This is a genomic window from Pseudoduganella namucuonensis (assembly GCF_900116645.1).
In the GTDB taxonomy this organism is placed as follows: domain Bacteria; phylum Pseudomonadota; class Gammaproteobacteria; order Burkholderiales; family Burkholderiaceae_D; genus Rugamonas; species Rugamonas namucuonensis.
The window spans coordinates 395,142-442,491 of record NZ_FPBO01000002.1 but is presented as its reverse complement, the minus strand read 5'-3'; the positions used below and the strand labels follow the sequence as shown (position 1 = coordinate 442,491).

The window sequence follows — 47,350 nt, the reverse complement described above, 5'->3', positions numbered from 1 at the left end:
GGCCGGTCAGTCCCGCCGGCACCGTGCGCTACCACCGCGACAGCCCCACCGAGCAGCGCGACGCCGTCACCGCCTGGAGCGCCGTGCGCACGCTGCGGCCGGCCAGCGTTGGTTCCCACAGCTGGGACTACAAGCTGCCCACCTCCGGCGCGCTGCTGTCCTCGTGGGTCGAGAGCGGCGCCGATCAGGGCTGGTACGTCAAGGGCATGGCGGCCAGCCTGGACGACTACCAGGTCGAGACGCCGCACGCCGCCGACGGCGAGAACGACAAGCGGAGCCTGGGCCAGGCGCGCATGAAGCGGCACGACTACGAGGCCAAATGCTTCCATGGCGAAGGCAGCGTGCGCGACCTGTGCGTGGGCGAGAACTTCACGCTGGCCGGCCACCCCGAGATCGACACCCATCCGCTGGACGAGCGCCACTTCACCGTCACGGCGCTGACGGTGGCCGCGCTGAACAATCTGCCGAAAGCGCTGGCCGCGCGCGTCGAGCGGCTGTTCGCGCGCAACCGCTGGCTGCGCGACGGCGCCGACGGCTGGCTGCAACGGGAAATGGGCGAGCAGATCAGCACCGGCCCGGTGCGCATGCACATCCACTTCACGGCGGTGCGGCGCGACACGCACATCGTGCCCGCCTACGACCCGCGCGTCGACCTGCCGCAACCGAAGCTGCAAAGCGCCATCGTGGTCGGCCCGGCGGGCGAGGAAGTGCATTGCGACGAGCTGGGACGCGTGAAGATACGCTTCCCCGGCACCAGGGCGAAGGACCACGCGCACGCCTCCGGGACCGGCGCGTCCGACAGCGACATCGATTCCGCCTGGGTGCGCGTGGCCTCCAACTGGGCCGGCAACGGGCCGGGCAGCCGGCAGCAGTGCGGCACGATAGGCCTGCCGCGCGTGGGCACCGAGGTGCTGGTCGACTTCCTGGGCGGCGACCCGGACCGGCCCGTCGTGGTGGGGCAGCTGTACAACGCGCAGGGAAAACCGGCGGCGCTGAGCTCCGCGGCCGGGCTGCCGGACACCCGCCACCTGTCCGGCATCAAGAGCCGGGAAGTCGAGGGAGGCCGCGCCAACCAACTCCGTTTCGATGACACCCGAGGCCAGATCAGCGCGCAATTATCCAGCGATCACGGCAACAGCGAACTGAATCTCGGTTTTCTGACCGAACCCAGGGGACGGGAGCGCAGCGGGCCGCGCGGCGAGGGCGTCGAGTTGCGGAGCGATGAGCAGATCGCGATCCGCGCCGCCAAGGGCATGTTGCTGACGGCGTGGCGGCAATTGAACGACGCCGGCAAGCAGATGGCGCGCGCCGAACTTCAGAATCTGCTGTCCGAATGCCTGGAACTGGCCAAATCGCTGGGCGAATACGCCACCCGGCACCAGGCGCTGCCATCCGATGCGAAGTCCCTCGAGGAACTCGACGCCGCCTTGAAGGCCTGGGAGGGCGGCAGCAACACCGAGCCGAAAGGCGATGGCGGAGGCGCGCCCGCGATCGCGCTCACGGCGCCGGCCGGCATCGGCTTCGCCACCCCCAAGACCGTCGTCAGCTACGCGGGAACCAGCATGGACACGGCCGCGCGGCTGAACCTGCGGATGACGGCGGGCCAGCGCATCAATCTCAACGCGGGCAAAGGCGTGTCGCTGTTCTCGCACAGCGATGGCATCAACGTCATCGCCCACAAGGGCAAACTCACGATGCAAAGCCAGCACGACGAAACGCGGATCAACGCCGCGAAGGACCTCAAACTCACCGCAACCGGCGGACAGATCATGGGCACGGCGAAGGAGATCGTCCTGATCGCCGCCGACGGCTCCTTCATCAAGATCGGCGACGGCATCACGCTCGGCACCAATGGAAGCATCACCCATCACGGCGCCAGCTTTCCCTTCAAAGGCGGCGGCGCGATGAACGCCGTCCTGCCCACGTTCGAGGAAGGCGAAACCCGGCTTCGCGCGGCCGTGAAGTATGAAATGAACACGTCCCGTGAAAGCCCCGCCACGGGACATGGGATCAAGATCGCGCACGACGACGGCAAGGTCGTGCGGACCACCGCCGACAAGGAGGGGAAAACGGAGGAACTGCGCGGCGACGAGATGTGGTCCGTTTCCTTTGGCGTCTCCAGCCCCGGCGGCGAGTGATTCATAACCCTGATGGAGGCCATCCATGTCGCGCTATGTGAAAACCCCGCAATACGTCGAGTGCAGCGGCATCTACACGGCGTCGTCCGCCATGGATGTCAACATCTGCGTCAAGCACCGCGTGCCCGGCAATATCATCCTGGTGCACGGCGTGAACGATCTCGGCACCAGTTACGAGGCGATGGAGCACGGCCTGTGCGAAGGCCTGACCACGCGGCTGGGCCGGGGCTACATCCCCGCCAGCTACCGGATGCCGACCGAGGCGGACGCCGGCAAACTCGAGGACGAGCCGGACTTCGTCTTCTTCCGCCGCGCGGTGACCGAACAAACCCACAGCCCCGTCATTCCCTTTTATTGGGGCTATCGCGAGCGCAGCGACCGCGTAAAGAAGAAAAACGGCGAGTACACCGACCGCCATGGCAACCGCGTGAACAAGGACTACGCCAAAGGCGGCGGCCCCTTCGCCAACGCCACCACGTCGCTGCCGGACATGTGGAACCGGGGCATAGGCCTGCCGCTGGCCGTCGAGGAACTCGGCGACGACCCCATCCGGCCGGTGCGCATCACGCCGGGCCGGATGTACATGGTGCTGGCGGCCAAGCGTCTCGCCGCGCTGATCGCCATGATCCGCGACTACGACGAGCGCGAGACCGTCTCCATCGTCGCGCACAGCCAGGGCTGCCTGGTCTCGCTGCTGGCGCAGGTGTTCCTGCTGCAGGACAAACAGCGCCCGGCGGACACGCTGATACTCAACAACCCGCCCTACAGTCTGGACGACGACCTGGGTTTTATCTGGCGCGCGGCGCGCTGGATGGACGGCAGCGACAACACCGATCCCGGCATGGCGCCCCACTACCTGTATCTGGCCGATTCACAAACGCTGCGCGCCAGGTTGGACACGCTGATCAACATCGTCAAGGCGGTCGGCGAGGAAGGCCGGAGTCACGCCAGCTCGCCCGTCTTCTCCAGCCTGAACGAGCCGGAACATGACGGCATGGTCGGCCCGACATGGGAGGCTTCCGCCGACCGGGACAATCGCGGCAAGGTCTATCTCTACTTTTGCCCGCAGGACGCCACAGTGGCGTTGGCGGGCATCAAGGGCATCGGTTGGCAGGGCGTGCCGGATTCGCAGAGAGGCCGGGAGGTCGACGAGACGGCCTTTCACTGGGACGGACAGCTGACCAAGAAATACGAGACGGCGCCGATAGAACGCCGGCCGCTCGCGGAACTGGGCGACCGCTTCTATCAACGCGTGTTCTCGCAGACCGCGCGCATGGACGCGCGTAGCGGCGTGATCTCGTACGAGAAGGTCGGCCTGCCGCGCCACCACTACCAGCTTCGCGCCGCCGGCGAGGACGACCTGAATCACGTTTCCCCCTCGGAGCGGAAACACCGGGAGAACCTGCCCGAAAACGCGTCGCGCGACATCACCGGGGAGCCTTTGAAAACGCCCGTGTACGCCGATCTGGGCGCCGCCTCCGAGATCAAACCGGACGATCCGCGCTTGCGGAACGCCGACATTCCCGCCGAGAGGCGGGGCGGACCGATGGAGCGCATCACCCCGGACGACGCGAGCGGCGCGACCGCCGGCAAGAACGGCATCCGCAGGATCTGGCAGCACCACCGATTGGACGGCGTGGACCCGAGTCCGGACTGGCGGAGCTCGCGGGACAGTCCCGCGCCGCGGGTCTACAAGGGGCGGGTGCGGTCCGGCGACATGGAGACGATAAGCAGGCGGATCAACGCCGGCCGGGAACCGGCGCAGCACTACACGGTTCACCAGGCATTCGAATGCCTGGACAAGTCGTCGCACTCCCGGGTCGAGGGCTACCTGGTGGAACGGGACGAATTGCCGGACGAGGCCAGGCTGCGCTGGCAGCAATCCTATGCGCCCAAGTCGTACCACAGCGCGATCGTCGGCAACAAGGCCAACCATGTCCATGTCACCGCGTATGACGTAGCGATAGGGAGTGGGAAGGCATCGAGCGATCCAAGGTTCTATGCTTACCTCTGCGCGGTTGCGGATTGGAGATTCAAGCGCGGTGTTGGAAAAGATATTTTGTCTGACGGGCGTGGAACTTGGTCAGCATTTTTGGACGAGCACGAAATGCATTGGGGCAAGGAATTAGAGTCGAGGCGCATCCTGATCGAAGGGACGATGAACTACTACAACACAGGGGTGTTACCGGCGCTGCCTTTGCTCTGGCAAGCCGTGAAAGCAGGTATTTGCGTGTGTGAGACAACCAATGGAAGAAGTCTTGTTCCAGACTAGGAGGTTTAGTGTGAATCTGCGCTGCATCGCCCTCGTATTACTTATTGAAATATTGCAGGTAGTTCCCCTGAAGGCCAGAGCGGCAGACGGCGCTGCGACTCAAATCGTCGGCATGGATCATCAATTTAAACCTGAAGGGACGCGTGTGCAAAACAATCAGGATTACGTGCTTGAAATCGTTGGTCTAGGGGTGACCTTTGAAAAATACCGCCAAGGTGCACTATGGAGCGAACTGGCCAAGGGAGATGCGTACTCAAGTTTGAGAGAAACCGACCCCAAAAAATATCCTTGGAGCGTTGGCGACAAGCATGTGTCTAGCGGAACCCGGGCCTGCCATGCACTGTACAACGGCGGATATCATATGCCGGAGTATTGGGGTGTTCCCTCTTTTTATGCCAGTACGCCCGATCTGGACCCAAGCGATCAGCCATCCAATACGAAACCAGTGATCGGCCTTGCCGGCTGTGGTGAAACGAATGGCATGGGGTGGCATTTGTTCATCAGCGGCGAATGGGCGTTAGCTGAGCGCCCCGATCGGCTGTTGGAGCAAGTGTTCGATTTTTTTGATTCCCATCCCGATGTCCCCCTGGTAGTTCTATCTGCGGCAGACTCAACTTCGCTTCGACACCTTAAGCGAGCTCCCAATAGTCCGAGACTAATCACCGAGGGCCACTATGTCCCCTCTTGGCCAGACGCTGCGGCCGTCTTGGTTCTGGCACGCCGAGATCGTGTGGATGCTATTCGTCACTTTGCCTGGGATGACCCGAAAAACGATTTCGGGCAGGAAAAACTGCGCATGATGTATTACCAGTTGAAGCGCACCGTGCCTTATCCTCCCAGGGAACGCTGGCCCGAACAGCATCTGGAACGCTATCCTACAGTGGCGGAATGGGAAGCGGCTTCAGCCAGCTTTGCCAAACGATCGGACATACGCGATGGTTGGGGAACCTACAAGCTCACCAGCAAATGGAAGCCCACGCCCTGGTTCCCCGTGCCGTGGAGCCATGAACAACTGGCCGCATTCGATCGCCTGCCGACGCTAGGTTACCTCCATCGGCCGGTCTTCGTGAAAATGATCAACGACAGAGGCGAACCCCTCACTCGCCGGGCCGATCGCGAGGCGGCATTGCAAAAAGGCTGGCAGCAGGCGGCGCTCGCAGTGCCGAAGGAAGCGCGCAATACGCTGCCGTCCCGCGTCATCGTCGGTGCCGACAACAACACCGATCAACTGGTGATGTTCCACAGCCTGCTCCGCCAGATCACCGCTGAAGGCGGTCCTGAGTTCGATCCGAACAAGCACCTGCAATTCATCGACACGGATCGCCGTCTGAACAACACCGGCGCCGCCACCTTCTTCATGCAAATCGCGATAGGGGTTCTCGGCAGTTATCGGGAAGGCGGCATCAGTGCCGCGTTCAATCTACGCGACCCGAACGAGGCCAGCATCATCCTGGTCAGCCCGGCGCCGGACGACAAGCGCACATCACAACGGCATCCCGCCGGCGGCGACGTTTTCCGCCACAAGGTCGAGCCCTTGGATGATCCGCGCGTCTACGAACAGAAGTGAGCGCGTTGGCGGCATTCGCCAGGAACATCCCCAACCTTCACCCATAACGAGGTACATATGCGTAAAGTGATCTTGCTCGGAGATACCACCTCGCACGGCGGCAAAGTCATCACCAGCAGCGCGCGGCACTTCACCGTGGACGGCAAGCCGATCGTCCGCGTCGGCGACAAATGCACCTGTCCCGTCAAGGGCCACGGCGGCGTCTGCACCATCGTCGAGGGAGAGTCAAAGCATACGATCGATGGCCGCCAAGTGGCGTACGAGGGCCACAAGACGAGCTGCGGCGCGTCCCTCATCGCCACGGGCGAAAAACTGCACCAGGCTTGATCCCGGCCGCCGCGCCGGGCCACGCCGGATGAAGCGGCCCCCCCAGTCCCCTGTCTACCCCGCGCCACTACGTAAGTTGACGTATGTGCCGCAAGGCACGCTCTGGTTAATCTCATGGCAACAACGATTCACACATGAGAGAGGCCTGGGATGAAGTCAACAAAGATGAGAACGGTGCTGCTGGCCATGGTGGCCGCGGCGGGCGCGGCGCAGATGGAGGCGCGGGCCGGGGCGACGGTCGAGATCGGCCCGGACAAGTCGGTCAGCGCCGGCTTCGGCATGCGCGCCAGCTATGCCAGCGTGGAGGACGCGGCGCCGAACGGCAGCTCGCGTTCCAGCGATTTCAACCTGGACAGTGCGCGCCTGTTCTTCGGCGCGTCCATGAGCAAGAACATCAAGGGGATGTTCAACACCGAATGGGACGGCGACCAGATCCGCGTACTGGACGCGGCCGCGCAGTTCTCCATCTCCCCCGAACTGAACATCTGGGCCGGCCGCCTGCTGTCGCCCAGCGACCGCGCCAACATGGCCGGTCCCTACTACTCGCTGGGCGGCGGCTACTGGGCCGGCGTGGCCTCGCGCTACGGCTACAACGGCGGCATCTTCCGCGGCCGCGACGACGGCGTCGTCGCCTGGGGCAACGCCATGGGCAACAAGCTCGGCTACTCCTTCGGCGCCTTCGAGGGCCACACCTTCGGCATCGGCGGCCTGACCCAGAACCAGGCCAAGGCCGCCGGCCTCAAGGTTTCCGACGACCTGATGTACGCCGGCCGCGTGCAGTACGACTTCTGGGACGCCGAGCCGGGCTACTACGGCACCGGCAGCTACCTGGGCGCCAACGACATCCTGGCCATCGGCTTCGCCGCCCGCACGCAGAAGAACGGTGTGCTGACGGTGGCCACGGCCGGCGACTACAACGCCTGGAACGTCGACTTCCTGCTCGAGAAACGCCTGCCCGGCGCCGGCGCGGTCTCCTTCGAGGCTGCCTACTACGACTACGACACCGACGGCGTGATCAAGTCCGAGCAGGGCACCGCCTGGTCGGCCGGCGCGGCCTACATCTTCCCGGCCGGCGGCGGCAAGCTGCAGCCCTTCGTCCGCTTCCAGAAGTTCTCGCCCGACGCCGGCGCCGACACGCGCCAGAGCGACGCCGGCGTGAACTACATCATCGACGGCTACAACGCGCAAGTGAGCGCCGTGTACTCGCGCACCAAGATGACCGGCGGCGGCGACCTGTCCAAGTTCGTCGTCGCCATGCAGTTCCAATATTGATCCCATCACATACAAGAGGTTCACCATGCAAACTCGCCGCACCTTTGTCGCAACCCTGAGCCAGATCGCCGCCGGCGCCGCATTGATGATGGGCGGCGTGTCCGCCCAAGCGGCCGACACCATCAAGATCGGCATCCTGCATTCGCTGTCCGGCACCATGGCCATTTCCGAGACGTCGCTGAAGGACGTGGCGCTGATGACCATCGACGAGATCAACGCCAACGGCGGCGTGATGGGCAAGAAGCTGGAGGCGGTGGTGGTCGATCCGGCCTCCAACTGGCCGCTGTTCGCCGAGAAGGCGCGCCAACTGATCGCCAACGACAAGGTGGCCGCCGTCTTCGGCTGCTGGACCTCGGTGTCGCGCAAGTCGGTGCTGCCGGTGTTCAAGGAGTTGAACAGCGTGCTGTTCTACCCGGTGCAGTACGAGGGCGAGGAACTGGAGAAGAACGTGTTCTACACCGGCGCCGCGCCCAACCAGCAGGCCATACCGGCGGTCGAGTACCTGATGAGCAAGGACGGCGGCGCCGCCAAGCGCTTCGTGCTGCTCGGCACCGACTACGTGTACCCGCGCACCACCAACAAGATCCTGCGCGCCTTCCTGAAGAGCAAAGGCGTGAAAGAGAGCGACATCGACGAGGTCTACACCCCGTTCGGCCACTCGGACTACCAGACCATCGTCGCCAACATCAAGAAGTTCTCGGCCGGCGGCAAGACGGCGGTGATCTCCACCATCAACGGCGATTCCAACGTGCCGTTCTACAAGGAGCTGGGCAACGCCGGCCTGAAGGCGACCGACGTGCCGGTGGTGGCGTTCTCGGTGGGCGAGGAGGAGTTGCGCGGCGTGGACACCAAGCCGCTGCTGGGCCACCTGGCGGCGTGGAACTACTTCGAGTCCGTGAAGAACCCGGTCAACACGGAGTTCATCAAGAAGTGGAAGGCCTACGCCGTCGCCAAGAAGCTGCCGAACGCGAACACGGTCGTGACCAACGACCCGATGGAGGCGACCTACGTCGGCATCCACATGTGGAAGCAGGCGGTGGAGAAGGCCAAGTCCACCGACACGGACAAGGTGATCGCGGCGATGGGCGGCCAGACCTTCAAGGCGCCATCGGGCTTCACGCTGACCATGGACCCGACCAACCACCACCTGCAAAAGCCGGTGATGATCGGCGAGATCAAGGGCGACGGCCAGTTCAACGTGGTGTGGAAGACCAAGGCGCCGGTGCGCGCGCAGCCCTGGAGCCCGTTCATCAAGGGTAACGAGGGCAAGCAGCAGATGTAAAACCAACGGCGAAGACCGGGGTCAGACCCCTCGGGGTCTGACCCCAGATTCACGCCTCTGGGTTCAAGAAGGTTAGCAACTCACCGAATGCACAACATGGCAACCACCACCCATCGATCCGCGCTTCGCCGCACGCTGTGCGCCGTGGCGCTCAGCTTGCAGGCCCTGGCCGCCCACGCCGCCATCGACCCCGCGCTGCTGGCCCCCCTGGCCGGCGACGATCCCGAGGCCCGCATCGAGGCCGTCGGCAAGATCGCCGTGCTGGCCAACGAGGACGCGCGCAAGGTGCTGCAGGCGCTGAAGGACGACACGCTGTACGCCACGCCCGACGGCGGCATCCTCGTCATCGATGGCGAGCGGGCCTGGAATCCCGCCACCGGCGCCAGCGCCGCCGTGCCCGACGGCGTGGACGGCGTCATGGTCAACAACCGCCTGCGCGGCGCGGTGGACGGCGCGCTGTCCGGTCTCGCGCTGCTGTCGCCGGACCGCGAGCTGCGCCTGGCCGCCGCCCGCCAGCTGCAAAGCGCCGTCATCGATCCCGCCCAGGCCCCGCTGATACGCAAGGCGCTGGAGGCTGAAAAAGACCCGGCCATCAAGCCCGTCCTGCAATTGCTGGTCTCCACCATCGACCTGCACTCGCCCGACGCCGCCGCGCGCAAAGCGGCCGTCGCGGGCCTGGCCGAAACCGGCGGCGCCACGCTGCGCCCCGTGCTGCAAGCCATGCTGGCCAAGGGCGCGGACGGCGCCCACGTCGAGGCCGATCCCGCCGTGCGCGCCGCCGCCGCCGACACGCTGCGCCGGATCGACAGCCGCATCGCCCGCACCGAAATCGTCGGCAACCTGTTTTACGGCGTGTCGCTGGGCAGCGTGCTGCTGCTGGCCGCGCTGGGCCTGGCCATCACCTTCGGCCTGATGGGCATCATCAACATGGCGCACGGCGAACTGCTGATGATAGGCGCCTACACCACCTACCTGGTCCAGTCCCTGTTCCGCCAATACCTGCCCGGCGCGCTGGACTGGTACCTGGCCGCCGCGCTGCCGGCCGCCTTCCTGGTGGCCTTCGCGGTCGGCGTCGCCCTGGAGCGCACCGTCATCCGCTGGCTCTACGGCCGGCCGCTGGAAACGCTGCTGGCCACCTGGGGCATCAGTCTGATGCTGATGCAGCTGGTGCGCACCGTGTTCGGCGCGCAGAACGTGGAGGTCGCCAATCCCGGCTGGATGTCCGGTGGCGTCACGGTGCTGGGATCGTTGGTGCTGTCGTACAACCGCATCGCCATCATCGCGTTCGCCATCGTGGTGGTGTTCGCGGTCTGGCTGATCCTGAACAAGACCCGCCTCGGCCTGTTCGTGCGCGCCGTGATGCAGAACCGCCGCATGGCCGACTGCGTGGGCGTGCCCACCGGCCGCATCGACATGATGACCTTCGGCCTGGGCTCCGGCATCGCGGGCCTGGGCGGCGTCGCCCTGTCCCAGCTGGGCAATGTGGGGCCGGACCTGGGCCAGGCCTACATCGTCGACTCCTTCATGGTGGTGGTGCTGGGCGGCGTCGGCCAGCTGGCCGGCACCGTGATCGCCGCCTTCGGGCTGGGCGAAGTGAACAAATTCCTCGAACCCTGGGCTGGAGCCGTCATGGCCAAGATCTTTATCCTCGTCTTCATCATCATTTTCATCCAGCGCCGGCCGCAGGGCCTGTTCGCGATGAAAGGGAGGAGCGTGGAATGAACGCCGGTCTCTTTTCCCGCCCCGCGTGGATCGCCATCGCCACGGCCGTCGCCGCCGCCGCGCTGCTGCCGCTGCTGAACCTCGTTTTCCCTGACGGCCACGCGCTGCACGTGTCGGCCTACGCCATGGGCCTGGTCGGCAAATTCATGTGCTACGCGCTGGCCGCGCTGGCGCTGGACCTGGTGTGGGGCTACACCGGCATCCTGTCGCTGGGCCACGGCGTGTTCTTCGCGCTGGGCGCCTACGCGCACGGCATGTACCTGATGCGCGCCATCGGCCGCGACGGCGTCTACCAGAGCAATCTGCCGGACTTCATGGTCTTCCTCGACTGGCAGGCCTACCCCTGGTACTGGGCCATGACGGACAACTTCTGGTACTGCATGGCGCTGGTGGTGCTGGTGCCGGGCGTGCTGGCCTTCGTGTTCGGCTACTTCGCCTTCCGCTCGCGCATCAAGGGCGTGTACTTCTCCATCATCACGCAAGCCATGACCTATGCCTTCATGCTGCTGTTCTTCCGCAACGACACCGGCTTCGGCGGCAACAACGGCTTCACGGACTTCAAGCGCATCCTCGGCCACAGCGTGACCGCGCCCGGCACCAAGGCGGTGCTGTACCTGGTGACCCTGGCCTTCCTGCTCGGCGCGCTGCTGCTGTGCCGCTGGATCGTCACCTCCAAGCTGGGGCGCGTGCTGCAGGCGGTGCGCGATTCCGAGTCGCGCCTCATGTTCATCGGCTACAACCCGCTGTGGTTCAAGCTGTTCGTGTGGACGCTGTCCGCCGTGCTGTGCGGGATCGCCGGCGCGCTGTACGTGCCGCAGGTGGGCATCATCAACCCGTCCGAGATGTCGCCCGCGAACTCGATCGAGATGGTGATCTGGGCCGCCGTCGGCGGACGCGGAACCCTGGTCGGCCCCATCATCGGTGCCTTCACCGTCAACGGGCTGAAAAGCTGGTTCACCGCCGCCTTCCCGGACCTGTGGCTGTTCGCGCTGGGCATGCTGTTCATCCTCGTCACGCTGTTCATGCAGAAGGGAATACTGGGATTGCTGGAGAAAGTGAAACGCAAGGCCCCCACGCCCGACCCGGCGCCGCTGGAGTCGGCCGCCGACGCGCCATCCAAGGAGGCCGCATGAATATGAGCACCGGTTCGGTGAAACGCGAGGGCCTGGACACCGCCCACGGCGTCATTCTCTACCTGGAGGACATCACGGTGTCGTTCGACGGCTTCAAGGCGCTGAACAAGCTGAGCCTCGATATCGCGGTCGGCGAGCTGCGCTGCATCATCGGCCCCAATGGCGCGGGCAAGACCACGATGATGGACGTCATCACCGGCAAGACGCGCCCCACCTCCGGCAGCGCCTATTTCGGCCAGACCTACGACCTGGCCGGCATGACGGAATACGACATCGCCCACGCCGGCATCGGCCGCAAGTTCCAGCGTCCCACGGTGTTCGAGCAGCACACGGTGTTCGAGAACCTGGAACTGGCGGCCAAGATGGACAAGCGCGTGCGGCCCACGCTGTTCGCGCGCCTGGACTCCGGGCAGCGCGACAAGATCGCCGAGATCCTGCGCCTGATTCGCCTGAATGGGCAGGAGAACCGGCTGGCCGGGCTGCTGTCGCACGGGCAGAAGCAATGGCTGGAGATCGGCATGCTGCTGATGCAGGAACCGCGCCTGATCCTGCTGGACGAGCCGGTGGCCGGCATGTCCGACGCCGAGACCGCGCGCACCGCCGAACTGCTGAACGAGTTGCGCGGCAAGCATTCGATCATGGTGGTGGAGCACGACATGGGCTTCGTGACCGAGATCGCGCAGCAGGGCCACGTGACGGTGCTGCACGAGGGATCGGTGCTGGCGCAGGGCCGCATGGACCAGGTGCAGGCCGACGAACGGGTGATTGAAGTCTATCTGGGACGCTAGGAAACCATATGCTGCAAGTCGAACACGTGAACCAGTATTACGGCTCGTCGCACACCCTGCGCGGCGTGTCGCTGTCGGTGGACAAGGGCCAGTGCCTGACGCTCCTGGGCCGCAACGGCGTGGGCAAGACCACGCTGCTCAAATGCCTGATGGGCGTGCTGCCGGTGGCGAAGGGGAAGGTCAGTCTGAACGGGCGCGACATCACGAAGCTCAAGCCCAACCAGCGCGCGGCGGCGGGCATCGCCTACGTGCCGCAGGGACGCGAGATCTTCGCGCGGCTGACGGTGGAGGAGAACATGTTGATGGGCATGGCCACCTTGTCGCGCAAGGAGGCGTCCACCATCAGCGGCGAGGTGTACGAGCTGTTCCCGGTGCTGAAGGAGATGCTGGGCCGGCGCGGCGGCGACCTGTCGGGCGGGCAGCAGCAGCAGTTGGCGATCGCGCGCGCGTTGCTGCAGAAGCCGAAGCTGATCATCCTGGACGAGCCGACCGAGGGCATTCAGCCGTCCATCATCAAGGACATCGAGCGCGTGATCCGGCTGCTGCGGGAACGGGGCGACATCGGCATCCTGCTGTGCGAGCAGTACTTCGACTTCGCCCGCGCGCTGGCGGACAAGTTCGTGGTGCTGTCGCGCGGGGAGGTCGTCGCGGCGGGCGGGCCGGAGGAGATGGATGGGGAGCACGTCAAGCGACACCTCGCCGTTTAATGCCCGGCGGAAGCGGCGTCAACCGCACCTTGGGGTCAGACCCTTAACCGGCGTCAACAGTGGCGTTGGGCGGGATGACGGCTGACGCCGCTTCGGGGTCTGACCCCAAAGCGGCGTCAGCAATCAGGCCGCGTCGGTGGCGCCCTCCTGGACCACCGCGCGCACCCTGGTCATCGCCAGCGAGGCGGCGGCGGTGCGCGTTTCCACCCCCAGTTTCACGAACACGTGCTCCAGGTGCTTGTTCACCGTGCGCGGGCTGGTGCCGAGGATGTCGCCGATGTCCCGGTTGGTCTTGCCCTTGATGACCCAGTGCAGCACCTCCGATTCGCGCTGCGTGAGCTTGAACAGCGCCATCAGCGCCTGCACCTGCGCCGTGTCCGACTCCTCCCTCAGCACCACCATCCACTGCTCGCCGCCGCTGACGTCGGCCGCGCTGAAGATCAGCTTCGTGGCGCCCTGGATCACGTTCAGCGGCGGCTGCTCCTGCCCCATGCCGCGCGCCCGCGCGGTGGCCGCCAGCCACGCGACCAGTTCGGCCGGTGTTTCCGACAGGTCGCCCTCGCCGGGCATGGCGAAGTAGTTCCGCATCAGTTGCCGCGCCAGCGGCGTTTGCCATACGATGCGCCCGCTCTGCGGCGCGATGGCCAGCACCGCGTTGCCGAAGGCGTCCAGCGCGCTGCGCGCCTGGTTCATCAGGAGCGCCGTCTGCAGGTGGGAACTGATGCGGGCGATCACCTCGCTTTGCCGCACCGGCTTGGTCACGTAGTCGGTGCCGCCCGCGTTGAAGGCGGCCACCACGTGCTCGGTCTCGGTCAATCCCGTCATGAAGATGACGGGGATATGGCGGGTGGCGATCTGCGCGCGCAACTGGCGGCACACCTCGAAGCCATCCATGCCGGGCATGACGGCGTCCAGCAGGATGATGTCCGGCACCACCTCGCTGGCGCGGGCGATGGCCGCCGGGCCGCTGTTGGCGACCAGCACCGTGAAGCCGGATTCGTCCAGCGCGTCGTGCAGCACCGCGAGGTTCTCGGGCACGTCGTCCACGATCAGCACCAGGTGGCCGGGGCGGTGGTCAAACGGTTTCTGTGTCATCGCGTTCTCCTTGTTCCAATAGTTGCGCCATCGCGTCCAGCTGGAAGCGGGTGGCGTGGGCGCGCATGGCGCCGGTGAATGCCGCGTATTCGGGGCCGAGGGCGGCGATGTCGTCCAGCTGGCGCACGATGCCGCGCACATAGCCCAGCTTGAGCTGCGCGCGCAGCCCCTCCAGCTGGGCGGCGGGCGGGAAGCGCAGCACCGGCGGCGTGACGATCTCGCTGCTGATGCCCTTGCTGCCGGCCTGCGTGATCCATTCCAGCCCCAGGCGCCGGCCTATCCAGTCCAGCAGCTCGGCCACGTTCACGGGCTTGACGAAGAAGTCCTCCGCGCCTATGCCGGCCGGGTTGTCCAGCCCCTTGTCGTAGGCGTTGGCCGAGACGATGGCGATCGGCACGGCGGACTGGTGCACCTTGCGGATGATGTGGCTGGCCTCCCAGCCGTCCATGCCGGGCATGGCCAGGTCCATCAATATCAGGTCCGGGTGGAAGGCGGCGTAGCGGTTCACGCAGTCGTTGCCGGAATCGGCCTGCGCCATGTCGAAGCCCAGCGGCGCCAGGATGTTGACCAGCAGCTCGCGGTCCACCCGCTCGTTGTCCACCACCATGATCCTGCGGCGGCGGCCGGCGTAACCGGTGCGCACCAGCTCCGGCGTCTCGTCCTCCCTGGCCTCGGCGTGCACCCGCGGCAGCAGCAGCTTGATCTGGAATACGCTGCCGGTGCCGGGCGTGCTTTTCAGCGACAGCTCGCCGCCCATCAGCTGCGTCAGCATTTTCGAGATCGGCAGGCCCAGGCCGGTGCCGGGCGCGCCGGCGTTGTCGCTGGCGCTGCCGCGCGAGAAGGGCTCGAAGATCTTCTCCACCTCGTCCGGCAGGATGCCCGGCCCGCTGTCCTCCACTTCGAAGGAGGCCATGTCGCGCGCGTAGCGCAGGCGGAATACGATGCCGCCGCGCTCCGTGAACTTGACGGCGTTGCCGAGGATGTTGATCAGGATCTGCCCCAGGCGCTTGCGGTCCGCCCGCACCACGCGCGGCAGTTCGCCCGTCAGCTCGTAGCGGAAGGCCAGTCCCTTGCTTGCGGCCTGCTGCTCGAACATGCGCACCAGCTGGCCGACGAAGTCCGGGAACTTGACCTCCTTGACGTCGAAACTGAGCTTGCCGCCCTCGATGCGGGCGATGTCCAGGGTGCCCTCGATCAGCGACAGCAGGTGCTCGCCGCTGCCGCGTATCACGCGGATCGCCTGCTGGCGGTGGTCGGGTATGGAGGGATCGTTGTCCAGCAGCTGGGCGTAGCCGAGTATGCTGTTCAGCGGCGTGCGGATCTCGTGGCTGATGCCGGCGATGTAGCGGCTCTTGGCCTGGTTGGCCTGGTCGGCCTGCTTCTTGGCCTGCTGCAGCTGGGCGTCGGTGCGGCTGTGCAGCTCGATCTCGCGCGTCAGCAGGCCGGTCTGGCGGTTCGACTCCTCCTGCGCCACGCGGCGGCTTTCGCTGGTCAGCACCAGCCACCAGGCGACGATGCCGCTGGCCAGCACCAGCGCGCCGAAGGTCTTGATGAAGGCCAGCCGCAGTTGCGGCAGCAGCGTGGAGCCGGCCTCGATCAGTATCTTTTCCTCGTGCACGTAGATCAGGCTGAGCAGGCCGCCCAGGAACAGCAGCGTGACCATCATCAGCAGCAGGTAGTGTCCCAGGCCGCTGGTGATGTAGCGCCACATGGACTTCGGCAGCACCGCCTTCATCGCGCCTTCCCACTGCTCCGAGAAGCGCGCGTGCGGCTTGCAGATGTCGTTGCAGCGCGCGTCCAGGCAGCAGCACAGCGAGCAGATGGGGCCCTGATAGGCGGGGCAGTGCGCCATGTCGTCGGATTCGTATTCCTTCTCGCAGATGCAGCAGGTCTTGCTGTGGGCGGAGGTGGGCTGCGGCTTGCGCGCGATGTAGTACTTGCCCTTGGTGGCCCAGGCGATCAGCGGCGACGCCACGAATGCGGTGCCCAGCGCGATGAAGGCGGAGAAGGCCTGCGCCTGCGCGCCGAACAGCCCCGCGAAGGCCGCCACCGACAGCGCGGACGCCAGCACCATCGCGCCCACGCCCACCGGGTTGATGTCGTACAGGTAGGCGCGGCGGAACTCGATGCCCTTGGGGCTCAGGCCCAGCGGCTTGTTGACCACCAGGTCGGCCACCACCGCCGTGATCCACGAGATGGCGATGTTGGAATACAGGCCCAGCACCTGGTCCAGCGCCTGGAACACGTCCAGCTCCATCAGCAGCACGGCGATCAGTGCGTTGAACACGGCCCACACCACGCGGCCCGGATGGCTGTGGGTGAGCCGCGCGAAGAAGTTGGACCACGCCAGCGAGCCGGCGTAGGCGTTGGTCATGTTGATCTTCACCTGCGAGATGATGACGAACAGCGCCGTCACCAGCACGGCGGCGGTGGGGCTGGCGAACACCTGCTGGAAGCCGGCCAGGTACATCTGGTTGGGGTTGACCGCCTGCGCCAGCGACACGCCGCTGTTGATCGCCAGCAGCGCGAGCAGGGCGCCGCCCAGCATCTTGGCGATGCCCAGCAGGATCCAGCCCGGGCCGGCCACCAGCACGCCCAGGTGCCACTGGAGCGCGTTCTCCTTGGTTTTCTCCGGCATGAAGCGCAGGAAGTCCACCTGTTCGCCGATCTGCGTGATCAGCGCCACGCCGACCGCCGTGGCGGAGCCGAACAGCAGCATGTTGAACTTGCCGTTGCCCTCGGACTGGCCGGCGAAGTTCGCCAGCTGCGTCAGCAATTCGGGCTGCTTGTGGATGATGGCGATGAAGGGCGTGACCAGCAGCAGCAGCCAGACCGGCTGCGTGATCATCTGGATGCGGCTGATCAGGGTGACGCCGTGCGTCACCAGCGGGATCACCACCAGCGCGCTGACCAGGTAGCCGAGATAGAGCGGCAGGTGGAAATAGAGCTCGAGCGCGTAGGCCATGATGGCCGCCTCCAGCGCGAACAGGATGAAGGTGAAGGAGGCGTAGACGAAGGACGAGATGGTGGAGCCGATGTAGCCGAAGCCGGCGCCACGCGTCAGCAGATCCATGTCCAGGCCGTGCTTGGCGGCGTAGTAGCTGATCGGCAGGCCGGTGAGGAAGATGATCAGGCCGACGGCCAGGATGGCCCAGAATGCGTTGATGAAACCGTAGTTGACGGCGATGGTGCCGCCTATCGCCTCCAGCACCAGGAAGGAGATCGCGCCGAAGGCGGTGTTCGAGACGCGGAACACCGACCATTTGCGGAAGGAGCGCGGCGTGTAGCGCAGCGCGTAGTCCTCGATGGTTTCATTGGCGACCCAGGTGTTGTAGTCGCGTCGTATCTTCACGATGCGCTGCGGCGGCTCCGGGTCGGCCATGCCCAGTTTTGGTGCGGACACCGTCATGTTCTTGATCCAATTTGCGTATTGCCGCTTTGGCATGCAAGAACCACGCCGGGCCGGCGGGAGGCTAGGCGCCGGCGGCCCGCGCCCGTGTGGTCGCGTCCACCATCTCCCGCATCGCCGCCAGCAGCGGGTGCCGCGCCGTGTGCTGGGTGCCGTAGCCGAGATTGAAGGCGTAATCGAAATCGGCCGGGTTCATGCCCTGGTTGTGCTGGATCATGGTCTCCAGCTTGTCCAGTCCCTTGACGATGCGCGCCTCGGGCGAGGCGGCCTGGTCGTACTCCTCCCATAGGCCCATGATCTGCTCGCGCAGCCGCGCGGGCAGGGGCGTGGCGAGCGTGCGCAGATCCTCGCGTTCGCGCGCCGACTTGTCCGGCATGCCGGGCGTTTGGGCGATGGCGGGAATGTCGCCGTGGATCGCCTCGCCCAGGTCGTGGATCACGCACATCTTGAGGATGCGGGCGAAGTCCAGGCCGGGCAGCTCGTCCTCCAGCAGCATGGCGAACAGCGCCAGGCGCCAGCTGTGTTCAGCCGTGCTCTCGCGCCGGCCCTCGGAGGTGTGCGCCGTGCGCAGCACGTTTTTCAGCCGCTCCGCCTCCTGCAGGAAGGCGATGCAGCCTTGCAGTTCGGTGTTGTCCATATGGCTCTTTCCACGGAAAGCGTCATGCTAAAACAAAAATGGCCTGTTCCGTCGCCGGATCAGGCCATCTTCGATGAATCTTGGTGGTGATAGGTGGACTTGAACCACCGACCCTAGCATTATGAATGCTATGCTCTAACCAACTGAGCTATATCACCAGAGCCACATAGTATGACGCGCCTCGAAAAGCTTGTCAACCACGAGAAACCGATTGAAAAACCCGCGCATCTGGAAGGATGGCGCGGGTTTGGAATTCCTGGTGGTGATAGGTGGACTTGAACCACCGACCCTAGCATTATGAATGCTATGCTCTAACCAACTGAGCTATATCACCGCAACGGGCAGAATTATCGCGGGTGGACGGGGAGGCTGTCAAGGAAGGAGCCGCGGTTTTTTTGAAAATCCCATGCTATCCTCGCTGTTCGTGTATTTTCGATAACAGGAGGCGGTGCATGGCTACCAACATTTTCGTCAATCTGCCGGTCAGGGACCTGCCCAGGTCGGTCGCGTTTTTCACCAGGCTGGGCTACACCTTCAACCAGCAATTCACCGATGAGACGGCCACCTGCATGATCATTTCGGACACGATCTACGCGATGCTGCTCACGCACGACAAGTTCAAGAGCTTCATCAGCACGGAGATCTGCGACGCCACCAGGAGCACGGAAGTGCTGCTGTGCCTGTCCGCCGAGAGCCGCGACGCGGTCGACGCGCTGGTGAACACGGCGGTCGAGGCGGGCGCGAAGGAGCCGCGTCCGCCGCAGGATTACGGCTTCATGTATGGCCGCGCCTACCAGGACCTGGATGGGCACATCTGGGAAATCATGTGGATGGACCCGAGTAATGTCCAGTCCTGATCCGGCTGGGAGCGTTCCGCTACCCCGCCCTACGGCCGGCGATCCTTGATCTGATCCAGCATCGCGCCGGCGGCGCCGGGCCGCAGGCAGTCGATGACCACGCGCTCCGGCATGGAGCGTAGCCAGGTCAGCTGTCGCTTGGCCAGCTGGCGCGTGGCGATGATGCCGGTCTCGCGCATCGTTTTGTAATCGATGGCGCCGTCCAGGTATTCCCAGGCTTGGCGGTAGCCCACGCAGCGCATGGACGGCAGGCCGGGATGCAGGTCGCCGCGGCGGCGCAGCACCTTCACCTCGTCGATCAGGTTGCCGTCCTCCGTCTCCTCCAGCATCAGGTCGAAGCGGCGCGCGATGCGCTCGTGCAGCACGGCGCGGTCGGACGGCTCCAGCGCGAACGGCAGCAGCTCGAACGGCAGCTCCTCCCTCTCGCGCAGCGCCAGCAGCTCGGACATGGGCTTGCCGCTCAGCGCGATGATCTCCAGCGCGCGCTGGATGCGCTGGGCGTCGTTCGGCGCCAGGCGCGCGGCCGTCGGCGGGTCCAGCCGCGCCAGGCGCGCGTGCAGCGCGGGCCAGCCGTCGCGCGCGGCCTCCGCCTCCAGCTCGGCGCGCAGCGCGGGATCGGCCCCCGGCAGGTCGTCCAGGCCGTCGTTCAAGCCTTTGAAGTACAGCATGGTGCCACCCACCAGCAGCGGCAGCCTGCCGCGCGCGACGATCTCGTCCACCAGGCGCAGCGTGTCGGTGCGGAACTGCGCCACCGAATACGAATCCAGCGGGTCGAGGATGTCGATCAGGTGGTGCGGCGCGGCGGCGCGCTCCTCGCGCGTGGGCTTGGCGGTGCCGATGTCCATGCCGCGATACACCAGTGCCGAATCGACCGAGATGATCTCGGACGGGACGCGCTCGGCGATGGCCAGCGCGGCGGCGGTCTTGCCGGACGCGGTCGGCCCCATGATGGCGACCGCCAGCGGCCGTTTTGCTTGTTCAGTCATATGCTTATTGGCCGCGCAGGAACAGCTTGTCCAGCGCGTTGATTTCCACCTGCACCCAGGTCGGGCGGCCGTGGTTGCACTGGTCGGCGCGTTCGGTGCTTTCCATCTGGCGCAGCAGCGCGTTCATTTCCTGCACCGACAGGATGCGGTTGGCGCGCACGGCGGTGTGGCAGGCGAGGGTGCCCAGCAGTTCGTTGCGGCGCTCGATCAGCACGCGCGAGCCGCCGAATTCGCGTACGTCGCGCAGCACGTCGCGCGCCAGCGTCTGCGCGTCCGCGTTCTTCAGCAGCGCGGGCACGGTGCGCACCGCCAAGGTGGTGGGCGACAGCGCGGCGATGTCGAAGCCCAGCGTCTGCAGCGTTTCCTGGTGCTCCTGCACGGTGCCCACTTCGACCGGGTCGGCGTAGAAGGTCACGGGGATCAGCAATTGCTGCACCTGCATGTCCTGGCCGGACACTTGCGCGTCCAGCGCGTTCTTCAGCTGCTCGTACAGGATGCGCTCGTGCGCGGCGTGCATGTCCACCAGCACCAGGCCCTTCTTGTTCTGGGCCAGGATGTAGATGCCGTGCAGCTGGGCCAGCGCGAAGCCGAGCGGGAACTCGTCCTGCGACATGGCGGCCGAGGAGGCGATGTAGGGCGCGGGCTGCGGCATCGCGTAGCCGGGGCGCACGGATTGCGCGGCGCCGTATGCGCCATTCGCCGCGCCGTCGGCGCCCAGGCTGGCGCCGGGCGCGAAGTCGGGGCCGGCGCCGGCTTGGGCGCCGGCGCCATACCCGGAACCGGAGCCGTCGCCCGCGCCGCCGGCATATCCCGGACCGCCCGCGGCAGGGCGATCGCCATCGCGGAACAGCGCGCCGTAGTTCGCCATGCTCTGCGCGACGCCGGGCGTGTCGCCGAACTGGCGCTGCGGCTGGCCGAAAGGCGAGGCCGAGAAGGTCGGCTGGTAGTCGGGATTGAGTATCGATCCGAACGAGGTCTGCTCGTGCGGACGCAGCACCGGCGTCGCGGCGTCCAGCCCGGAGGCGGCGGGCAGCGGCGAGGGCACGCTGCCGTGCGAGGTGGCGGAGGTTTGCGCCAGCGCGCGCTGCACCGCGTGGAACACGCACTGGTGCACGGCGCGGCCGTCGCGGAAGCGCACTTCGATTTTCGACGGGTGCACGTTCACGTCCACCAGCGCCGGATCGAGGTCCAGCGACAGCACATAGGACGGGAAGCGGTCGCCGTGCAGCACGTCCTCGTAGGCCGCGCGCACCGCGTGCATCAGCACCTTGTCGCGCACGAAGCGGCCGTTCACGTAGAAGAACTGGCCGTCCGCGCGCGCCTTGGACGCGGTGGGCAGGCCGATGTAGCCGTGCAGGCGCAGCGGGCCGATGGTCTCGTCCACCTGCAGGCGGGCGGTGGCGAAGTTCTCGCCCAGGATCTGCGAGCTGCGCTTGGCGATCTCGCTGACCATCCAGTGGTCCACCGTGCGGCCGTTGTGCGACAGCGAGAACGCCACGTCCGGCCGCGCCAGGGCGATGCGGCGCACCACCTCGGCGCAGTGGCCGAATTCGGTCTGCTCGGATTTCAGGAACTTGCGGCGCGCCGGCGTGTTGAAGTACAGGTCGCGCACGTCGATGGTGGTGCCGTGCGCGCCGGACGACGGCGTCACGGTGCCCAGGTGCGAGCCGCTGATTTCCCAGGCGTGGGCCGCGTCGGCCGTGCGCGAGGTCAGCGTGACGGCGGCGACGGAGGCGATGGAGGCCAGCGCCTCGCCGCGAAAGCCCAGCGTGCCCACGTGTTCCAGGTCGTCCAGCGAGGCGATCTTGGAGGTGGCGTGCCGCGCCAGCGCCAGCGGCAGCTGTTCCGGGGCGATGCCGCGGCCGTTGTCGGTGATGGCGATGCGTTTCACGCCGCCTTCCTCCAGGCGCACGGTGATGACGCTGGAGCCGGCGTCCAGCGCGTTCTCCAGCAGTTCCTTGACGACGGCGGACGGCCGCTCGACGACTTCGCCGGCGGCGATCTGGGAAATGAGCTGGTCGGGCAGGGCCTGGATGGGGCGGTGCTGGGTGGCGGCGTGGGCGGGGGCGTTCATCCCGCCATTATAAAGCAGCGCCGTCCGGTTTTTGCTCGCGGACCGGGATGGTCACGTTGCACAGCTCCACGTATCCGGCCGCCACCTTGTTCCACGGCCCGCCCCGGTTGCGCTGCGCCTCGGCCACGGCCTTGAAGCTGGCCGAGTCGGTGCGCATCACCTCCAGCCGGCTGCGCTCGGCCTCCGGCACGTCGGCCGCCAGCCGCACGCTTTTGATCGGCACGTGCATCTCCGGCTTCTCGTAGAAGCCCAGCGGGCCGGTGCCGCGCGGCAGCGTGCTCAGCAGCGGCATGCCGGACACCACCCGTCCCACCACCGTGATGTTGCGGTCCAGGTGGCGCGGCGCGTGGCCGGTCACCGCGTACAGCGAACCGCCGTTGCCGCTGTCCAGCGCCACGTCGCGCCCCACGCCCACCATGCCGTAGCAGTGCGCCAGCCAGGTGCGCCTGGTCTTGGGATCGCGCCCGGCCGGGAAGCCGTTGGAGTGGCCGACCTGCGGCGCGTAGCCGTCGCGGTCCGGCAGCGGGGTGAAATGCCTGTCGTTGGCCATGGGCACGGTGAACTCGGCGTCCAGTCTGGCCTTGGCGGTCTTGAACGGTTTCGGGTTCTTCTCGTCCGGATCGCCCCACTGCGCCACATAGTTGTCGTGCGAGCGCAGCACCACCAGGCCGTCGAAATACCGCTCCCGCACCAGCGCGCGGATGTTGGCCGCGTGCCGCGGCGCGAAGTCGGGCGCCAGTTCGATGACCACCCGCCCGGCGGGCAATTCCATGTACAGCGTGTGCTCCGGATCCAGCGTCCGCCACTCGGCGGGCAGGGAGGCTTTGACGACGTCGCCGGCGGTCGGTTTGACCGGCAGTTCCCGCTCGGCCGCAAGGGCGGTCGCGCCGGTGAGCGCGAGCGCCGCCGCCAGCGCCGGGGGTATCACTTTAGTGAGCGCGTGCATGCGTTATCTCCAAATTGTTGTGCGCAGGAATTGTAAACTTAGGGCTCAGGCGGTGGTATGATTCCGGCGCTACCTTTTGGGATTTTTATGGATTTCGTGCAATTACTGGACATGCTGGTGCATGTCGACAAAACGCTGGACCTGTTGATTGCCCAGTACGGCACTCTGATCTACCTGGTACTGTTTGCCATCATCTTCAGCGAGACCGGCGTGGTGGTGCTGTTCTTCTTCCCGGGCGACACGCTGCTGTTCATCGCCGGCGCCTTGTGCGCGACCGGCCAGTTGAACCTCCCCGTCCTGATGGCCCTGCTGGTCACCGCGGCCGTGCTGGGCAACACCACCAATTACTGGATAGGCGAGGCCATCGGCCAGCGCGTGTTCACGCAGGAATACCGCTGGCTCAACAAGGACGCGCTGCACCGCACGCACGTGTTCTTTGAGAAACATGGTGGAAAAACCATCATCCTGGCCCGCTTCATTCCGGTGGTGCGCACCTTCGCCCCCTTCGTGGCGGGCGTGTCCGACATGACCTTTAGCCGCTTCCAGATGTACAACGTGACCGGCGCCCTGCTGTGGGTGGTGTCGCTGACCGTGGCCGGCTACATCTTCGGCAACGCGCCGTGGGTGCGCGACCACCTGACCACCATCGTCATGGTCGGCGTGGCCGTCGCCCTTGGGCCGCTGGCGCTGGGCGGCATGTGGAAACTGGGCCGCCGGATGATGCGTCCCAAGGCTTGACGCGAGGTGGGGCGGCGCGGCCGGGCGCAGAGCCGGGCCGCTGTTTGCTTGGGGACAGCTCAAGTTTTCCCTCTGTGCAACCGTTAAACCAGGTATGCGTCCCTCATCCCACTCGCCGTATACCCGGATTCCCATGCGTAACCTGATCGCCCTGTCCGTTTGCTGCCTCGCGCTTGGCGCGGCAAGCGCCGCCGATCCGCCGGCCGCCAAGGCGGCCCCGAAGCCGATCGAAAACATCACCCCCGCCAATCCGTCCCGCGCCGCGAACCTGAACGGCAGCGGGCTGTCCAAGCTGCCTCCCGCCGGCCGGCCGACCGCCGCCACCCGCATGTCCGAACGCGAGCGCGAGGAGCAGGCCGAGGCCGAGCTGTCGGCCAAGATCGCCGAGCGGCTGGCCGCCATGCGCGCCAACCAGGCCGCCCGCGCGGCCGCCGCCGCCAAGGCCAGGAAGGACGCCGCCGCCAAGGCCGCCGCCGTCGCGGCCCTGCCGCCGCCGCGCGCCAGGGGCACGCACTGGAGCTACGAGGGCGAGCTGGGGCCGGCGCACTGGAGCAAGATCAACGACGACTGGGCCAAGTGCGGCACCGGCAACCGCCAGTCCCCGATCGACATCCGCGACGGCATGAAGGTGGACCTGGAGCAGGTCGCCTTCGACTACAAGCCCTCCTCCTTCAACGTGCAGGACAACGGCCACACCGTGCAGGTGACCATGGGCGGCGGCAACTTCATCACCGTCGGCAACCGCATGTACGAGCTGGTGCAATTCCACTTCCATCGTCCGTCGGAGGAGCGCATCAACGGCAAGGGCTACGAGATGGTGATGCACCTGGTGCACAAGGATGGCGAGGGCCGCCTGGCAGTGCTGGCGCTGCTGATGGAGCGCGGCAAGCCGCAGCCGGTGGTGCAGACGGTGTGGAACAACCTGCCGCTGGAGAAGGGCGACGTGATGGCGCCGTCCATCGTGCTCGATCCGAACGAGTTGCTGCCGCAGAAGCGCGACTACTACACCTATATGGGGTCGCTGACGACGCCGCCGTGCAGCGAGAACGTGCTGTGGCTGGTGATGAAGGAGCCGATCCAGGCCTCGCCGGCGCAGATGGCGCTGTTCAGCCGCCTGTACCCGCTCAACGCGCGTCCGATCCAGCCGGCGTCGGGGCGCATGATCAAGGAATCGATGTAGGCTTCACGTCACGACCGTGATGCTGTGCCGCCCGGCCCACTCGGCGCCGGCGGCCAGCGGCCGCTTGTCCACCCGCGCCGGTTCGACGCAGACGAAGTCGTGGAACTCGTGGTCGGCCATGTCGCCGAGCGCGGCCGCGCCCTGTTCGCCCGGATTCCACACCACCCATTCGCTGAAGCCGCGCTGTTCCAGGCGCAGGCGCGTGTCCGCCGTGTGCAGCTCCAGCCGCTCGGGCGCGGGGTAGATGTTGTCCAGCGCCGGGCCGAAGGCGATGTCGCCCTGCGCCAGGCCGCGCAGCGAGGTCCGGTTGAACTCCCCCACCGCGTAATAGGTGTGCAGCGCGCAGGCGAAGTCGAAATCCGCCGCGCCGCTGTTGGCCACGTTGAAATCCATGTGCAGCGTGTCGCCGTCCAGCGTGAAGCGCAGGCGCAGCGCGAAGGCGTGCGGCCAGCCCTCGGCCAGCCTGGCCGGCACGTCGTCCTGGGTCAGCTCGAACTCGGCCGAGGCCATGTTGCCCTGGTCCCCGGTCGCGCCCAGGCGCCAGGTCGACAGGCGCGCCACGCCGTGGCGCTGGCCGTCGCCGCGGGTGGAGAACTGCGGGAAAATCACCGGCACGCCGCCGCGGATGGCCGCGCCGCCGTCCATGGGCGAGCGCTCGCTGAGGAACAGGCGCTCCTTGCCGTCGGCCGTCTTCCACGACAGCAGGTGGGCGCCGTACAGCGCGACGATGGCTTGCGCGCCGTCGGGCGCGGTGATGCTGACGGCCGGCAGTTGGCCGAATGTCACCTGGCTGATCATGTGTGATCCTTACGTGGTTGGGCGGCCCTTGGCGAGCGGCGGGTTTTTTGCGAAGTAGTGGCGGATGCCGTTCATCACGGCGTCGGCCAGCTTGTCCTGGTAGTCGTTGTCCTTGAGCTTGGCCTCCTCCTCCGGGTTGGAGATGAAGGCGGTCTCGATCAGGATGGAGGGGATGTCCGGCGCTTTCAGCACCGCGAAGCCGGCCTGTTCGACCGAGCCCTTGTGCAGGCGGTTGATGCCGCCGATCTCGCCCAGCACGGCCTTGCCCAGCTTCAGGCTGTCGTTGATCTGCGCCGTGGTGGAGAGATCGAACAGCACGCTGGCGAGTTGCTTGTCGTGGCTTTGCACGTTCACGCCGCCGATGTTGTCGGCCTCGTTTTCCTTGTTGGCCAGCCAGCGCGCGGCGGTGGAGCTGGCGCCCTTCTCGGACAGCACGAACACCGACGAGCCGCGCGCGCTGGGCTGCACGAAGGCGTCGGCGTGGATGGAGACGAACAGGTCGGCCTGCACCTTGCGCGCCTTTTCCACGCGGGTGCCGAGCGGGACGAAGTAGTCGCCGTCGCGCGTGAGCATCACGCGCATGTTGGGGTGTTGCTCGATCTTGGCCTTGAGGCGCTTGGCGATGGCCAGCACGATGTCCTTCTCGCGCGTGCCGCTGGCGCCCACGGCGCCGGGGTCCTCGCCGCCATGGCCGGGGTCGAGCGCGATGGTGACCATGCGCAGCACCTTTTGGCCGGGGGCCGGTTTTGCATCGGGGCGGGTGCTTGCGGGTTTGCCGGCCGGGGCGTCCCTGCCGGCGTTGGCCTCGGCCTTGGCGATCGCCTGCGCTTGCGCGGCCTGGGTGGCCAGCGTGGCCTGCACGCCCGAGCCGGGCGCCGCGACGGCGGGGGCGGGCGGAGTGGCGGCGATCGCGGCGCCGGCCGTGTGGGGCGCGCCGGCGGCGGCGGCGGTCGCGGCCGCGTTGCCGGCGAGGCCACCGGCCGTGTTGCCCGCGGCTTGACCCGCCGCGTTGCCGGCGCCGTGACCCGTGGCGTTGCCAGCGGCGTTGCCTGCGGCATGATTGGCCGCGTTCCCCGCTGCGTTGCCGGCCATCGCCGAGGCGGCGTTCGGCGCCGGCGAGCCGGCCGGCGTGGCCGGACCGGCGCCCTGCGGCGCCATGCCAGCCGCGGGCGGCGTCGCGCCCGGATTGGCGGGCGTGGCTGTCGAGGAGGGCGGGGAGGGCGCGTTGGTCCATTCGCCCTTCTCGATCAGCGCGGCCAGCGGATCGGCCGCTTTCACCGGATACAGGTCGAAGATCAGGCGGTGCTTGTACTGGCCGGCCGGCGCCAGGGTGAACACCTGCGGCTGCACCTCCTCCTTCAGGTCGAACACCAGCCGCACCACGTTGGGCCGGTTCTGGCCCACGCGCACCTGCTTGATGTAGGGGTCGTTGGACTGGATCTTGGCCACCAGGCTTTTCAGCGTGGGGTTCAGCTCCAGGCCCTCGATATCGACCACCAGCCGTTCCGGGTCCTTGACCAGGAAGTGGGTGGTCTTGAGGTTGGTGTCGTTTTCCAGCGTGACGCGGGTGTAGTCCTCGGCCGGCCACACGCGCACGGCCAGGATCTGCGCCGCCGCCGCGCGCAGCGGCGAGAACACGGACAGCAGCAGCGCGCCGCCTGCCTTGAGGACGGTGCGGCGCGAACGGGCTTTGGGCTGGTTCAGAGGTTGGGTGCGAATTTGAGGCGTTGCAGGCATGACAGACCTAAGGCGGAGGACGCCTGCAATTCTACATCACGTCCCTCCCCGGCCACCGACAGGAATACATGCAGGTCCGGCGGCGGCAGCACCGGGTCGGCCTTTTCCGGCCATTCCACGATGCAGACGTTGTCGCCGTTGAAGTCCTCGCGGAAGCCCGCGTCCAGGAATTCCTCGGGGCTGCCCATGCGGTACAGGTCGAAGTGGATCACGTTCACGTCGCGCCCGTCCATCTTCACGCTGTACGGTTCGGACAGCGTGTAGGTGGGGCTTTTCACGTTGCCGGTGTGGCCGGCCGCGTGCAGCAGCGCGCGGGTGAGGGCGGTTTTGCCCGCGCCCAGGTCGCCATGCAGGTAGATCGCCATGCCGGGGGCGATGGCGCGCGACAGGGCCGCGCCCAGGGCGGCGGTGCCGGCTTCGTCATGGAGGTGGGATTTAAAGTGCTGCATCGAATAAAATGTGGAATGAATGTTGCATTGTAAAGCCTGAGCCGATGTCCGCCGTTTCTCCCGGAAGTGTAAACAATTTAGTCGAACTCGCCGCTTCCATCAAGGAATGGGGGGGCGAACTCGGTTTCGCCGAGGTGCGCGTGGCCGACGTCGACCTTTCCGCGGCCGAGGCGGGCCTGCAAGCCTGGCTGGACGCGGGCATGCACGGCGAAATGGACTACATGGCGGCGCACGGCATGAAGCGCGCCCGCCCGGCCGAGCTGGTGCCGGGCACGGTGCGCGCCATCACCGCGCGCATGAACTATCTGCCGCAATCGGCCGGCGAGGACTGGCGCGAGCGCGAGGCGGCGCGGCTGGCCGATCCGTCCGCCGCCGTGGTCTCCATCTACGCGCGGGGACGCGACTACCACAAGGTGATCCGCGCGCGGCTGCAGCAATTGGCGGACCGCATCCAGGCCGCCATCGGCCCCTTCGGCTACCGCGTGTTCACCGATTCGGCGCCCGTGATGGAGTTGCCGCTGGCGGAGAAGTCCGGCCTGGGCTGGCGCGGCAAGCACACCCTGCTGCTCAGCAGGAGCGCCGGGTCGATGTTCTTCATGGGCGAGATCCTGGTCGACCTGCCGCTGCCGGTGGACGAGCCCACCGGCGCCCATTGCGGCCAGTGCGGCGCCTGCATCACGGCCTGCCCGACGCAGGCCATCCTGGGACCGGGCCGGCTGGACGCCCGGCGCTGCATTTCCTACCTGACGATCGAATTGAAGGGCGCCATCCCCGAGGAATTGCGGCCCCTGGTCGGCAACCGCGTGTACGGCTGCGACGACTGCCAGACCGCCTGCCCCTGGAACAAGTTCGCCCAGCGCGCCACACTGCCGGACTTCGACGAGCGGCACGGGCTGGGCGCGGCGGGCATGGTGGAGCTGTTCGGCTGGAGCGAGGAGGAGTTCAACCGCCGCATGGAGGGCAGCCCGATACGGCGCATCGGCCACGAACGGTGGCTGCGCAACATCGCGGTGGGGCTGGGGAACGCGGCGGCGCTCGGGGCGCGCGGCGACGCGGCGATCGTCGCCGCGCTGGAGGCGCGGCGGGATCACCCGTCGGAACTGGTGCGCGAGCACGTGGAATGGGCGCTGGCCCGGCACGGCTGACTATTTCAGCAGCCCCGCCAGCTCGACGGCGGTCTTCACCTGCATCTTGTCGAAGATGTGCGCGCGGTGCACCTCCACGGTGCGCATGCTGATGCCCAACTGGTCGGCCACCACCTTGTTCATCTTGCCGGCCAGGATCAGGTCCAGCACCTCGCGCTCGCGCAGCGACAAGGTGGCCAGGCGCGCCAGCACCGCCGCCTTCTCGCCGGCCGAGCGCGACTCGGCCAAGCCTTCCTCCACCCGGTCCATCAGCTGGTTGTCGTTGAACGGCTTCTCGCAGAAATCGAAGGCGCCGCGCTTGAGCGTGTCCACCGCCATCGGCACGTCGCCGTGGCCGGTGAGGAAGATCACGGGCAGGCGCTGGGTCAGCCCGCGCGCGGCCAGCAGGTCGAACACGGCGATGCCGTTCATCTCCGGCATGCGCACGTCCAGCAGCAGGCAGTCGCCCTGGACGTCGAATTCGCCGCGCTCCAGCCAGGCCATGAAGTCGGCCGCCGTGGCGTAGGCGCGCGCCGGGATCGCGCGCGAGGACGCCAGCCAGGTCAGGGAGTCCCGCACGACGGCTTCATCGTCGACGATGTGCAGCATGGTGTGTCCTTTCAGGTTGCCGCCGGCGCGATGGCGGCCGGCAGCGTGAATGTGAAAATGGTTCCGCCGGCGGGATTGGCGCCGTGGGTCAGCGTGCCGCCGTGGAATTCGATGGCGGTGCGGCAGATGTTCAGGCCCATGCCCATGCCCTCGGCCTTGGTGGAGAAGAAGGGCGAGAACAGGCGCTCGGCCACCTCGTCCGGGATGCCGTGGCCCTGGTCCGCCACCTGGACCGACACCATGTTCAGCGCCGGGTCGTGGCTGGCCGAGACGCGCAGCGCGCGCCGCTCGGGCGGCACCTGCGCCATGGCCTCGATGCCGTTGCGGGTGAGGTTCAGCAGCACCTGCTCGATCATCACGCTGTCGGCCCGCACCTTGGGCAGGTCGGCCGGGATGCTGGTGTGCAGCGTGACGTAGCTTTGCCGCGCCTGCAGGTCGATCAGCGTGCCGATGCCGTCGATCAGCGACTGCACCGCGATGTCGCGCCGCTCCGGCTCGCGCTTCTTGACGAATTCGTGCACGCTGCGGATGATCTGCCCGGCGCGCTGCGCCTGCGTGCCGGCCTGCTGCAGCGCCGGTTTCAGCGTGTTGCTGTCCAGCGGCTGGCCGGTGCTCTCGGCGCGCGCCATCAGGTTCAGCGCGCCCGTGGTGTAGCTGGAGATGGCGGCCAGCGGCTGGTTCAGCTCGTGCGCCAGCATCGACGCCAGCTCGCCCATGGTGGCCAGGCGCGCGCTCGACTGCAGCTTCTCCTCCTGTTGCCGGTTCAGCTCCTCCACCCGCTTGCGGTCCGAGATGTCGAGGATGGAGCCCATCCAGCCGGTCTGCTGGCCCTTGTTGTCCACCAGCGGCGCCTCGAAGATCAGCACCGGCACCCGCTCGCCGTTGGCGCGCTGGAAGATGGTCTCCACCTGCGGCACCGCGTGGCCGGCCAGCACGCGCGCGAAGCGGTCCTGGTATTCGTCGATGGCCTCCGGCGCCCAGTAGGGCATGGGCGGCAGCCGGCCCACCAGCTCCTCGGCGGGGAAGCCGACGATCTGGCAGAAGGCAGGGTTCACATAGGTGACGCGGCCCTCCAGGTCGCGCGCGCGCAGCCCGGTCACCAGCGAATTCTCCATCGCGGTGCGGAACAGCATCTGCTGGCGCAGCGCGCCCTCGGCGGCCAGGCGGCGCGAGATGTGGCCCCACAGCGCCATCAGGCTCCACAGCAGGGCCAGCGACAGCGCGATCACCGAGCCCACCAGCAGGTTGGGCAGCAGCTTGGGCTCGCTCTTGACGCTGTCGGTCAGCAAGGTGATGGAGACGCCGGGCAGGTCCAGCGCGCGCTTGTGGGTGTAGACGCCGTGGCCGGGACCGGCCGCCGCGCGCCGCGCCAGCACCTTGTCGTCCTTGTCCATCAGCGTGATCTGGTTGTCCTGGGCGAACCACCACGGCACCATCTCCTCGAGGATGGTCGAGGGCTGGTAGGTGGCCACCAGCATGCCGGCGTAGCGGTCGCCGTCGAACAGCGGGGAATAGAATTCCAGCGCCTGCGCGTCGTTCGCCGCCGGCTCGGGCTGGCTGTAGACGGCGCGGTGCGCGCGGCGCGCGTGGTCGATGGCGGCCAGCGCGGCGGCGCCGGGCTCGGTCTCTGCGGGCAGCGCCGGGGCGCTGCTGGCGACGGGGCGGCCGTGCTCGTCCAGCAGCAGCACGCGCCGCAATTCCTTGCCGTTCTTGAGCAGCTGGGCCAGGCGCGCCGGCACCCGCGCCGGCGGCACGTGGCCGCTGACGATCTCGTTGCCCAGGCCGCGCAGGCTTTCCTCGTGGCGGCCCAGCTGGAAGCGGATGGTCTGCTCCACCCACAAGGTGTCGGCGATCAGCTGCTCCTGGCGCTCGCTGCTTTCCATCTGGCGCGCCTGCCACGGCAGCCAGATCAGCACGGCCAGGAAGAACAGCACCAGCACCACCGGCAGCAGCCAGCGGAAGGGATTGGTGAAACGCTGGCGCGGCGCCATGGCGTTGCCGTCGAGAGGCGGGGAATGACTGGCGGGCGGGGGTGTGGTCATGGAGGGAGCATAAGCGCTTGCGCGGGGTCGGCTATTGTGGCTTTCCACAGTTGCGGCGGGGCGCCGCGCGGGTCCAAACTGCTATCGTCGGCATAATAATAACGTACTCACCCATAGCGGAGACAATGTAATGACCTTGAAACCCCTCCTGGCCGCGCTTTGCGCAGCGGCCAGCCTCAGTGCGTTCGCCCAAGCCCCGATCGTCATCAAATTCAGCCACGTGGTGGCGCCGGACACGCCCAAGGGCCAGGCCGCCGAGCGCTTCAAGATGCTGGCCGAGAAGGCCACCAAGGGCCAGGTCAAGGTCGAGGTGTATCCGAACAGCCAGCTCTACAAGGACAAGGAGGAGCTGGAGGCGCTGCAGCTGGGCGCGGTGCAGATGCTGGCGCCGTCGCTGGCCAAGTTCGGCCCGCTGGGCGTGAAGGAATTCGAGGCCTTCGACCTGCCCTACATCTTCCCCACCAAGACCGCGCTGTACAACGTGACCGAGGGCGCGATCGGCAAGGGCCTGCTGAAGAAACTGGAAACCAAGGGCATCACGGGCCTGGCGTACTGGGACAACGGCTTCAAGGTGATGTCGGCCAACAAGCCGCTGCGCGCGCCGGCCGACTTCAAGGGCCTGAAGATGCGCATCCAGGCCTCCAAGGTGCTGGACGCGCAGATGCGCGCGCTGGGCGCCGCGCCGCAAGTACTGGCCTTCTCCGAGGTGTATTCGGCGCTGAGCACGGGCGTGGTCGACGGCACCGAGAATCCGCCGTCCAATATGTACACGCAGAAGATGCACGAGGTGCAGAAGCACGTCACCGTGTCCAACCATGGCTACCTGGGCTACGCGGTGATCGTCAACAAGAAGTTCTGGGACGGCCTGCCGGCGGACATCCGGGGCGCGCTGGAGACGGCCATGCGCGACGCCACCACGTTCGAGAAGGCCATCGCCCAGCGCGACAACGACTTGGCGCTGGAGGCCATCAGGAAATCCGGCAAGACCGAGGTGGTCAACCTGAGCGCGAAGGAGCAGGCCGAGTGGCGCCGCGTGCTGCTGCCGGTGCAGACCGACATGGAGGGACGCATCGGCAAGGACCTGATCCAGGCCATCAACCGGGAGGCGGCCAAATAGGCTTCACCAAGATGGGGAAGGGCGCATCAAGTTGGTGCCCTGTACCACAAAATTCGGCCGAGTTGTCGATGTTGTTTTACTCATAAACTAAAAAAATACAACTTACAAAAAAGTAGCAAAAACTCTTAAGCCTGCGTTAAGATGGCGTCGCTCTGGCAGTGACGTAACGCATATCGTTATGCCGCCACGTAGCAAGGTTTAGTGGGGAGAGTAAATAACAACGGTATCGAAAATACCGCGGATACATTGAGGAGACGCACAGCATACAGTATGTCGTTGGAAGACCGCCGAAGGCAGCCACAAGCTCGCTACGGCAGCGCCAAACGACCGGTGTTGTGAAAGCAGGATTGAGAGCGCACCATAGAGGTGCGCTTTTTTTTTGCCGGCGCGGGCGGAATTCACGCCCGCGCGCGTTTTGATGCTGTAGCATTGATGCAACATTGCCTAAGAAGTGTTGTGATGAAAATACAACAGAGTAGTGACATTTTCAACGCCGTCGTCGCCACGCCCTTCGGGGCCATGGGCATCCGCACGGCCGGCGCGCTGGTGACCGAGATGGTCTACCTGCCGCCCCGCCACGCGGAGAAGGACGCGCAGGACGCCGTGGCCGCCCAGGCGGCCGAGCAAGTGCTGCGCTACTGCGCCGACGCCGACTTCCAGTTCACCCTGCCGTTGGCGCGGGTGGGCAGCGAATTCCAGCGCAAGGTGTGGGACGCGATCTGCAACATCCCGCGCGGCCAGGTGCGCACCTACGGCGAGCTGGCCAGGTTCCTGGCGTCCGCGCCGCGCGCCATCGGCCAGGCTTGCGGCAACAACTGGTTCCCGCTGGCCGTGCCCTGCCACCGGGTGACCGGCGCCAACGGCCTGGGCGGTTTCGCCCACCACGACGACGCCAACGGCTTCCACCTGAACGTGAAGCGCTGGCTGCTGGCGCACGAGGGACACAGCGAATACGCATGGCAGCAGACAACCTTGCTCTGATCGACGCGTTCTGCGACGCGCTGTGGCTGGAGGACGGCCTGGCGAAGAACTCGCTGGACGCCTACCGGCGCGACCTGCGCCTGTTCGCGCGCTGGCTGGAGGTGGCGCGTCCCGGCACCGGCCTGCACGCGGTGGCCACGCCGGACATCGACGCCTATTTCCACGCCCGCCACGAGGAGACCAAGGCCAGCTCGTCGAACCGCCGCCTGTCGGTGCTGAAGCGCTTCTACCAGCACGCGCTGCGTCAACGGCACATCGCCGAGGATCCCTGCCTGAAGATGGCGTCGGCCAAGCAGCCGGCGCGCCTGGTGCACACGCTGAGCGAGTCCCAGGTGGAGGCGCTGCTGGCCGCGCCGGACGTCGGTACGCCGCTGGGCCTGCGCGAGCGCACGATGCTGGAGCTGATGTACGCCAGCGGCCTGCGCGTGTCCGAACTGGTGGCGCTGAAGACCTTCGAGCTCAGCATGAACGACGGCGTGCTGCGCATCACCGGCAAGGGCGCGAAGACGCGGCTGGTGCCGTTCGGCGCGCAGGCGCGGCTGTGGGTGGAGCGCTACATGAGGGAGGCGCGCGGGGCCATCCTGGACGGCCGGCAGGACGACGCGCTGTTCGTCACCGCCCGCGGCGGGGCGATGACGCGCCAGATGTTCTGGGTCGTCATCAAGAAGCACGCGAAAAAAGCCGGCATCACGTCGCCGCTGTCGCCGCACACGCTGCGGCACGCCTTCGCCACCCACCTGCTGAACCACGGCGCCGACCTGCGCGTGGTGCAGCTGCTGCTGGGGCATTCGGACATTTCCACCACCCAGATCTACACCCATGTGGCGCGCGAGCGGCTCAAGCAATTGCATGCGACGCATCACCCGCGGGGCTGAAAAGTTTGCGCTGGTCACATCTGCGTCATAATGTAGTCTGTTCCCATTTCAAGGGCGAGGTGACAAATGGCTAAGACAAATTTCCAGTACGAAAAACGTCAGCGGGAATTGGAGAAAAAGAAGAAAGCCGAAGAGAAAGCCCGGCGCAAGCTGGAGGCCAAGAACCAGCCCGCCGACGAGCAGGACGCGGACACGGCGGGATTTGAAACGCCGGAGCGGGACGCCCCGGCGCAGGAATAGCGAAACCGGGATTTTTTGTCAGGCCACCTCCGCCAGGCGCTCGCGCTCGTCCAGCGAGGCGGCCCTGGCGTGCTCTTGCCGGCCGCCGAACCAGCGCGCGCAGCGCTTGCCCAGGCTGTCCAGGTAGGTGTAGGCCACCGGCACCACCACCAGGGTCAGCAGGGTCGAGGTGATCACGCCGCCGATCACCGCGCGGCCCATCGGCGCCTGCGTCTCGCCGCCGTCGCCCATGCCGATCGCCATCGGCAGCATGCCGAAGATCATCGCCAGGGTCGTCATCAGGATCGGGCGCAGCCGCACCTGGCCGGCCTCCAGGATCGCGCTGCGCTGGTCCAGGCCGTTCTTCTGGCCGTGGTTGGTGAAGTCCACCAGCAGGATGGCGTTCTTGGTCACCAGGCCCATCAGCATGATGAAGCCGATCACCGAGAAGATGTTCAAGGTCGAGCCCGTCACCAGCAGCGCCACCAGCACGCCGATCAGCGACAGCGGCAGCGACATCATGATGGCCACCGGCTGCAGGAAGCTGCCGAACTGCGAGGCCAGCACCAGGTAGATGAACACCACCGCCACGCCCAGCGCCGTCATGGCGCCGCCCATGGTCTCCTCCATCTGCTGGGCGTTGCCGGCCACGTCGAAGCGCACGCCGGCCGGCAGCTGGATTTCCTTCATGGCCTTCTGCACGTCCTTGTCGACGTCGCCGGCCGGGCGGCCCTGGACGCCGGCGTAGATCGCCACCCGGCGCTGCAGCGCCTGGCGCTTGAGCACCTGCGGGCTGGTCGACGGCACGAACTCCACCACCTGGCGCAGCGGGATCATGCGCGGCGTGCCGTCCGGGTTGATCTTGCTGGAGGCGATCGACAGGTCGCCCAGGTCCATCACGCGCTGGCGGCCGGACTTCGGCAGCTGCACGTTGACGTCGTAGTTCTGGCCGTCCGAGGCCAGCCAGTGGCTGACCTTCTCGCCCGCCACGAAGGGCCGCAGCGCGGCGCCGATCTGCTGCACCGACAGCCCCAGGTCGCTGGCCAGCTCGTTGTTGATCTTGATCATGGTCGACGGGTTGGCGCCCTCCTGGCTGTATTCCAGGTCGGCCACGCCCTTGATGCCGCGCATCTTGGCCATCAGCGCCCGCGCCACCGCCTCCAGCTTGGCCTCGTCGGTGCCCAGGATGGCGATGAAGATGGGCTTCTGGCCCACCGACAACTGGATGCCGGGAATCGGCGCCAGCCGTTCGCGGATGGCCTTCTCCAGCGCCTTCTGCGAGCGGCGCTTCGTCTTCTTCACGTCGGTCAGCTTGATGTTGACCTCGGCGCTGTTGCGGCCGTCGCGGGTGCCGGTGTTGGACAGGATGCTGTCGATCTCCGTGAACGGCTTGAGCGCGGCCTCCACCTGCTGCACCTTGCTCAGCGTGTAGTCCAGGCTGGAGCCGACCGGGGTCTTGAAGCGCATGTTGATCCAGCCCTCGTCGGTCTCCGGGAACATCTCGCCGCCTATCATCGGCACCAGCGCCAGGCTGCCGACGAACAGGGCGGCGGTGGCCGCCAGCGTGGTCTTGCGCCAGTTCAGCGCGGCCGCCAGCACCTTGCCGTAGGCCACGTGCAGCTTGTCCACGCCGCGCTCGACGAACGCCATGAGGCGGCCCAGCCACGGCAGGTACTTGAAGCGGCCCTCCTCGGGGTCGGGCCAGACCGACGACAGCATCGGGTCCAGCGTGAAGGACACGAACAGCGACACCAGCACCGCCACCGTGACGGTGATGCCGAACTGCAGGAAGAAGCGGCCGATGATGCCGTCCATGAAGGCCACCGGGATGAACACGGCGACGATGGCGAAGGTGGTGGCCATCACGGCCAGGCCGATCTCGTTGGTGCCGTCCTCGGCGGCGGCGCGGTGGTCCTTGCCCATGCCGAAGTGGCGCACGATGTTCTCGCGCACCACGATGGCGTCGTCGATCAGCAGGCCGATGCACAGCGACAGCGCCATCAAGGTCAGGAAGTTCAGCGTGAAGCCGAAGGCTTGCATGGCGATGAAGCTGGCCATCACCGAGATCGGCAGCGTCAGGCCGGTGATGATGGTGCTGCGCCAGGAGCGCAGGAAGAAGAACACGATCACCATGGTCAGCACGGCGCCCTCGGTGATGGTGCGCTTCACGTTGTCGAGCTGGCTTTGCACGCGCTCGGACTGCGACTCCAGGATGCGCAGCCGGATGTCGGCCGGCAGCGACTTCCGCAGTTCCTCGGCGGCCTTGCGGATGCCTTCGCCCACCGCCACCACGTTGGCGTCCTGCACCTTGGTCACCTCCAGCGAAATGCCGGGCTGGCCGTTGATGCGGGAATACGATTGCGCCTCCTCTTCGCCGTCCACCACGCTTGCCACCTGCTCCAGGTAGACCGGGCCGTTGGCGCGGCGCGCGACGATGATCTTGTTGAACTCGCGCGCGTCCTTGATCTTGCCCTCCACCCGCACCAGCTGCTCGGTCACGCCCTGGCTGATGGGCTGGCTGATGTTACCGGCCGGCAGGTTGGCGTTGGTGGTCTGGATCGCGCGGATCACCTCGTCCACGCCGACACCCTGGGCCGTCATCTCGTGCGGCTTCAGGCTGATCAGCACCTGGCGCTTGGTCGTGCCCAGCACGCGCACCTGGCCCACGCCGGGCACGTTCTGGAAGCGCTTGGTGATGATCTGGTCCGTCATGGTCGACAGCTCGCGCAGGCTGTGCTTGTCCGCGCTCAGCGACAGGTTCACCACCGGGCGCTCGTTGTCGCCCTCCTCGCGGGCGATGAAGGGGTCCTTGGCCTCCTTGGGGAAGCGCGGGCGCACCAGCGCCACCTTGTCGCGCAGCTCCTGCATCGCGCGGTCCATATTGGTCGACAGCTGGAACTCCAGGTAGATGCCGGCCCGGCCCTCCCAGGAGTTGGCGCGGATGGTCTTGACGCCGCTGACGGTGTTGACGATGTCCTCCACCGGGCGCGTGATGTCGTTCTCCACCGCCTCGGGCGAGGCGCCCGGGTATTCGATCTCGATGGCGGCGAACGGGAACTGCACGTTCGGCATGGCCTCCACGCCCAGGCGCTGGTAGGAGAACAGCCCCAGCACCATCAGCGCCACCATCACCATGGTGGCGAACACGGGGTTCTTGATACTGACTTTGGTGATCCACATGGCTCAGCTCCGCGAGGCCAGCATGCCGGCCTTGGCCGGGGAGGGCGCGGCGGCGGGCGTCGCCAGCTTGACCCTGGCGCCGGGCTTGACCGCGTCCAGCCTGGCCACGATCACCTGCGCGCCCTGGTCCAGGCCGCCGGTCACCTCGGCGTAGCCGGTGTCGTCGTTGCGCAGGCCCAGGCTGACGGGCTGGGACACCACCGCGCCCCGCTCGACCTTGTAGACCACCTGCCTGCCGTTGTCCTCGCGCAGCGCGGCCACCGGCACCAGCGGCATCACGGCCGACTTCTCGGTGGTGATGTGGCCCTTGGCGAACATGCCGCCCAGCAGCGCGCCGTCCTTGTTCGGCACCGAGATGTAGACCAGCATCGCGCGCGAGCCCGGTTCCGTGGTGGGGTTGATGCGCGCCACCTTGCCGGCGAATTCGCGCCGCTGGAAGCCGTCGACCTTGAACGTCACCTCCTGGCCCACTTTCACGCGCGGGATCTCCGAGGTCGGCACCTGCGCCTCCAGCGTCAGCTCGGCCAGGTTGACGATGGTGTAGACCGGCATGTCGGGCGCGACTTTTTCGCCCGCCTGCACATGGCGTTTGCTGACGACGCCGCCGATCGGCGCGCGGATCACGCTGTCGTTGAGCGCGATGCGGGCCAGCTCCAGTTGCGCGCCGGCGGCCTTGACGGCGGCGCGCGCCAGGTCGACCGCGTTGGCGGTGGTGTCGAAGGAGGTCTGGGAGATGTAGTTTTGCTTGAGCAGCGCCTGGCTGTTGGCGTGGTTGCGGTTGGCCATGGCCAGCCGCGCCTCGGCCTCGTCCACCAGGCCCTGTTGCTGCGCGGCGCGGGCCCGCAGGTCGGCCTGGTCCAGCCGCGCCAGCACCTGGCCGGCGGCCACCGCCATGCCCTCGCGCAGCGTGGTCTCGCGCACCTCGCCGGACACCTTGGCCTTGATGGTGGCCTGGCTGACCGGCGCCAGCGAGCCGGACAGCGGCAGGCTCACGCTCAGCGCGCCCGCGTCGATGGCGGCCACGTCGCTGGCGGCCAGTTCGAAGCTGTCCGGGCCCTTGGCGGCCGGCTTGTCCGCCGCCGGCGCGCCCTGCTGCGCGGGCGACTTGGCGCGCATGACGGTCCAGCCGCCGCCGGCCAGGCCCAGCACGAGCAGGCCGATCACGGGGGCGCGCCAGCGCCGGGCGCGGTTGGCGACGGGGGCGGGGGACGGGGGCAGGGTTTCCAGTTTCATTATCGTTTTCTCGGTGAGTTGCCGCTGCCGGCGGTTTCGGATGCTGCCACTCTAGGGATTTTCAAGGCCGGCGGCCATGGCGGTGCGACAAAGCGCGCGATCGGGCGGCTGAACGGCGGAATCCGCCGATGGATGGCGCGCCCGGCGCCCGGGAATTGATTGATTCCTGAACAATTCAATAGCGCGGATGGCGTACTGTTGAGCGGTGTCAAGCGCCGCCGCGCGCGTAGCGGACAAGATGTGGCAATGGCCCGAAAGGGCGTCCGCGTCGGAGGTTTCTGTGGAGCAGCGAGTCAGCAACCCGGCGCAGGAGGCGCTGGACATGATCACCCATCTGGTCGAGGCCATGGAGCTGGCGCCGACGGTGGCCGTGCACAGCATGGACGCCAATCGGACCGTGCGCTTCTGGAACGCCGGCGCCGCCCAGATGTTCGGCGTGGCGCCGGACGAGGCGGTGGGCAGGCCGATCGCCGGCGTGCTGCCCTTCGTCAGGGAGGCCGAGCACGACGCCGTCGTCGACGAGGTGTGGCGCAGCGGCAAACCCGGCCCGGCGCGCGACTGGCAGGTGCGCACCCGGGACGGGCGCGTGCTGTGGATCTACTCGGCCAGCTTCCCCCTGATCCAGGACGGCGTGGTGCGGCAAGTGTTTTGCATGGACATCGACGTCACCGAGCGCAAGCGCAACGAGGCCGCGCTGGAGAACGCCGGCGCCCATTTCCGCCAGATGTACCTGAAATCGAGCGACGCCATCCTGCTGATCGGCGCCGATTCCATCGCCGAGGTCAACCCGGCCGCGCTGGCGCTGTTCAAGTGCGGCGCGGCGTGCAACATGGTGGGCAGGCCGCTGTCCGACTTCGCGCCGCTGCGGCAACCGGGCGGCGCGCTGTCGTCGGTGGAGATGACGCGGGCCTGGGACCTGGCGCACGACACCGGCAACTTCCGCTGCGACTGGCGCTACCTGAACTGCGCCGGCGAGCTGTTCTGGGCCGAGGTGCTGATGACCTCGATCGCGCTGAACGGTGAACACCTGTTCTACGTGGTGGTGCGCGACATCACCGCGCGCAAGCAGGCCGAGCACCGGCTGCACCTGGCGGCGCAGGTGTTCGAGAACAGCCGCGACGCCATCATCATCACCGACCGCGAGCAGACCGTCATCGCCGTCAACCGGGCCTATTCCAACATCACCGGCCGCGGCGCCGGCGAAATGCTGGGCCAGCCGCTGGCCAGGCAAGTGCCCGGCCTGGAGGACCCGGCGTTGAACCAGGACATCCGGCGCGAACTGGACGCCACCGGCCACTGGCAGGGCGAGATCCACAGCCGCCGCGCCGGCGGCGACGCGTTTCCCGCCATGCTGGCGCTGACCGCCATCCGCGACAGCAACGGCGCGGTCAGCAACTACATGGGCATCCTGTCCGACATCACCGACCGCAAGAAAACCGAGGAGCACACGCGCCACCTGGCCGAGCACGACTTCCTCACCGACCTGCCGAACCGCGTGCTGCTGCTGGACCGGCTCAGCCAGGCGCTGCAGGGCGCGCGCCGCAGCCACCGCATGCTGGCCCTCATGTTCATCGACCTGGACCGCTTCAAGGAGGTCAACGACACGCTGGGCCACCAGGTGGGCGACGAGCTGCTCAAGGAGATCGCGCGGCGCCTGGTCAAATGCGTGCGCGGCGCCGACACCGTCAGCCGCCAGGGCGGCGACGAGTTCCTGATCATCCTGGCCGACATCGGCGGCGTCGACCAGGCCGCGCACGTGGCCGGCACGGTGCTCAACGCGATCGCCCAGCCCTTCCGGCTGGGCGTGCACACGCTGCAGGTCTCCGGCTCCATCGGCATCGCCATCTACCCCAACGACGGCGACGACATCGAGCAGCTGATCAAGCACGCCGACGTGGCCATGTACCACGTCAAGGAGGGCGGCCGCAACGGCTACCAGTTCTTCAACGCCGACATGCAGGCCCAGATCGCCGAGCGCGTGGCGCTGGAGGAGGGCCTGCGGCGCGCGCTGCGCAACCAGGAGTTCGAGCTGGAGTTCCAGGCCGAGCTCGACGTGCTCAGCGGCGATCCGGTGGGCATGGAGGCGCTGGTGCGCTGGCGCCACCCGGAGCTGGGCCTGCTGCTGCCGGAGCGCTTCATGGCGGTCGCCGAGGACGCCGGGCTGATGATCCCGATCGGCACCTGGGTGCTGCAGCAGGCCTGCCGCCACGCGCGGCGCTGGCGCGAGGGCGGGCATCCGCTGGTGGTGGCGGTCAACCTGTCGACGCAGCAGTTCACCCACAAGAACCTGCTGGGCTGCGTGCGCGAGGCGCTGGAGGGTTCCGGCCTGTCGCCCGAATACCTCGAGCTGGAGCTGACCGAGGCCATCATCATGAAGGGCGGCGCGGCGGCCCAGGGCACGCTGCTGGCGCTCAGCGCGCTGGGCGTGCGCCTGACCATAGACGATTTCGGCACCGGCTATTCTCGGCTGGGCTACCTGAAGGACTATCCGGTGGACAAGCTGAAGATCGACAGCTCGTTCACCACCGCCGGCGACGGCGCGGTGGTGGCCACCATCATCGCCATGGCGCGCAACCTGAAGATGCAGGTGATCGCCGAGGGCGTGGAGACGGGCGAGCAACTGGCGTATTTGCGCAGCAAGGGCTGTGACCAGTACCAGGGCCGCCTGGCCGACGCGCAGCTGCGCGGCAGCGCGCTGGCGCCGCTGCTGCACTAGCGCCGCTAGGCTTTCAGCCGCAGCCGGACCCGCACCTGGCCGTGGTCCGACACTTCCGGCTTGCAGTCGCCCAGGTGGTCGTTCAGGTAGGTGACGTCGACCACCTCGGCGAACGCGCGCGGCGAATCCGGATGGAACTCCTCGGACACCAGCACGTGGTCGATGGTGCTGTACTGCCCCTCGTGCACCGTGGTGTAGCCCACGTGGCGCAACTGGTCCTGGCGCTGCTGGATCTGCGCGCAGTCGAACATGCGGCCGCGCCGTTCCAGGCCGCCGCCTTCCCCGTCCGGCGCTCCCCCGCAGGCCTTGGCCGGCAGCGGCGCGCCCGCGCCCATGACGATGGTGGTGGTCACCGCGTCGGCCGTGTCGTTGAAGTCGCCCATGACGATGCAGGGGCGGCGGTTTTCCCGCATCAGCTTGCTCAGCAGCACGCGCAGGGCCACGGCCTCCGTGCCGCGCCACACCAGCGAGCGCAGGTTGGCCATCGCGTAATTCAGGGCGTGGTTCAGCGCATCCCCGCCACAGTCGGCGCCGCACTCGCCGCCGCGGTAGTCGGGCCGGCGCGATTTCAGGTGCACCACCACCACGTCCACCGTGGTCTCGTTGGGCAGCACCACCTGCGCGTGCAGCGGCGCGCGCGCGAAGCGGTCCGAGTCCGGGTTGCCGGAATCGGCGCCCACGCCGTGCGGGAATTCGGTATAAACGATAGGCGGGCCCGCCAGCGGCAGGCGCGACACCAGCGCCACGTTGGGCGTCAGCCGCGTCGCGAGCGGGTCGGGGTCGAAGCCGGCGTGGTAGGCGTCGCGGTATTTGCGGGTGCGCGAGAGCACGTCGCGCAGCGCCGCCTGGGAGAAGATTTCCTGGAAGCCCACCACGTCCGCGTCGAGGCGGTCCAGCTGCCAGGCGGTCCATTCCGCCTTGGCCTCGTATTCCTCCGCCGTGAGGGGTTGCAGGTTGTCGTACAATTGCGCGCCGGCGGGAGCGAGGTTGCAAACATTGAAAGTGGCAAAGCGAATTTGTTGCTGCATAATGAAACCCCCATTTGAACAGTTAGCGTATCACGGCATGGCGAAGAAAGAGCACATTTCAGAAACCCCGGCGACCCAGATGCTCCGCAAGCACAAGGTGGCCTTCTCCGAACACCCCTACGACTACGAGGAGCACGGCGGCACCACGGTGTCGGCGCGCGAGCTCGGCGTGGACGAGCACCACGTCGTCAAGACGCTGGTGATGCAGGACGAGGCGGCCAAGCCGCTGATCGTGCTGATGCACGGCGACCGCAAGGTCTCGACCAAGAACCTGGCGCGCGGCATCGGCCGCAAGTCGGTGGAGCCGTGCAAGCCCGAGGTGGCGCAGCGCCATTCGGGCTACCTGGTGGGCGGCACCTCGCCGTTCGGCACCAAGAAGGCCTTGCCGGTGTACGTGGAGGAATCCATCCTGGCGCTGGAAACGATTTATATCAACGGCGGGCGGCGCGGCTACCTGGTGGGCGTCGCGCCCCGGGTGCTGACCGAGTTGCTGGACGCCAAACCGGTGCACTGCGCGCTGGCCGACTGAGGCCGCGCTGTTGTATAGTCCTGCGGCCTCCTAAAAAGACAACAAGGGAATTATGAATACCGCATTGATGACAGCCGCCCTCGCGCTGGGCGCCTACCTGCTGGGCTCCATCTCCTTCGCCGTCGTGTCGAGCAAGCTGTTCGGCATCGCCGACCCGCGCACCTACGGTTCCAAGAACCCCGGCGCCACCAATGTGTTGCGAAGTGGCAACAAGAAGGCCGCCATCGCCACCCTGGTCGGCGACGCCGCCAAAGGCTGGCTGGCGGTGTTCCTGGTGGTGCGCTACCAGGAGCAACTGGGCGTGGGCGACATGGCCGTCGCGCTGGTGTCCATCGCCGTGTTCCTGGGCCACCTGTGGCCGGTGTTCTTCCGCTTCGTCGGCGGCAAGGGCGTGGCCACGGCGGCCGGCGTGCTGCTGGGCCTGAACGTGTGGCTGGGCGTGGCCACGCTGGTGACGTGGCTGGTGGTGGCCTACGCCTTCCGCTATTCCTCGCTGGCCGCGTTGGCCGCCGCCGTGTTCGCGCCGTTCTATTACGGCCTGCTGTTCGGCGTGGAGCCGCAGCTGTTCGCCGTGGCGGCCATGAGCATGCTGCTGCTGTTCCGCCACAGCCAGAACATCGCCAACCTGATGGCCGGCAAGGAAAGCCGCATCGGCGGCAAGAGCAAAGACGCCGCCAAAACCAAGTGACCATATAGCGAGGCCAGCCATGGGCAAGTCCATCAAGATCGATTTCGTTTCCGACGTGTCCTGCCCGTGGTGCGCCATCGGCCTGAACGCGCTGGAGCGGGCGCTGGCCAACATCGGCGCCGAGGCCGCGCCCGAGCTGCGCTTCCAGCCCTTCGAGCTGAACCCCAACATGGGGCCGGAGGGGCAGGACATCACCGAGCACCTGCGGCAGAAGTACGGCGCCAGCGCCGAACAGCAGGAGCAGACCCGCGCCATGATCCGCCAGCGCGGCGCCGACGTCGGCTTCGACTTCGCCATGGGCAAGCGCAGCCGCATCTACAACACCTTCGACGCCCACCGCCTGCTGCACTGGGCCGGCGAACTGGGCCCGCAAGCGCAAGGCGCGTTGAAGCACGCCTTGTTCGAGGCCTATTTCACGCTGGGCGCCGATCCCAGCGCCCATCCCGTGCTGGCGGCCGCCGCCGCCAAGGCCGGGCTGGACCCGGTGGAGGCCGCCGCCGTGCTGGCATCCGGCCGCTACGCCGCCGAGGTGCGCGAGCTGGAACTCTTCTACCAGCGGCAGGGCATCGGCTCGGTCCCTGCCGTCGTCATCAACGACCGCCACCTGATCTCCGGCGGCCAGCCGGCCGAGGTGTTCGAGCGGGTGCTGCGCGAGATCCTGGCCGCCTCCTGAGCGCCGGGGAAGTCTCCGCGCGGCCCGCCGCTGGCCGTCGCCCTTTGTTTTGCGCTAAACTTGTCTATGTGGCACCGCAGCCCATGGACGATTACTAGAGCGCAGACGCCGCTACGAAGGGAAGTTGATGCTTGCCGCAGAAAACATATATCCGCTGAACCCCGCCACGCCCAGGGACGAGCAGCGCCGCCTGGCCGCGCTGCGCCGCTACCAGTTGCTGGACGACCCGTTCGACGATGAGTTCGACAAGGAGCTCGATTTCCTGACGCGGCTGGCGGCCACGGTCTGCGGCGCGCCCTACGCCTCGCTGTCGCTGGTGGACGCGGACCGGGTCGTGGTCAAGTCCGCCTACGGCCACGCGCCGGCCACGCTGCCGCGCGAGCAGAGCTACTGCTCGCTGGCCGTGCTGGGCCGGGACGGCGTGGAGATCGCGGACCTGTGCGCGGACGGCCGCACCGCCTTCATGCCGCGGACGCGCGCCGAGCCGCAGCTGCGCATGTACAGCGCGGCCGCGCTGGTGTCGCCGGACGGCCACGCGATCGGCGCGCTGGGCGTGATGGACACCCGTCCCGGCGCGCTGGGCGACGAGCGGCGCGCCCTGCTGCGCGGGCTGGCGCGCCAGGCGATGGCGCTGATCGAGGCCCGGGCCACCGGGCGCGAGTTGGCCGCCGCCCGCGGCCAACTGGAGGAACTGGCCACCGTCGACACCCTGACCGGCCTGCACAACCGCCGCGCGCTGCTGGCCAAGCTCAAGTTCGAAGTGGCGCGCACGCGCCGCTTCCGCACGCCGCTGTCGGCGCTGATGATAGACCTGGACCTGTTCCGCGAGGTCAACGAGCGCCACGGCGACGCCGCCGGCGACCTGGTGCTGGCCAACGTGGCCCGCCTGGTGAGCGAGAACGTGCGCGTGATCGACGTGCCGGGCCGCTACGGCGGCGGGGAGCTGTGCGTGGTGCTGCCGAACACGCCGCCCGAGGGCGCGCTCAAGCTGGCCGAGAACCTGCGCGCGAAGATCGCCGCGCAAATCCACCGCGAGGCGGGGCGCCTGCCCCCGGTCACCGCCAGCATCGGCGTCGCGTCCTTCAACCACATGGACATCAGCGACGGCGACGGCCTGCTGCGCCAGGCGGAAGAGGCGCTGCGGCGCGCCAAGGCCAACGGCCGCAACCGGGTGGAATGCTGATTCGAGTTGATACAAGCGGATTCCAACAGCACAGGAGGGAACCATGCCCCAAGCAATCTGGAACGGCGAGGTGATCGCCGAGGCGAGCGACGACGAGGTCGAGATCGTCGAAAACAATGTCTACTTCCCGATCGACAAGGTGAACGAGGAGTACCTGCAGGAAAGCACCCACACCACCGTGTGTCCGTGGAAGGGCACGGCCAATTACTACCACCTGGCGGTGGACGGCAAGGTCAACGAGAACGCCGCCTGGTTCTACCGCCACCCGTCCGACGCCGCGCAGCAGATCAAGGACCACGTGGCCTTCTGGAAGGGCGTCGAGGTGCGGAGCTAGCGGCCGGGGGCGGCGTCCGCGTCGGGGCGGCGCCCCTCTCCATGCCCGGGTTCGCGTAGTATCCGGGCATGGACAACATCACACACACCGTCATCGGCCTCGGCGTGGGGGAACTGGTGCAGCGCAGCCTGGCGCCGGAGCCGGACGAGGCCGGCCAGCGCACGCGGCACCGCCTGCTGCTCACCGCCTGCGCGCTGGCCAGCAACTTCCCCGACCTGGATCTGTTCCTCACCGGCCTGCTGCCCGAGCCCCTGGGCTATCTGCTGCACCACCGCGGCCACACGCACACCCTGCTGTACGCATTGCCGCAGGCGCTGCTGTTGCTGGCGCTGCTATGGCTGTTGTGGCCGAACGCGCGCGCGCTGCTTCAACGCAGCGGGCGGGCGCGCGCCGGCCTGGCCGCGTCCGTGGCGCTGGGCTTCGCCCTGCACCTGGGCATGGACTTCCTCAATTCCTATGGCGTCCACCCGTTCTACCCGTTCGACGGGCGCTGGTTCTATGGCGACATGGTGTTCATCATCGAACCCGTGTTCTGGGTGGCCTTCGGCGTGCCCCTGATCATGGCGGTGCCGTGGCGGCCCGCGCGCTGGCTGCTGATGGCCTGCCTGGCCGGGGCGCTGGGCTACTTCCTGCACAAGCAGTTCCTGTCGCCCGTCTCGTTCGGCGCGCTGCTCGCGCTGGGCCTGGGGCTGGCCGCGCTGCGCC

39 protein-coding genes and 2 tRNA genes (1 of these 41 running past the window's edge) are annotated in these 47,350 nt (G+C 67.2%); 25 read left to right on the top strand and 16 right to left on the bottom strand.

The genetic code is table 11. From position 1 onward, the window contains the following. From BM436_RS03895 to urtE, 10 genes are all read left to right on the top strand, one after another. On the top strand, positions 1-2,138 hold a 2,138-nt coding region (locus BM436_RS03895), incomplete at its 5' end, for a DUF2345 domain-containing protein (RefSeq protein WP_093553752.1). A 25-nt stretch (positions 2,139-2,163) separates the two neighbouring features. Further along, a complete protein-coding gene (locus BM436_RS03890) occupies positions 2,164-4,410 on the top strand; it encodes a T6SS effector phospholipase Tle3 domain-containing protein (RefSeq protein WP_093553633.1) in 2,247 nt (748 codons plus the stop codon). Positions 4,411-4,420: 10 nt separating this feature from the next. After that, the gene (locus BM436_RS03885; protein ID WP_177306936.1) at positions 4,421-5,977 is read left to right on the top strand and encodes a type VI lipase adapter Tla3 domain-containing protein; all 1,557 of its coding nucleotides are present in this window, start codon (positions 4,421-4,423) and stop codon (positions 5,975-5,977) included. Positions 5,978-6,034: 57 nt separating this feature from the next. Further along, positions 6,035-6,304 (top strand): PAAR domain-containing protein, encoded by a 270-nt coding sequence (locus BM436_RS03880; RefSeq protein WP_093553629.1) that lies wholly within the window; start codon positions 6,035-6,037, stop codon positions 6,302-6,304. A gap of 150 nt (positions 6,305-6,454) precedes the next feature. Next, positions 6,455-7,576, top strand: a complete 1,122-nt coding sequence (locus BM436_RS03875; RefSeq protein WP_229488917.1) for a porin — start codon at positions 6,455-6,457, stop codon at positions 7,574-7,576. An 85-nt stretch (positions 7,577-7,661) separates the two neighbouring features. Further along, positions 7,662-8,858, top strand: a complete 1,197-nt coding sequence (gene urtA / locus BM436_RS03870) for an urea ABC transporter substrate-binding protein (protein WP_229488957.1) — start codon at positions 7,662-7,664, stop codon at positions 8,856-8,858. Between the two features lie 96 nt (positions 8,859-8,954). Beyond that, positions 8,955-10,580, top strand: a complete 1,626-nt coding sequence (gene urtB, locus BM436_RS03865) for an urea ABC transporter permease subunit UrtB (protein ID WP_093553748.1) — start codon at positions 8,955-8,957, stop codon at positions 10,578-10,580. Then, positions 10,577-11,713 (top strand): urea ABC transporter permease subunit UrtC, encoded by a 1,137-nt coding sequence (urtC, locus tag BM436_RS03860; protein WP_093553626.1) that lies wholly within the window; start codon positions 10,577-10,579, stop codon positions 11,711-11,713. Before urtB ends, urtC begins: the two co-directional genes overlap by 4 nt. Next, complete coding sequence (gene urtD, locus BM436_RS03855; RefSeq protein WP_093553624.1) at positions 11,710-12,501, top strand: urea ABC transporter ATP-binding protein UrtD; 792 nt, start codon at positions 11,710-11,712, stop codon at positions 12,499-12,501. The genes urtC and urtD overlap by 4 nt, the downstream gene beginning before the upstream one ends. Before the next feature lie 8 nt (positions 12,502-12,509). Continuing rightward, positions 12,510-13,208, top strand: coding sequence for an urea ABC transporter ATP-binding subunit UrtE (gene urtE / locus BM436_RS03850; RefSeq protein ID WP_093553622.1), 699 nt, complete (start codon positions 12,510-12,512; stop codon positions 13,206-13,208). A 123-nt stretch (positions 13,209-13,331) separates the two neighbouring features. Here the strand turns inward: urtE and BM436_RS03845 are convergent, their stop codons facing one another. From BM436_RS03845 to BM436_RS03825, 5 genes are all read right to left on the bottom strand, one after another. Next, the gene (locus BM436_RS03845) at positions 13,332-14,303 is read right to left on the bottom strand and encodes a response regulator (RefSeq protein ID WP_093553620.1); all 972 of its coding nucleotides are present in this window, start codon (positions 14,301-14,303) and stop codon (positions 13,332-13,334) included. After that, positions 14,284-17,712 (bottom strand): hybrid sensor histidine kinase/response regulator, encoded by a 3,429-nt coding sequence (locus tag BM436_RS03840; RefSeq protein ID WP_229488914.1) that lies wholly within the window; start codon positions 17,710-17,712, stop codon positions 14,284-14,286. Before BM436_RS03840 ends, BM436_RS03845 begins: the two co-directional genes overlap by 20 nt. Positions 17,713-17,776: 64 nt before the next feature. After that, positions 17,777-18,349 (bottom strand): HD domain-containing protein, encoded by a 573-nt coding sequence (locus BM436_RS03835; protein WP_093553618.1) that lies wholly within the window; start codon positions 18,347-18,349, stop codon positions 17,777-17,779. 81 nt (positions 18,350-18,430) lie between these two features. Further along, positions 18,431-18,507, bottom strand: a tRNA-Met gene (locus tag BM436_RS03830). 99 nt (positions 18,508-18,606) lie between these two features. Further along, a tRNA-Met gene (locus BM436_RS03825) sits at positions 18,607-18,683 on the bottom strand. 118 nt (positions 18,684-18,801) lie between these two features. Here BM436_RS03825 and BM436_RS03820 point away from each other — a divergent pair. After that, complete coding sequence (locus tag BM436_RS03820) at positions 18,802-19,206, top strand: VOC family protein (protein WP_093553616.1); 405 nt, start codon at positions 18,802-18,804, stop codon at positions 19,204-19,206. Between the two features lie 29 nt (positions 19,207-19,235). Here BM436_RS03820 and miaA read toward each other — a convergent pair whose 3' ends face one another. From miaA to BM436_RS03805, 3 genes are read right to left on the bottom strand one after another with little or no spacing between them, the layout of a single operon-like run. Then, positions 19,236-20,192, bottom strand: a complete 957-nt coding sequence (gene miaA / locus BM436_RS03815; RefSeq protein WP_093553614.1) for a tRNA (adenosine(37)-N6)-dimethylallyltransferase MiaA — start codon at positions 20,190-20,192, stop codon at positions 19,236-19,238. A 4-nt stretch (positions 20,193-20,196) separates the two neighbouring features. After that, on the bottom strand, positions 20,197-22,266 hold the full coding sequence (mutL, locus tag BM436_RS03810) for a DNA mismatch repair endonuclease MutL (protein WP_093553612.1): 2,070 nt from the start codon (positions 22,264-22,266) through the stop codon (positions 20,197-20,199). A gap of 7 nt (positions 22,267-22,273) precedes the next feature. Continuing rightward, the gene (locus BM436_RS03805; RefSeq protein ID WP_093553610.1) at positions 22,274-23,212 is read right to left on the bottom strand and encodes a peptidylprolyl isomerase; all 939 of its coding nucleotides are present in this window, start codon (positions 23,210-23,212) and stop codon (positions 22,274-22,276) included. An 87-nt stretch (positions 23,213-23,299) separates the two neighbouring features. Between BM436_RS03805 and BM436_RS03800 the strand changes: the two genes are divergently transcribed. After that, on the top strand, positions 23,300-23,950 hold the full coding sequence (locus BM436_RS03800; protein WP_093553608.1) for a VTT domain-containing protein: 651 nt from the start codon (positions 23,300-23,302) through the stop codon (positions 23,948-23,950). A 133-nt stretch (positions 23,951-24,083) separates the two neighbouring features. After that, positions 24,084-25,130: a carbonic anhydrase gene (locus BM436_RS03795; RefSeq protein ID WP_093553606.1), complete on the top strand. Its 1,047-nt coding sequence runs from the start codon at positions 24,084-24,086 to the stop codon at positions 25,128-25,130. A gap of 3 nt (positions 25,131-25,133) precedes the next feature. Here BM436_RS03795 and BM436_RS03790 read toward each other — a convergent pair whose 3' ends face one another. Genes BM436_RS03790 through tsaE form a run of 3 tightly spaced genes read right to left on the bottom strand, consistent with a single transcriptional unit; the run spans position 25,134 to position 28,114 of the window. Next, on the bottom strand, positions 25,134-25,928 hold the full coding sequence (locus BM436_RS03790; RefSeq protein WP_093553604.1) for a D-hexose-6-phosphate mutarotase: 795 nt from the start codon (positions 25,926-25,928) through the stop codon (positions 25,134-25,136). A 9-nt stretch (positions 25,929-25,937) separates the two neighbouring features. Further along, positions 25,938-27,665, bottom strand: a complete 1,728-nt coding sequence (locus BM436_RS37700; RefSeq protein ID WP_229488911.1) for an N-acetylmuramoyl-L-alanine amidase — start codon at positions 27,663-27,665, stop codon at positions 25,938-25,940. Continuing rightward, positions 27,629-28,114: a tRNA (adenosine(37)-N6)-threonylcarbamoyltransferase complex ATPase subunit type 1 TsaE gene (gene tsaE, locus BM436_RS03775; RefSeq protein ID WP_093553602.1), complete on the bottom strand. Its 486-nt coding sequence runs from the start codon at positions 28,112-28,114 to the stop codon at positions 27,629-27,631. Before tsaE ends, BM436_RS37700 begins: the two co-directional genes overlap by 37 nt. A gap of 44 nt (positions 28,115-28,158) precedes the next feature. Between tsaE and queG the strand changes: the two genes are divergently transcribed. Beyond that, complete coding sequence (queG, locus tag BM436_RS03770; RefSeq protein ID WP_093553600.1) at positions 28,159-29,259, top strand: tRNA epoxyqueuosine(34) reductase QueG; 1,101 nt, start codon at positions 28,159-28,161, stop codon at positions 29,257-29,259. Here the strand turns inward: queG and BM436_RS03765 are convergent, their stop codons facing one another. Together BM436_RS03765 and BM436_RS03760 are read right to left on the bottom strand one after the other, a co-directional pair. Beyond that, positions 29,260-29,847 (bottom strand): response regulator transcription factor, encoded by a 588-nt coding sequence (locus BM436_RS03765; RefSeq protein WP_093553598.1) that lies wholly within the window; start codon positions 29,845-29,847, stop codon positions 29,260-29,262. An 11-nt stretch (positions 29,848-29,858) separates the two neighbouring features. Then, the gene (locus tag BM436_RS03760) at positions 29,859-31,889 is read right to left on the bottom strand and encodes a sensor histidine kinase (RefSeq protein WP_093553596.1); all 2,031 of its coding nucleotides are present in this window, start codon (positions 31,887-31,889) and stop codon (positions 29,859-29,861) included. A gap of 130 nt (positions 31,890-32,019) precedes the next feature. Here BM436_RS03760 and BM436_RS03755 point away from each other — a divergent pair, with 130 nt between their 5' ends. From BM436_RS03755 to BM436_RS36920, 4 genes are all read left to right on the top strand, one after another. Then, complete coding sequence (locus tag BM436_RS03755) at positions 32,020-33,006, top strand: TRAP transporter substrate-binding protein (RefSeq protein ID WP_093553594.1); 987 nt, start codon at positions 32,020-32,022, stop codon at positions 33,004-33,006. Positions 33,007-33,465: 459 nt separating this feature from the next. After that, positions 33,466-33,987, top strand: coding sequence for a methylated-DNA--[protein]-cysteine S-methyltransferase (locus BM436_RS03750; RefSeq protein ID WP_093553592.1), 522 nt, complete (start codon positions 33,466-33,468; stop codon positions 33,985-33,987). Continuing rightward, a complete protein-coding gene (gene xerD, locus BM436_RS03745; protein WP_093553590.1) occupies positions 33,963-34,862 on the top strand; it encodes a site-specific tyrosine recombinase XerD in 900 nt (299 codons plus the stop codon). Before BM436_RS03750 ends, xerD begins: the two co-directional genes overlap by 25 nt. A gap of 66 nt (positions 34,863-34,928) precedes the next feature. Beyond that, positions 34,929-35,102 (top strand): hypothetical protein, encoded by a 174-nt coding sequence (locus tag BM436_RS36920; RefSeq protein ID WP_177306934.1) that lies wholly within the window; start codon positions 34,929-34,931, stop codon positions 35,100-35,102. Between the two features lie 18 nt (positions 35,103-35,120). Here the strand turns inward: BM436_RS36920 and BM436_RS03740 are convergent, their stop codons facing one another. Together BM436_RS03740 and BM436_RS03735 are read right to left on the bottom strand one after the other, a co-directional pair. Next, positions 35,121-38,261, bottom strand: coding sequence for an efflux RND transporter permease subunit (locus tag BM436_RS03740; protein WP_093553588.1), 3,141 nt, complete (start codon positions 38,259-38,261; stop codon positions 35,121-35,123). 3 nt (positions 38,262-38,264) lie between these two features. Continuing rightward, positions 38,265-39,494, bottom strand: a complete 1,230-nt coding sequence (locus BM436_RS03735; RefSeq protein WP_093553586.1) for an efflux RND transporter periplasmic adaptor subunit — start codon at positions 39,492-39,494, stop codon at positions 38,265-38,267. Between the two features lie 280 nt (positions 39,495-39,774). Here BM436_RS03735 and BM436_RS03730 point away from each other — a divergent pair, with 280 nt between their 5' ends. Then, a complete protein-coding gene (locus BM436_RS03730) occupies positions 39,775-42,210 on the top strand; it encodes a sensor domain-containing protein (RefSeq protein ID WP_307664173.1) in 2,436 nt (811 codons plus the stop codon). Between the two features lie 5 nt (positions 42,211-42,215). Here BM436_RS03730 and BM436_RS03725 read toward each other — a convergent pair whose 3' ends face one another. Next, positions 42,216-43,238: an endonuclease/exonuclease/phosphatase family protein gene (locus BM436_RS03725; RefSeq protein WP_093553584.1), complete on the bottom strand. Its 1,023-nt coding sequence runs from the start codon at positions 43,236-43,238 to the stop codon at positions 42,216-42,218. Positions 43,239-43,275: 37 nt separating this feature from the next. Between BM436_RS03725 and ybaK the strand changes: the two genes are divergently transcribed. From ybaK to BM436_RS03695, 6 genes are all read left to right on the top strand, one after another. After that, on the top strand, positions 43,276-43,767 hold the full coding sequence (gene ybaK, locus BM436_RS03720; RefSeq protein WP_177306930.1) for a Cys-tRNA(Pro) deacylase: 492 nt from the start codon (positions 43,276-43,278) through the stop codon (positions 43,765-43,767). 52 nt (positions 43,768-43,819) lie between these two features. Beyond that, positions 43,820-44,455 carry a glycerol-3-phosphate 1-O-acyltransferase PlsY gene (plsY, locus tag BM436_RS03715; RefSeq protein WP_093553582.1) on the top strand — a complete coding sequence of 212 codons (636 nt, stop codon included), beginning with the start codon at positions 43,820-43,822 and terminating at the stop codon, positions 44,453-44,455. A 19-nt stretch (positions 44,456-44,474) separates the two neighbouring features. After that, positions 44,475-45,128 carry a DsbA family oxidoreductase gene (locus BM436_RS03710; protein WP_093553580.1) on the top strand — a complete coding sequence of 218 codons (654 nt, stop codon included), beginning with the start codon at positions 44,475-44,477 and terminating at the stop codon, positions 45,126-45,128. Between the two features lie 127 nt (positions 45,129-45,255). Next, positions 45,256-46,311 carry a sensor domain-containing diguanylate cyclase gene (locus tag BM436_RS03705; protein WP_093553578.1) on the top strand — a complete coding sequence of 352 codons (1,056 nt, stop codon included), beginning with the start codon at positions 45,256-45,258 and terminating at the stop codon, positions 46,309-46,311. Between the two features lie 43 nt (positions 46,312-46,354). Beyond that, positions 46,355-46,645, top strand: a complete 291-nt coding sequence (locus BM436_RS03700) for a DUF427 domain-containing protein (RefSeq protein WP_093553576.1) — start codon at positions 46,355-46,357, stop codon at positions 46,643-46,645. 68 nt (positions 46,646-46,713) lie between these two features. Then, on the top strand, positions 46,714-47,350 hold the 5' portion of the coding sequence (locus tag BM436_RS03695; RefSeq protein WP_093553574.1) for a metal-dependent hydrolase. 620 nt of this gene lie beyond the right edge of the window; 637 of the gene's 1,257 nt are visible here — the first part of the coding sequence; it begins with the start codon at positions 46,714-46,716; its stop codon lies beyond the right edge, outside the window.

What these genes read in the sequence shown, in the direction of transcription:
- BM436_RS03890 (WP_093553633.1), top strand. Translation starts at nt 2,164, where the DNA reads ATGTCGCGCTATGTGAAAACCCCGCAATACGTCGAGTGCAGCGGCATC.
- BM436_RS03880 (WP_093553629.1), top strand. Translation starts at nt 6,035, where the DNA reads ATGCGTAAAGTGATCTTGCTCGGAGATACCACCTCGCACGGCGGCAAA.
- BM436_RS03875 (WP_229488917.1), top strand. Translation starts at nt 6,455, where the DNA reads ATGAAGTCAACAAAGATGAGAACGGTGCTGCTGGCCATGGTGGCCGCG.
- urtA (WP_229488957.1), top strand. Translation starts at nt 7,662, where the DNA reads ATGATGGGCGGCGTGTCCGCCCAAGCGGCCGACACCATCAAGATCGGC.
- urtB (WP_093553748.1), top strand. Translation starts at nt 8,955, where the DNA reads ATGGCAACCACCACCCATCGATCCGCGCTTCGCCGCACGCTGTGCGCC.
- urtC (WP_093553626.1), top strand. Translation starts at nt 10,577, where the DNA reads ATGAACGCCGGTCTCTTTTCCCGCCCCGCGTGGATCGCCATCGCCACG.
- urtD (WP_093553624.1), top strand. Translation starts at nt 11,710, where the DNA reads ATGAATATGAGCACCGGTTCGGTGAAACGCGAGGGCCTGGACACCGCC.
- urtE (WP_093553622.1), top strand. Translation starts at nt 12,510, where the DNA reads ATGCTGCAAGTCGAACACGTGAACCAGTATTACGGCTCGTCGCACACC.
- BM436_RS03845 (WP_093553620.1), bottom strand. Translation starts at nt 14,303, where the DNA reads ATGACACAGAAACCGTTTGACCACCGCCCCGGCCACCTGGTGCTGATC.
- BM436_RS03840 (WP_229488914.1), bottom strand. Translation starts at nt 17,712, where the DNA reads ATGACGGTGTCCGCACCAAAACTGGGCATGGCCGACCCGGAGCCGCCG.
- BM436_RS03835 (WP_093553618.1), bottom strand. Translation starts at nt 18,349, where the DNA reads ATGGACAACACCGAACTGCAAGGCTGCATCGCCTTCCTGCAGGAGGCG.
- BM436_RS03820 (WP_093553616.1), top strand. Translation starts at nt 18,802, where the DNA reads ATGGCTACCAACATTTTCGTCAATCTGCCGGTCAGGGACCTGCCCAGG.
- miaA (WP_093553614.1), bottom strand. Translation starts at nt 20,192, where the DNA reads ATGACTGAACAAGCAAAACGGCCGCTGGCGGTCGCCATCATGGGGCCG.
- mutL (WP_093553612.1), bottom strand. Translation starts at nt 22,266, where the DNA reads ATGAACGCCCCCGCCCACGCCGCCACCCAGCACCGCCCCATCCAGGCC.
- BM436_RS03805 (WP_093553610.1), bottom strand. Translation starts at nt 23,212, where the DNA reads ATGCACGCGCTCACTAAAGTGATACCCCCGGCGCTGGCGGCGGCGCTC.
- BM436_RS03800 (WP_093553608.1), top strand. Translation starts at nt 23,300, where the DNA reads ATGGATTTCGTGCAATTACTGGACATGCTGGTGCATGTCGACAAAACG.
- BM436_RS03795 (WP_093553606.1), top strand. Translation starts at nt 24,084, where the DNA reads ATGCGTAACCTGATCGCCCTGTCCGTTTGCTGCCTCGCGCTTGGCGCG.
- BM436_RS03790 (WP_093553604.1), bottom strand. Translation starts at nt 25,928, where the DNA reads ATGATCAGCCAGGTGACATTCGGCCAACTGCCGGCCGTCAGCATCACC.
- BM436_RS37700 (WP_229488911.1), bottom strand. Translation starts at nt 27,665, where the DNA reads ATGCCTGCAACGCCTCAAATTCGCACCCAACCTCTGAACCAGCCCAAA.
- tsaE (WP_093553602.1), bottom strand. Translation starts at nt 28,114, where the DNA reads ATGCAGCACTTTAAATCCCACCTCCATGACGAAGCCGGCACCGCCGCC.
- queG (WP_093553600.1), top strand. Translation starts at nt 28,159, where the DNA reads ATGTCCGCCGTTTCTCCCGGAAGTGTAAACAATTTAGTCGAACTCGCC.
- BM436_RS03765 (WP_093553598.1), bottom strand. Translation starts at nt 29,847, where the DNA reads ATGCTGCACATCGTCGACGATGAAGCCGTCGTGCGGGACTCCCTGACC.
- BM436_RS03760 (WP_093553596.1), bottom strand. Translation starts at nt 31,889, where the DNA reads ATGACCACACCCCCGCCCGCCAGTCATTCCCCGCCTCTCGACGGCAAC.
- BM436_RS03755 (WP_093553594.1), top strand. Translation starts at nt 32,020, where the DNA reads ATGACCTTGAAACCCCTCCTGGCCGCGCTTTGCGCAGCGGCCAGCCTC.
- BM436_RS03750 (WP_093553592.1), top strand. Translation starts at nt 33,466, where the DNA reads ATGAAAATACAACAGAGTAGTGACATTTTCAACGCCGTCGTCGCCACG.
- xerD (WP_093553590.1), top strand. Translation starts at nt 33,963, where the DNA reads ATGGCAGCAGACAACCTTGCTCTGATCGACGCGTTCTGCGACGCGCTG.
- BM436_RS36920 (WP_177306934.1), top strand. Translation starts at nt 34,929, where the DNA reads ATGGCTAAGACAAATTTCCAGTACGAAAAACGTCAGCGGGAATTGGAG.
- BM436_RS03740 (WP_093553588.1), bottom strand. Translation starts at nt 38,261, where the DNA reads ATGTGGATCACCAAAGTCAGTATCAAGAACCCCGTGTTCGCCACCATG.
- BM436_RS03735 (WP_093553586.1), bottom strand. Translation starts at nt 39,494, where the DNA reads ATGAAACTGGAAACCCTGCCCCCGTCCCCCGCCCCCGTCGCCAACCGC.
- BM436_RS03725 (WP_093553584.1), bottom strand. Translation starts at nt 43,238, where the DNA reads ATGCAGCAACAAATTCGCTTTGCCACTTTCAATGTTTGCAACCTCGCT.
- ybaK (WP_177306930.1), top strand. Translation starts at nt 43,276, where the DNA reads ATGGCGAAGAAAGAGCACATTTCAGAAACCCCGGCGACCCAGATGCTC.
- plsY (WP_093553582.1), top strand. Translation starts at nt 43,820, where the DNA reads ATGAATACCGCATTGATGACAGCCGCCCTCGCGCTGGGCGCCTACCTG.
- BM436_RS03710 (WP_093553580.1), top strand. Translation starts at nt 44,475, where the DNA reads ATGGGCAAGTCCATCAAGATCGATTTCGTTTCCGACGTGTCCTGCCCG.
- BM436_RS03705 (WP_093553578.1), top strand. Translation starts at nt 45,256, where the DNA reads ATGCTTGCCGCAGAAAACATATATCCGCTGAACCCCGCCACGCCCAGG.
- BM436_RS03700 (WP_093553576.1), top strand. Translation starts at nt 46,355, where the DNA reads ATGCCCCAAGCAATCTGGAACGGCGAGGTGATCGCCGAGGCGAGCGAC.